General features: G+C 63.6%; 54 protein-coding genes and 2 pseudogenes (2 of these 56 cut by a window edge). 30 read left to right on the forward strand and 26 right to left on the reverse strand.

The annotated features are described in order from the left end of the window. From IG197_RS21385 to IG197_RS21460, 16 genes are all read right to left on the reverse strand, one after another. Window positions 1-645, reverse strand: the 5' portion of a protein-coding gene (locus tag IG197_RS21385) for a flagellin (RefSeq protein WP_192314891.1). 453 nt of this gene lie to the left of the window's left edge; the window shows 645 of its 1,098 coding nt (coding positions 1-645); the start codon lies at window positions 643-645; its stop codon lies off the left edge, out of view. Between the two features lie 258 nt (window positions 646-903). Next, the gene (locus IG197_RS21390) at window positions 904-1,896 is read right to left on the reverse strand and encodes a flagellin (protein ID WP_067958545.1); all 993 of its coding nucleotides are present in this window, start codon (window positions 1,894-1,896) and stop codon (window positions 904-906) included. Window positions 1,897-2,187: 291 nt separating this feature from the next. Beyond that, entirely contained in the window at window positions 2,188-2,919 is a 732-nt protein-coding gene (fliP, locus tag IG197_RS21395) for a flagellar type III secretion system pore protein FliP (RefSeq protein WP_067958555.1), read from the reverse strand. After that, entirely contained in the window at window positions 2,916-3,425 is a 510-nt protein-coding gene (locus IG197_RS21400) for a flagellar basal body-associated FliL family protein (RefSeq protein WP_067958562.1), read from the reverse strand. The genes fliP and IG197_RS21400 overlap by 4 nt, the downstream gene beginning before the upstream one ends. Window positions 3,426-3,434: 9 nt before the next feature. Beyond that, window positions 3,435-4,139: a flagellar basal body L-ring protein FlgH gene (flgH, locus tag IG197_RS21405; protein ID WP_067958564.1), complete on the reverse strand. Its 705-nt coding sequence runs from the start codon at window positions 4,137-4,139 to the stop codon at window positions 3,435-3,437. Further along, window positions 4,136-4,720 (reverse strand): MotE family protein, encoded by a 585-nt coding sequence (locus tag IG197_RS21410; protein WP_154386450.1) that lies wholly within the window; start codon window positions 4,718-4,720, stop codon window positions 4,136-4,138. The genes flgH and IG197_RS21410 overlap by 4 nt, the downstream gene beginning before the upstream one ends. A gap of 9 nt (window positions 4,721-4,729) precedes the next feature. After that, window positions 4,730-6,007, reverse strand: a complete 1,278-nt coding sequence (locus tag IG197_RS21415; protein WP_067958568.1) for a flagellar basal body P-ring protein FlgI — start codon at window positions 6,005-6,007, stop codon at window positions 4,730-4,732. Further along, window positions 6,004-6,477 carry a flagellar basal body P-ring formation chaperone FlgA gene (gene flgA, locus IG197_RS21420; protein WP_067966205.1) on the reverse strand — a complete coding sequence of 158 codons (474 nt, stop codon included), beginning with the start codon at window positions 6,475-6,477 and terminating at the stop codon, window positions 6,004-6,006. The genes IG197_RS21415 and flgA overlap by 4 nt, the downstream gene beginning before the upstream one ends. 5 nt (window positions 6,478-6,482) lie before the next feature. After that, on the reverse strand, window positions 6,483-7,271 hold the full coding sequence (flgG, locus tag IG197_RS21425; protein ID WP_067958571.1) for a flagellar basal-body rod protein FlgG: 789 nt from the start codon (window positions 7,269-7,271) through the stop codon (window positions 6,483-6,485). Window positions 7,272-7,282: 11 nt separating this feature from the next. Continuing rightward, window positions 7,283-7,597 carry a flagellar hook-basal body complex protein FliE gene (locus IG197_RS21430; protein ID WP_067958573.1) on the reverse strand — a complete coding sequence of 105 codons (315 nt, stop codon included), beginning with the start codon at window positions 7,595-7,597 and terminating at the stop codon, window positions 7,283-7,285. Then, entirely contained in the window at window positions 7,597-8,013 is a 417-nt protein-coding gene (gene flgC, locus IG197_RS21435; protein ID WP_067958576.1) for a flagellar basal body rod protein FlgC, read from the reverse strand. The genes IG197_RS21430 and flgC overlap by 1 nt, the downstream gene beginning before the upstream one ends. Before the next feature lie 5 nt (window positions 8,014-8,018). Next, window positions 8,019-8,399, reverse strand: coding sequence for a flagellar basal body rod protein FlgB (flgB, locus tag IG197_RS21440; RefSeq protein WP_067958577.1), 381 nt, complete (start codon window positions 8,397-8,399; stop codon window positions 8,019-8,021). Between the two features lie 70 nt (window positions 8,400-8,469). Continuing rightward, complete coding sequence (locus tag IG197_RS21445; protein ID WP_067958581.1) at window positions 8,470-9,099, reverse strand: hypothetical protein; 630 nt, start codon at window positions 9,097-9,099, stop codon at window positions 8,470-8,472. Continuing rightward, entirely contained in the window at window positions 9,083-10,483 is a 1,401-nt protein-coding gene (gene fliI / locus IG197_RS21450) for a flagellar protein export ATPase FliI (protein ID WP_192314893.1), read from the reverse strand. The genes IG197_RS21445 and fliI overlap by 17 nt, the downstream gene beginning before the upstream one ends. Further along, window positions 10,484-11,206 (reverse strand): flagellar basal-body rod protein FlgF, encoded by a 723-nt coding sequence (gene flgF, locus IG197_RS21455; RefSeq protein ID WP_067958594.1) that lies wholly within the window; start codon window positions 11,204-11,206, stop codon window positions 10,484-10,486. 7 nt (window positions 11,207-11,213) lie between these two features. Beyond that, window positions 11,214-12,338, reverse strand: coding sequence for a DUF1217 domain-containing protein (locus tag IG197_RS21460; RefSeq protein WP_192314895.1), 1,125 nt, complete (start codon window positions 12,336-12,338; stop codon window positions 11,214-11,216). A gap of 154 nt (window positions 12,339-12,492) precedes the next feature. On the opposite strand from IG197_RS21460, the gene motA reads away from it, so the two are divergent. Genes motA through IG197_RS21490 form a run of 6 tightly spaced genes read left to right on the forward strand, consistent with a single transcriptional unit; the run spans window position 12,493 to window position 17,394 of the window. Beyond that, on the forward strand, window positions 12,493-13,368 hold the full coding sequence (gene motA / locus IG197_RS21465; RefSeq protein ID WP_067958601.1) for a flagellar motor stator protein MotA: 876 nt from the start codon (window positions 12,493-12,495) through the stop codon (window positions 13,366-13,368). 36 nt (window positions 13,369-13,404) lie between these two features. Beyond that, window positions 13,405-14,337: a FliM/FliN family flagellar motor switch protein gene (locus IG197_RS21470; RefSeq protein WP_192314897.1), complete on the forward strand. Its 933-nt coding sequence runs from the start codon at window positions 13,405-13,407 to the stop codon at window positions 14,335-14,337. Window positions 14,338-14,389: 52 nt separating this feature from the next. Then, window positions 14,390-14,794, forward strand: coding sequence for a flagellar motor switch protein FliN (gene fliN, locus IG197_RS21475; RefSeq protein WP_067958613.1), 405 nt, complete (start codon window positions 14,390-14,392; stop codon window positions 14,792-14,794). Window positions 14,795-14,843: 49 nt separating this feature from the next. Next, window positions 14,844-15,857 carry a flagellar motor switch protein FliG gene (locus tag IG197_RS21480; protein WP_067958615.1) on the forward strand — a complete coding sequence of 338 codons (1,014 nt, stop codon included), beginning with the start codon at window positions 14,844-14,846 and terminating at the stop codon, window positions 15,855-15,857. A 26-nt stretch (window positions 15,858-15,883) separates the two neighbouring features. Then, a complete protein-coding gene (gene flhB / locus IG197_RS21485) occupies window positions 15,884-16,960 on the forward strand; it encodes a flagellar biosynthesis protein FlhB (RefSeq protein WP_067958617.1) in 1,077 nt (358 codons plus the stop codon). Further along, on the forward strand, window positions 16,957-17,394 hold the full coding sequence (locus IG197_RS21490; protein ID WP_067958619.1) for a hypothetical protein: 438 nt from the start codon (window positions 16,957-16,959) through the stop codon (window positions 17,392-17,394). The genes flhB and IG197_RS21490 overlap by 4 nt, the downstream gene beginning before the upstream one ends. Before the next feature lie 127 nt (window positions 17,395-17,521). Here IG197_RS21490 and IG197_RS21495 read toward each other — a convergent pair whose 3' ends face one another. Both IG197_RS21495 and IG197_RS21500 read right to left on the reverse strand, forming a co-directional pair. After that, window positions 17,522-18,277, reverse strand: coding sequence for a helix-turn-helix transcriptional regulator (locus IG197_RS21495; RefSeq protein WP_067958621.1), 756 nt, complete (start codon window positions 18,275-18,277; stop codon window positions 17,522-17,524). Next, the gene (locus tag IG197_RS21500; protein ID WP_067958623.1) at window positions 18,274-18,975 is read right to left on the reverse strand and encodes a helix-turn-helix transcriptional regulator; all 702 of its coding nucleotides are present in this window, start codon (window positions 18,973-18,975) and stop codon (window positions 18,274-18,276) included. The genes IG197_RS21495 and IG197_RS21500 overlap by 4 nt, the downstream gene beginning before the upstream one ends. A gap of 412 nt (window positions 18,976-19,387) precedes the next feature. Here IG197_RS21500 and IG197_RS21505 point away from each other — a divergent pair, with 412 nt between their 5' ends. After that, window positions 19,388-20,575 (forward strand): TMEM43 family protein, encoded by a 1,188-nt coding sequence (locus tag IG197_RS21505; RefSeq protein ID WP_192314899.1) that lies wholly within the window; start codon window positions 19,388-19,390, stop codon window positions 20,573-20,575. A 92-nt stretch (window positions 20,576-20,667) separates the two neighbouring features. On the opposite strand, the gene IG197_RS21510 is transcribed toward IG197_RS21505, so the two are convergent. After that, a complete protein-coding gene (locus IG197_RS21510; protein ID WP_192314901.1) occupies window positions 20,668-21,699 on the reverse strand; it encodes a histone deacetylase family protein in 1,032 nt (343 codons plus the stop codon). Window positions 21,700-21,716: 17 nt separating this feature from the next. After that, window positions 21,717-22,370: a TetR/AcrR family transcriptional regulator gene (locus tag IG197_RS21515; RefSeq protein WP_067966206.1), complete on the reverse strand. Its 654-nt coding sequence runs from the start codon at window positions 22,368-22,370 to the stop codon at window positions 21,717-21,719. A 254-nt stretch (window positions 22,371-22,624) separates the two neighbouring features. Here IG197_RS21515 and IG197_RS21520 point away from each other — a divergent pair, with 254 nt between their 5' ends. Beyond that, window positions 22,625-22,837, forward strand: a complete 213-nt coding sequence (locus IG197_RS21520; protein ID WP_192314903.1) for a hypothetical protein — start codon at window positions 22,625-22,627, stop codon at window positions 22,835-22,837. Here IG197_RS21520 and IG197_RS21525 read toward each other — a convergent pair. After that, window positions 22,819-24,034 (reverse strand): annotated as a pseudogene (locus IG197_RS21525) (IS256 family transposase). The gene IG197_RS21520 and the pseudogene IG197_RS21525 overlap by 19 nt on opposite strands. Window positions 24,035-24,150: 116 nt before the next feature. Here IG197_RS21525 and IG197_RS21530 point away from each other — a divergent pair. The 8 genes and pseudogenes from IG197_RS21530 to IG197_RS21565 all read left to right on the forward strand — a co-directional run. Next, window positions 24,151-25,693: pseudogene (locus IG197_RS21530) on the forward strand (amidohydrolase); the annotation flags it as partial. 126 nt (window positions 25,694-25,819) lie between these two features. Continuing rightward, on the forward strand, window positions 25,820-26,914 hold the full coding sequence (locus IG197_RS21535; RefSeq protein ID WP_067958634.1) for an ABC transporter ATP-binding protein: 1,095 nt from the start codon (window positions 25,820-25,822) through the stop codon (window positions 26,912-26,914). A 3-nt stretch (window positions 26,915-26,917) separates the two neighbouring features. Further along, the gene (locus tag IG197_RS21540; protein WP_154386443.1) at window positions 26,918-27,838 is read left to right on the forward strand and encodes an ABC transporter permease; all 921 of its coding nucleotides are present in this window, start codon (window positions 26,918-26,920) and stop codon (window positions 27,836-27,838) included. Continuing rightward, complete coding sequence (locus IG197_RS21545; RefSeq protein ID WP_192314905.1) at window positions 27,831-28,631, forward strand: ABC transporter permease; 801 nt, start codon at window positions 27,831-27,833, stop codon at window positions 28,629-28,631. The genes IG197_RS21540 and IG197_RS21545 overlap by 8 nt, the downstream gene beginning before the upstream one ends. Window positions 28,632-28,648: 17 nt before the next feature. Further along, a complete protein-coding gene (locus IG197_RS21550; RefSeq protein WP_192314907.1) occupies window positions 28,649-29,683 on the forward strand; it encodes an extracellular solute-binding protein in 1,035 nt (344 codons plus the stop codon). Between the two features lie 117 nt (window positions 29,684-29,800). Beyond that, on the forward strand, window positions 29,801-30,826 hold the full coding sequence (locus IG197_RS21555) for an extracellular solute-binding protein (protein ID WP_246765410.1): 1,026 nt from the start codon (window positions 29,801-29,803) through the stop codon (window positions 30,824-30,826). A gap of 163 nt (window positions 30,827-30,989) precedes the next feature. Next, a complete protein-coding gene (locus IG197_RS21560) occupies window positions 30,990-32,186 on the forward strand; it encodes a serine hydrolase (protein WP_154386442.1) in 1,197 nt (398 codons plus the stop codon). A 26-nt stretch (window positions 32,187-32,212) separates the two neighbouring features. Beyond that, window positions 32,213-33,391 carry a serine hydrolase gene (locus tag IG197_RS21565; RefSeq protein ID WP_192314909.1) on the forward strand — a complete coding sequence of 393 codons (1,179 nt, stop codon included), beginning with the start codon at window positions 32,213-32,215 and terminating at the stop codon, window positions 33,389-33,391. A 93-nt stretch (window positions 33,392-33,484) separates the two neighbouring features. On the opposite strand, the gene IG197_RS21570 is transcribed toward IG197_RS21565, so the two are convergent. Then, entirely contained in the window at window positions 33,485-34,471 is a 987-nt protein-coding gene (locus tag IG197_RS21570; RefSeq protein WP_067958645.1) for a LysR family transcriptional regulator, read from the reverse strand. Window positions 34,472-34,809: 338 nt separating this feature from the next. Between IG197_RS21570 and chvE the strand changes: the two genes are divergently transcribed. The 5 genes from chvE (at window position 34,810) to IG197_RS21595 (ending at window position 40,737) form a co-directional block, all read left to right on the forward strand. Continuing rightward, window positions 34,810-35,826 (forward strand): multiple monosaccharide ABC transporter substrate-binding protein, encoded by a 1,017-nt coding sequence (chvE, locus tag IG197_RS21575; RefSeq protein ID WP_371746558.1) that lies wholly within the window; start codon window positions 34,810-34,812, stop codon window positions 35,824-35,826. Window positions 35,827-36,054: 228 nt separating this feature from the next. Beyond that, window positions 36,055-37,593 carry a multiple monosaccharide ABC transporter ATP-binding protein gene (gene mmsA, locus IG197_RS21580; protein WP_192314913.1) on the forward strand — a complete coding sequence of 513 codons (1,539 nt, stop codon included), beginning with the start codon at window positions 36,055-36,057 and terminating at the stop codon, window positions 37,591-37,593. Then, entirely contained in the window at window positions 37,590-38,804 is a 1,215-nt protein-coding gene (gene mmsB, locus IG197_RS21585; protein WP_192314915.1) for a multiple monosaccharide ABC transporter permease, read from the forward strand. Before mmsA ends, mmsB begins: the two co-directional genes overlap by 4 nt. Before the next feature lie 156 nt (window positions 38,805-38,960). Next, on the forward strand, window positions 38,961-39,956 hold the full coding sequence (gene araD1 / locus IG197_RS21590) for an AraD1 family protein (RefSeq protein WP_067958653.1): 996 nt from the start codon (window positions 38,961-38,963) through the stop codon (window positions 39,954-39,956). 10 nt (window positions 39,957-39,966) lie between these two features. Then, window positions 39,967-40,737, forward strand: coding sequence for an SDR family NAD(P)-dependent oxidoreductase (locus IG197_RS21595; RefSeq protein WP_192314917.1), 771 nt, complete (start codon window positions 39,967-39,969; stop codon window positions 40,735-40,737). A 3-nt stretch (window positions 40,738-40,740) separates the two neighbouring features. Here IG197_RS21595 and IG197_RS21600 read toward each other — a convergent pair whose 3' ends face one another. From IG197_RS21600 to IG197_RS21615, 4 genes are all read right to left on the reverse strand, one after another. Beyond that, entirely contained in the window at window positions 40,741-41,760 is a 1,020-nt protein-coding gene (locus tag IG197_RS21600) for an aldose epimerase family protein (RefSeq protein ID WP_192314919.1), read from the reverse strand. A 113-nt stretch (window positions 41,761-41,873) separates the two neighbouring features. Then, entirely contained in the window at window positions 41,874-43,094 is a 1,221-nt protein-coding gene (locus IG197_RS21605) for an NAD(P)/FAD-dependent oxidoreductase (RefSeq protein ID WP_192314921.1), read from the reverse strand. Window positions 43,095-43,111: 17 nt separating this feature from the next. Further along, window positions 43,112-43,426 (reverse strand): MocE family 2Fe-2S type ferredoxin, encoded by a 315-nt coding sequence (locus IG197_RS21610; protein ID WP_067958664.1) that lies wholly within the window; start codon window positions 43,424-43,426, stop codon window positions 43,112-43,114. A 25-nt stretch (window positions 43,427-43,451) separates the two neighbouring features. Then, window positions 43,452-44,540 (reverse strand): fatty acid desaturase family protein, encoded by a 1,089-nt coding sequence (locus IG197_RS21615; protein WP_192314923.1) that lies wholly within the window; start codon window positions 44,538-44,540, stop codon window positions 43,452-43,454. A gap of 161 nt (window positions 44,541-44,701) precedes the next feature. Between IG197_RS21615 and IG197_RS21620 the strand changes: the two genes are divergently transcribed. The 9 genes from IG197_RS21620 to iolE form a co-directional block, all read left to right on the forward strand. Beyond that, window positions 44,702-45,733: a LacI family DNA-binding transcriptional regulator gene (locus tag IG197_RS21620; protein ID WP_192314924.1), complete on the forward strand. Its 1,032-nt coding sequence runs from the start codon at window positions 44,702-44,704 to the stop codon at window positions 45,731-45,733. A gap of 139 nt (window positions 45,734-45,872) precedes the next feature. Further along, window positions 45,873-46,688 (forward strand): TIM barrel protein, encoded by an 816-nt coding sequence (locus IG197_RS21625; RefSeq protein ID WP_192314926.1) that lies wholly within the window; start codon window positions 45,873-45,875, stop codon window positions 46,686-46,688. 319 nt (window positions 46,689-47,007) lie between these two features. Then, window positions 47,008-47,946, forward strand: coding sequence for a substrate-binding domain-containing protein (locus IG197_RS21630; RefSeq protein WP_182575634.1), 939 nt, complete (start codon window positions 47,008-47,010; stop codon window positions 47,944-47,946). Between the two features lie 93 nt (window positions 47,947-48,039). After that, a complete protein-coding gene (locus IG197_RS21635) occupies window positions 48,040-49,581 on the forward strand; it encodes a sugar ABC transporter ATP-binding protein (protein WP_192319909.1) in 1,542 nt (513 codons plus the stop codon). 28 nt (window positions 49,582-49,609) lie between these two features. Then, the gene (locus tag IG197_RS21640) at window positions 49,610-50,653 is read left to right on the forward strand and encodes an ABC transporter permease (RefSeq protein ID WP_182575635.1); all 1,044 of its coding nucleotides are present in this window, start codon (window positions 49,610-49,612) and stop codon (window positions 50,651-50,653) included. A 154-nt stretch (window positions 50,654-50,807) separates the two neighbouring features. Further along, entirely contained in the window at window positions 50,808-51,797 is a 990-nt protein-coding gene (iolG, locus tag IG197_RS21645; RefSeq protein WP_154386436.1) for an inositol 2-dehydrogenase, read from the forward strand. Between the two features lie 170 nt (window positions 51,798-51,967). Continuing rightward, a complete protein-coding gene (iolC, locus tag IG197_RS21650) occupies window positions 51,968-53,896 on the forward strand; it encodes a 5-dehydro-2-deoxygluconokinase (RefSeq protein WP_192314928.1) in 1,929 nt (642 codons plus the stop codon). A 61-nt stretch (window positions 53,897-53,957) separates the two neighbouring features. Beyond that, window positions 53,958-55,808: a 3D-(3,5/4)-trihydroxycyclohexane-1,2-dione acylhydrolase (decyclizing) gene (gene iolD, locus IG197_RS21655; protein WP_192314930.1), complete on the forward strand. Its 1,851-nt coding sequence runs from the start codon at window positions 53,958-53,960 to the stop codon at window positions 55,806-55,808. A gap of 91 nt (window positions 55,809-55,899) precedes the next feature. Beyond that, a protein-coding gene (gene iolE, locus IG197_RS21660) for a myo-inosose-2 dehydratase (RefSeq protein WP_182575638.1) crosses the window boundary here: on the forward strand, window positions 55,900-56,807 show its 5' portion. 10 nt of this gene lie beyond the right edge of the window; 908 of the gene's 918 nt are visible here — the first part of the coding sequence; the start codon lies at window positions 55,900-55,902; the stop codon falls past the right edge of the window.

A 56,807-nucleotide genomic window follows, 5' to 3' on the forward strand; every position in this document is an offset into this window, starting at 1 on the left:
GGCAGCCTTTGAGCTCCAGATTGCGGTCTGGCGGTCGAGGATACCGGCGTTCTTGACGTTGGCCGGGGTGCCGGCGCCCGAATCATAGAGCTTGATGCCTTCGACGTTGACGTCGATGGTCGAGATCGAGGCGGTGCCCGACGCGTCGCGGTTGAAGGCCGAAACGATCTTGGCATCCTGCTGGACACCGGTGTCGGCGGCTGCTGCGGCGCCCGCGGCGTTCTTGTCGGAGGCAACCGAGAGGTAGTTGGCACCCGAGAAGGTCGCGCCGTCGGCATAGGCCTTCAGTTGGCCCTGCAGCGCCTTGATTTCGGTCTGGATCTTGGCCTTGTCGGCGGCAGACGCGCCGTTGGCGGCGACCAGCTTGACCTTGATGTCATTGAGCGTGTCGATGGCCTTGTTCATGCCGGTGTAGGCGGTGTCGACCTTCGACGCGCCGAGGCCGAGCGAATCCTGAACGGTGGAAAGCGCCTTGTTGTCGGAACGCATGGTGGTGGCGATCGACCAGTAGGCGGCGTTGTCGGAGGCTTCTGCAACGCGGAGACCCGTGGCGATACGGCCCTGGGTGACGTTGAGCGACTTGTTGGTGGCTGCAAGCGTCTGCAGCGCCGTCATTGCTGACGCGTTGGTATTGATGCTGGACATGGGAATTACGCCCCTAGGAAATGCAAAGGTACAGGGACATACCGGATCGACCGGTATGGCGGAGCGGCATCATGCCCATGATCCCCGAGGGATCACCCGCCATGCCGGGTAATCTCTCCGATACTCCCTACCAAATCGCTAAGCGTTAGAAACATTGCGGATAATCTTGGGATTTATTTTGAATGCTCCGGGCAGACGCAAAACGGGCCGCACCTGAGGTGCGGCCCGTCCTGATACGGAATGCCTGAGACGGTTCGGTCAGCCGCGGAACAGCGACATGATCGACTGCGAGTTGCCATTGGCAATCGACAGCGCCTGGATGCCGAGCTGCTGCTGGACCTGGAGGGCCTGCAGGCGGGTCGATTCCTTGTTCATGTCGGCATCGACGAGCTGGCCGACGCCGCGGTCGATCGAGTCCATCAGGCTGGACGTAAAGGCCTTCTGCAGCTCGATGCGGCTCTTGGCGGCGCCGAGGTTGGTGGCGGCAGTCGTCATTTCCTTCAGCGCGCCTTCGACAACGCCGAGCATGGCGCCGATCTGGGTATCGCTGAAGCCCTTAACCGAAAGCGTCGCCACGGTGTAGGTGTCGGTGCCGACAGCGGCAGCGCCGGCCGTCGGGTTCGAGGCGGCAGCGACGCGCGCGCCGGTGCCGAGGCGGTGTGCATCGAGGATACCATCGGTCAGGCCGGTGGAGGCAGCCGAGGCGTCATAGAGCTTGATGTCCTGAACCTTGACGTCGATGGTCGAGATCGAGGCCGTGCCCGATGCATCGCGGTTGAAGGCCGAAACGATCTTGACGTCGTCGGCGGTGCCGGCGACGGCATGGCCGGTCGTCGTGTCGACCGAAAGCATGTTCGAGCCCGAGAAGGTGGCGCCGTCGGCATAGGCCTTCAGCTGGCTCTGCAGCGCCTTGATTTCGGTGTCGATCTTTTCCTTGTCGGCAGCCGAAGCGCCGTTGGCGGCGACCAGCTTGACCTTGATGTCGTTGAGCGTGTCGATGGCCTTGTTCATGCCGGTGTAGGCGGTGTCGACCTTCGAAGCGCCAAGGCCGAGCGAATCCTGGACCGTCGAGAGGGCCTTGTTGTCCGAACGCATCGTGGTGGCGATCGACCAGTAGGCGGCGTTGTCGGAAGCTTCTGCGACGCGGAGACCCGTGGCGATGCGGCCCTGGGTGACGTTGAGCGACTTGTTGGTGGCTGCGAGAGTCTGCAGCGCGGTCATTGCTGACGCGTTGGTATTGATGCTGGACATGGGAATTACGCCCCTAGGATATGCTGAAGTACAGGGACATACCGGACCGACCGGTATGGCGGAGCGGCATCATGCCCATGATCTCTCCGTGAGGATCACCCGCCATGCCCGGCAATCTCCACGATAGAAGCTACCAAAGGTCTAAGCGGTATGGTTAACGCGCATTAACTTGCTGATTTTCCCGGGATTTGTGCGCCCCAAAAACACGTTGGCCGCAGTTCGCGCGAAGCGAACTGCGGCCGTCATCCCGGATTTCGGTGATGGCGCGCCCGCAAGCGGACGCGCGGTGATCTAGGTGAAAGATCGAACAAGGCTGCCGACGAGCAGGTTCCAGCCGTCGATGAGCACGAAGAACAATATCTTGAATGGCAACGACACCACTGTCGGCGGCAGCATCATCATGCCCATCGCCATGGTGATGGTGGCGACGATCAGGTCGATGACGAGGAAGGGCAGCACGATCAGGAAGCCGATCTCGAAGCCGCGGCGGATTTCGGAGATCATGAAGGCCGGGACCAGGATGCGCAGGTCGACCTTGTCTTCCGACACCGTCTGGCCACGTTCGCGGGCGAGGTCGGCGAACAGGCTGAAGTCCTTGTCGCGGACATTGCGCATCATGAAGGTGCGGAACGGGTCGGAAATGCGGTCGACAGCTTCAACCTGGGTGATCTGGTTGTCCATCAGCGGCTTGACGCCGTTCTGCCAGGCCTGATCGAAGGTCGGCGCCATGACGTAGAAGGTCATGAACAAAGACAGCGAGATCAGGATCAGGTTGGCCGGCGTCGACTGCAAGCCGATGCCGGTGCGCAGGATCGAGAAGGCGATGACGAAGCGGGTGAAGCTGGTCACCATGATCAGCAGGCCCGGTGCCACCGAAAGCACGGTGAGCAGGCCGAACATCTGGATGATGTAACCGATGGTGGCGCCATCGGTGTTGCCGAGCTGACTCAGGTCGAGCTGCTGCGCGCTCGCCGGCGCAATTGCGCCAGCGAGGATGGCTGCGGTGGCCAGGAACTTTTTCATTCGAAGAGCAACGTTCTGATCAGCACTTCCTTGACGTGGCCATCGCTGCGGATCGCGGCGCGTTCGTCGAGGTCGGTCTTGAGGTGGCGGAAAGCGCTGGCGCCCTGGACCTGGTGGATCCGGAGCGTGCGCACGTAGGCGAGCAGGTCCTGGTGGACGCGCTCGGCGAGGTCTGCGGATTGCGGCGCGTCGAGCACCAGCGAGACCTCGAGGCGAATCCACATCGTGTCGGGTGCCGCGAGATTGGCGGTGATGGCCGGCAATTGCACCAGAGTGCCTGCAGCTTCGCTGGCCGGACCATGCTCGGCCGGCGCTTCTTCCTTGGCGGCGTGGGCCTTGGGCGCTTCGGGAGCAGCTTGCTCGACAGGTGTGCTCTCGCCCTTGAGGTAGCCACCCGACAGCCAGCCCATGCCGATGGCTCCGACGGTCAGCACCGCCAGGATGCCGAGCTGGACGACCAGCGAGGGGCCGGGCTTCTGGGGGAGGAACTGATCTATGTCTGACATGTCCCGGACCTAGAAAGGGAGGACCTGATCGAGGAACTGCTGGCCGTATGGCGGCTGCTGGACCTCGGTGATGCGGCCGCGGCCACCATAAGAGATGCGGGCTTCGGCGATACGCTCGTAGGGAATAGTGTTTTCCGGACCGATGTCGGACGGACGCACGATGCCGGCGATGGTCAAGACGCGCAGCTCGGCGTTGACGCGCACCTCCTGCGAGCCCCGGATCATCATATTGCCGTTGGGCAGCACGTCGGTGACGACGGCGGCAAGGAGCAGGTTGAGCTTCTCGGACCGCGTGGTGGCGCCGTCGCCGGAATAAATCGACTTGGAGCCGGCGCTGCCATCGCCCTTGCCACCGGTCTTGGCGCCGTCCCATTCGACATTGAGGCCAGCGGCAATGGTCCGGTTGGTGACGCGGTTGCGCTCGGACTCGTTCTGGAAACGGGCCCTGTCGTCGATCTCGATCTTGACGGTCAGGATGTCGCCCGGCTGCAGCGCGCGCGGGTCGGTGAACATGCGGCTCTGCTTGTCCTGCCACAGCGAAAAGCGCTTCGGCGGTGCGGCAGGCGATTCAGGATAGCGGTACATCGACGAGCTGCCATCCTCGATGCCGGAGCCGACGGCCGACATCGTTGGCTCCTTGCCGATTTCCTTGAGGTTGGAGCCACAGCCGGCAAGGCTGGCCATGGCTGCGGCGAGGAGGGCTTTTCTGATCATGTGGGGTCTTCCCGGCGTGCGGCGCTCGCGATGATGCGGGTCAGTTCCGCCGCGACCTTGCTTTCCATTTCATTCAGGATGACGCTCGCCTTGCGCGCGTCGAGCTTCATCATGATGGCGGCGGCGAGGTCGGTGTTCATCACCGCCAGGCGCTCGGCGGCGGCATCGGGCTTCATGCGTGAATAGATCTGGACGACACCTTCCTCGGCGCGGGCGAGGAAGACCTCGCGGCGCTTCAGCCAGGTTTCGTATTCGGTCTTGCGCTCCTCGAGCAGGGCGATGCGCTTGTCGACCTCGGCCTGCAGCTTCTTCAGCTCCTCGGCCTGCAACTGGTAACGGCGGTCGCGGGCAGCGTCGGCAATGTTGGAACAGAAGCGCTCGACCTCGCTCTGTTCGACCGGCGGCACGGCAGCCTCGACGGGTTCCTTCGGGGCCTCGCGCTCGATGACCCGCGTCGGCGTGCCCTGGACCACGGGCGCCTTCGGCGCGGCCTGTTCGGCGGATGCGGCACCGGCAAAGACGACGCCGAGTGCTGCCGCGGCAAGTGCGTGGCGACGGATGTGGGAGAGGGCGTTGGTCATGGCCATGGCTTACTGGACCACCAGGTCGGCCTGCAGCGCACCTGCCGACTTGATGCCCTGGAGGATTGCGATGATGCCATCCGGCTTGACGCCGAGGCGATTGAGGCCGGCGACCAGCGTCTGCAGATCCGGGCCGTCGAGCAAGGCGAGCTTGGAATCGGCACGCTCTGTCTCGATGACTGTAGCATCTTCGACCGCAGTTTCGCCGCGCGAGAACGGCTCGGGCTGGACGACGCGCGGTTGCTCGGTGATGCGAACCGTGAGCGTGCCGTGGCTGATCGCGACGCGCGAGATCTTGACCTCGTTGCCGATGACGATGGTGCCGGTACGCTCGTCGACGACGACCCGCGCGGGGACGTCCGACATGATCATCAGGTTCTCGAGCTCGGCATAAAAGCGCGCGGTCGAAACGCCTTCGGGCTTGCGGATGACGACGACACGCGAATCCTGCTCGCCAGCGACACGCTTGCCGAAGCGGTGGCGGGCATAGTCGTTGATGGCGTCGGCAATGCGCACCGAGGTCGAGAAGTCAGGATTGAACAGCTGCAGCGTGAGCACGTTCTCGTCGGCGAAGCGGGCCTTGACCTCGCGTTCGACGATGGCACCGTTGGGAACGCGGCCGGAGGTCGGAACGCCTTGCGTGACCTGCTCGGCCTTGCCCTGCGCGTTGAAGCCGGAGACCAGCACCGACCCTTGGGCGACGGCGTAGATCTCGCCATCGGGCGCCTTGAGCGGGGTCATCACAAGTGTGCCACCGGCCAGCGATGAGGCGTCGCCGAGCGAGGAAACGTTGATGTCGATGCGTGCACCGGCCTGGACGAAGGCCGGCAGGTTGGCGGTGACGATGACGGCGGCAACGTTGCGAACGCGCGCCCGGCCATCCTCGGAGGCGATGCCGAGATTTTCGAGCATGGCGCGGATCGACTGCTCGGTGAAGGGCGAATTGCGCAGGCTGTCGCCCGAGCCGTTCAGGCCGATGACGAGACCGTAACCGACAACCTGGTTGTCGCGGGCTTCCTGGAGCGAGGCGACGTCCTTGATGCGGACATTGACGAGATTGGCGGCGGTGCCCGAATTGAGCGTGGTCTGACGGCCGCCATCGCCCGAGGTGGCGATGAAGTCGCCGTCGCCGCCATTGCCACCGCCGAATTCGGTTGTGGCGTAACCACCGGCGGCCGCCTTGCCGCCGGCCTTCAGCTGGCCGGCCGGAACGCCATCGGGACCGTCGGCATAAGCGGTTTGCAGGCCGAATACGGCGATTGCGGCGAGCAACAGTCTACGGATCATATGGCACCCACGCGGATCGAGCCGTCGGCCATTACCGTGCCCGTGAAGACCTTGCCGCTGTCGAGGTTGCGGACCTTGACGACGTCGCCGGCTGCACCTGGCTCGAGCGTCACGGCCGCGGCCGAGATCATCAGCGGGCCGGAGGCGAAGACGACCTGAACGGAAGCGCCGCGATCGACCAGCCAGGCCTCGCGCAGCGCGGTGATCGGAACATAGCGGCCGGGCAAAAGCGTACGCTTGGCGATGCGGCCGTCGAGCTCGTCGGCCATGGTGGCGACTGCGTCGGGGCGCACCTTGCCCGGCTTCAGGGTGACTTCCTTGAGCGAGGACAAGGCGATCGTCTCGCCGGGATAGATGACGCGGTTGGGAACGAGCACGACCTCCTGGTCGGCAGCCTGCGCTGCGCCGCCAAGCATGGCGAAAGCAAGGACTGCCGAGCGGATGTAGAGGAGGGCGTGCCGTCGCCGCATAATCTTCACCGGATGTTCTTGGAGACGACGGCGGCCATTTCGTCGGCCGCCTGGATGACCTTGGAGTTCATCTCGTAGGCGCGCTGTGCCGAAATCAGCTCGGTGATTTCCTTGACCGGATCGACGTTGGAGCTTTCGAGGTAGCCCTGGCGGATGGTGGCGTAGCCGGGGTCGCCGGGAATGCCGACATTGGCCGCGCCCGACGCTTCGGTTTCGGCGAAGAGATTGTCGCCGAGCGGCGCGAGGCCGGCCTCGTTGGCGAAGTTGGCAAGCGTCAGCTGCCCGAGCGGCTGGAGCGCCGTCTGGTTGTCGAGCCGGGCGAAGACCTGGCCGGAATTGTTGACGATGACCTCGACGGCGTCCTGCGGCACGTTGATCGCCGGGATGACGTTGAAGCCGTCGACGGTGACGAGCTGGCCGGTGGCGTTCTTGTTGAAGGAGCCGGCGCGGGTGTAGAGCGTCTGACCGTCGGCGCCTTCGATCTGGAACCAGCCCTTGCCGGTCAGCGCGAGATCGTACTCGTTGCCGGTATTGGTCGGCACGCCCTGGATGTGGACGTTGCGCACCGCAGATGTCTTGACGCCGAGGCCGATCGAGACGCCTTCCGGCACGATCGCCGAATTGGCCCGGTTGGGCACGCCCTGGGTGCGGTCGACCTGGTAGAGCAGGTCGGAGAACTCGGCGCGGGCGCGCTTGTAGCCGGTCGTGTTGATGTTCGCGATGTTGTTCGCGATCACCTCGAGATTTGTCTGTTGGGCATTCATGCCCGTGGCGGCAATTGCAAGCGCTTTCATCGGGTTGTTCCTCAGATGCCCATGCGGCTGACTTCGAGATAGGCCGTGACGATCTTGTCGCGGATGGCGACGGCGGCCTGCAGGGCCTGCTCGGCGCTCATCACGGCATCGACAACCTCACGCGTGTCGGCCTTGCCCTGAAGGCCGGAGAGCGACAGCTGCTCGGCCTGGCGCAAGGTGTTGTGCGCTTCGGTCGCTGCGTCGGCGAGGGCGGCGGCGAAGGACGAGGCGACACCGCCGCCTGCCGCAGCCGCGCCGGCCTCGGGCACAACGCTGGTCGGCTTGGACAGTAGCTGGGTGCCGACTGGGCTGATGGAGCCGATCATTACTGATTCCTCATAAGATCAATCGTCATGGAAATGAGTTCGCGCGCCTGCTTGACGACCTGCAGGTTGGCTTCATAGGAGCGGTTGGCCTCGGTCATGTCGGCCATTTCGATGATGACATTGACGTTGGGCATCTTGACGAAACCGGCGGCGTCGGCGGCCTCGTTGCCGGGCTGGAACTCCAGCGGAAAAGCCGTCTGGTCGTGGCCGATCGAGGCGATCTCGACGGTCGAGGCTCCGGTGGCGCGGTCGAGTTCGGCGGCGAAGCTGACGGTCTTGCGACGATAGGGATCGGCGCCCGGCGTGTTGCCGGTCGACTGGGCATTGGCGAGGTTTTCCGAAACGATGCGCAAGCGTTCCGACTGGGCTCCGAGACCGGAACCGGCGACCTTGAGGGCGGCGACGAGCGGATCCATCCCGGTCAGGCCTTCGTGCTCAGCATGATCATGCGGTGGAAGGCCTTGACGATGGCCGTGTTGAGCTCGAACGAGCGGCGGACTTCGCCGGCTTTCATGAGCTCTTCCTCGACGGCAACCGTATTGTCCGAAGGCAGAACGGCGTGCTTGGGATCCTCCGGCCTGATGGCGTAACCGGCTTCGGTGGCGCCGCCGGTGAGGTGGCCCGTCTGGGTCGACGCCATGGCGACGCGCGAACGGTCGAGCACTTTCTCGAAGGGCTCGATGTCGTTGGTCCGATAGCCGGGCGTGTTGGCGTTGGCGACGTTACCGGCGATGGCGTTCTGGCGCACTGAAAGCCAGCGAGCCTGCTGGGCAGCCAGATCGAACAGGTTGACGGGGTCCATGGAAATCTCCGAGCAGATTTCCAAACACTATGGCCTCAGTCTTGCGCGGGCCTTGCGCGGGGCCCGGCCGCTACTGCGCGACCTGGAAGACCTCTTCGCGCGAGGTGACAAGCACCCATTTGCCGTCGCGCTGTTCGATCGATGCAACGCGGCTCGAATCGGGCAGCACGGAGCCGCGTTGCACCACCCAGACACCGGCGTCGTCCTCGACCATGGCGCGGCCATTGGCGATGTGCACGAGCTTGAATTCGATCTTCGGTCCGGGAAAGGGCTGTTCGGCAATGCCGGCAAGACCAGCTTCATCCTTGTTGGGGCGCAGCGAGCCGGTGGCAAACAGGTCGAGCTTCATCGGCGGAATGTCTTCGGCCGTCATCGGCGCGCCGACACGTTCGACCTGCTCGCCCATGACAAGCGGGACCGCCTGGTCGTTCTGACCGCCGCCGGAGAATTTCATCGCCCGGATGCCGAACTTGTCCTGATTGAAGAAGATGTACCAGGGAAACAGCGCGCAGGTGAGCCCGAGTGCGATGCCGAGGGCGGCGATGATGAAATCGCTGCGGTGATCACGCTTTTTCTCGTGCTTCGGCGTGATGGTCAGCGGCCCGCGCTTCAGGCCGAGCCGCTGCATCAGCGTGCGCGGCTCATCCTTGGAGCCGATCATCTCCAGGAATTCGCTTGCCGGGTCATTCCGCCTGAACATGTGTTCTATCCCTGGATTTCAGATGGCGTGCGAGGTCGGAGAACGGATCGAGCGAGGGCCCGTCGGCAGGCGACTGGCCGAGCGCTTCGTAGATTACCGGCACCTGCTTCACGGCGAGGTCGAGGTCGGGATCGGCGCCCGGCTGGTAGGCGCCGAGCAGACGGATGTCGCGCGTGTCCTCGAAGCGCGAGATCAGTGCCTTGAGTTTGCTGACGAGCTGGCGCTGCTCCGGCGTCCAGGCCTTGGAGGCGAGACGGGAGATCGAAGCCAGTGGATTGACCGGCGGATAGCGACCTTGCTCGGCGATGGAACGGTCGAGCACCACGTGGCCATCGAGAATGCCGCGCACGGAATCGGCGACAGGATCGTTGTGGTCGTCGCCGTCGACAAGCACGGAGATGATGGCGGTGATCGATCCCGTGCCCTCCAAGCCGGGGCCGGCGCGTTCGAGCAGCTTGGGCAGTTCGGTGAAGACGGAGGCGGGATAGCCGCGCGCCACCGGCGGCTCGCCGGCGCCGATGGCGACCTCGCGCAGGGCATGGGCAAAACGGGTGATGGAATCGAGCACCAGCAGGACGCGGTGGCCCTTGTCGCGGAAATGCTCGGCGACACGCATCGCGGTGTCGGGCGCGCGGCGGCGCATCATCGCGCTCTCGTCCGAGGTGGCGACGACCGCGACCGTCTTGGCCATGGCAGCGACGCCGATGGTGTCTTCGAGGAATTCGCGCACCTCGCGGCCGCGTTCGCCAATCAGGGCGACGACGACGGTGTCGAAGGCATCCGCACCGGCGAGCATGGCAAGCAGCGTCGACTTGCCGACGCCGGAGCCGGCGAAGATGCCCATGCGCTGGCCGAAACACAGCGGGGTGAAGATGTCGATGACGCGGACGCCGGTCAAGAAGCCTGTTTCGACGCGTTGGCGGGCGAGCGCCGCAGGCGGGATCGCTTCGGTGGCATCGTTCCTGGCACTGCGGACCAACGGTGCGCCGCCGTCTATGGGGCGGCCGAGCGCGTCGATGGCGCGGCCGCGCCAGCTCGGATGCGGCGTGATGGCGATCGGCCCACGCGTGAAGACGGCATCGCCGACGCCGACCTCGCCGCTGCTTTCATAAGGCGCCACCAGCACCTCGTCGCGGCCGATCTGCACGATCTCGCCGCGTCGGTTGCGGCCATGGCCACGGTGTTCGACGATGTCGCCGAGGCGCGCGCTGAGCGACAGGCCGCCGACCTTGTAGTGGGTAGATGCGATCTCGGTCACTTGCCCGCCGCGTCTGACCAGCAGGCGGTCGTCGGCGAAGCGGTGCTGGATCCGCTCGAGCGCTTCGAGCCGGTTGTCGTGGACCGCCTGGGGCTCGTCGCGGATGTTGGCCAGCGCGTTGCTCACTTACTTCGAGCCGAGCGTCTTGATGGCGTCGGAGAACGACGCTTCGGTTTGGCGCATCAGAGCGGCGGTGTTCTCGAAGGCGCGCTGCACCATGATGAGCTTGCTCATCTCCTTGATCGGATTGACGTTGGACTCCTCGACGAAGCCCTGGACGATGCCGGCGTCCATGCGGTCGACGACCGGCTCGGGCGCCGTCGGCGGAATGACGCCGGAGTTGCCGTACCGGACGAAATTGGTACCAGGGTTGAACTCATAGAGGCCGATGGCGCCGACGAGGCGTCCGTCCTGGCGCAGCGAGCCGTCGGAACCCGCGGTGGGCGGTCCGGCACGTGGGTCAAGCTGCATCGGCGCGCCGCCGGCGTCGAGCACCGGATGGCCCTCGACGGTGACGAGCTGGCCTTCCGCCGTCATCGAGAAGCGGCCGTCGCGCGTCATCACGACGCCAGCAGGCGTTTCGATGCCGAACCATGCGTCGCCGCGAATGGCGAAGTCGAACGGGTTGCCGGTCTCACGCATCGCGCCATGCTGGGTCGACAGGTAGGTATCACCCGGCGAGGTGAAGGAGACGGATTTCGGGCCGAGGCCGGAAACGACGTCCTCGAACTTCACACCGGTGGCGCGGAAGCCGACAGTCGAGGCGTTGGCGACGTTGTCGGCAATGGTGTTGAGACGCTTTTCCAGAGCCACCTGGGCGGAAAGGGCGACGTAAAGACCGTTCTGCATGATGTTCTCAGAACCTCAGTTTCTGCATGGCAAACAGCACGTCAGTCGAAACGCCGTAGGCAGGCGACGACGAGCCGAACAGGGTGCCGACGGAGGCCTGCACCGGGGTGGACGGATTGTTGATTTCCCAGAGGCTGGTGAAGCGCTTGAGGAATTCGCCGAGCTTCTTGGGATTGGCAAAGGTCTCGATCTTCAGCTTGTCCTCGAACAGCTTGACCTGACGGTCGATGTTGGCCGAGGCGAATGATTCAGGCAGGCCGAGCGCGGTGCGCACGACCTTGGCCAGCGCTGGGTCGGCGAGCACTTCGTAGAAGCTGGTGATCGAGGGGGCCTTGCGCTCGAAATAGAGCGCGAGGCGCACGCCCTCATTGTCCTTGCCGGCGTCCTCTTCCAGGGTCTGGCGGACATACTTGTCGACCGCCGGACGCTGCGCGGCATTGTAGGTCGTCGCATCCTTGCCGAGTGCTTCGAAGTTATAGGTGCTCGCAAACGCGGCGTAGCGCTTGTCCGTCATCTGGTTGGCGTAGCTCTTCGGGTCGCGAACGCCGCCGGCCAGTACCTTTTCCATCATCTCCTTGTTGGGGATCGACCCTTCGATGCCGAAGGATTTCATGGCAAAGGTGTAGAGCCTGGTGTCGGACATAAGGTCCTTGGCCGATGTCACCTTGACGATGTTGTCGAGGTAATACTTGACCTCCTTCTTGACCGCTTCGGAGTTGGGGTCGACACCATCGAGCTTGACCCGGATCAGGTATTTGTCGACCGCGCCCTGCTGCGCCTTGGTGTAGACGGTGGCCTTGTCACCGAGCTCGGCAAAGTTGAAGCTCTTGACGAATTCGGCGTAGCGCTTGTCGGTCAGCTTGTTGGCGAAGCTGTCTTCCTTGGCCACGCCTTCCTTCAGGGCCTTGACCATGAAGGCCTTGGCGTAGGCCATGTCCTGCAGGCCGTGCGCCTTCATGGCGTATTTGAACAGACGGTCGTTCTTGACGAACTCGTCGATGCTTTTCACCTTGGTGATGTTCTTGAGATAGTACTCGGTGTCGCGCTCGACAGTGGGCTGGTTCTCCACGCGATCCAAGGCCTTGCCGAGATCCCGCGCGATCAGGTGGTAGCTTGTATAGGTATTGAGCACGACAACAGCCCTTCCGCCGCAGCATAGACGGGGGAGGCTACGCCCCATTGCTTGCGCGAGGCTGAATGGCTTTGCGATGATCCTTCAAGCCTCACACAAGGCACGGCCGCTATCTGTGCCTGTATGTTGCTTTGAAAGTGCGGAAGGACCTGCTGTGGGCATTCTGATCGGACTCGTCGTGACGCTGGGCTGTGTGCTCGGCGGCTTCATGGCGATGGGTGGACACCTGGACGTCCTGATGCAGCCTTGGGAACTCGTCATCATTGGCGGTGCGGCCCTCGGTACGTTCCTGGTTGCCAACCCGATGGCCACCGTCAAGGATACCGGCAAGGCGATCGTCGAAGCGCTCAAGCAGGCAGTGCCGAAAGAGCAGGACTATCTCGAGACGCTGGGCGTGCTGCATTCGCTGATGCGCGAGTTGCGCACCAAGACCCGGTCCGAGGTCGAGGCGCATATCGACAACCCCGACGACTCGCCGATCTTCCAGGCCTATCCGCTGGTGCTCAAGAACTACGACCTGACGCATTTCATCTGCGACTATTGCCGCATCATCATCATCGGGAATGCCCGTTCGCACGAGATCGAGGCGCTGATGGACGAGGAAATCCAGACCATCCGCGCCGACAAGCTCAAGTCCTATCACGCGCTGATCGCCGTTGGTGACGGCCTGCCGGCGCTGGGCATCGTTGCTGCGGTGCTTGGCGTGGTCAAGGCGATGGGCGCGCTCGACCAGTCTCCCGAAATCCTCGGCGGCCTGATCGGTGCGGCACTGGTCGGCACCTTCCTCGGCATCTTCCTGTCCTATGCCGTGGTCGCGCCGATCGCCACCAAGATCAAGACGGTGCGCGAGAAGAAGAACCGCCTCTACATCGTCGTGAAGCAGACGCTGCTTGCCTACATGAACGGCTCGCTGCCGCAGGTTGCAATCGAGTTCGGCCGCAAGACGATCTCGTCTTATGATCGTCCATCGATCGATTCGGTGGAGCAGAGCACGCTGAACACGGCGATCGTCGAGAAGAAGGCCGCCTGAGCCAATGCGGGACGCTGACAAAGGGCATCGCAAGTCATGAATACCACCGCAAGCCCGGCGGAACCGCGGGATGTCGTCATCGAGCGCCTGCTGGGCGATACCGGCGAGCCGGAGAAAGTGCTTGCCGCTGCGCGCCGCCTTGCCGAACGCGCGGCAACCGCTATTGCCGAGGCCATCAACCACGCACTGCCAACGTCTGTCTTCGTCGAGGTTGGCGAGATCAAGCTTGGCCGCATGACGGATGCCAAGGCAGGCAAGAGCAACCAGGCGATGACCGTCGCCCCGACCAAGCTTTCGCCCGATGGCCTGGTGATGACGTTCGATCCGCAGGCGATCGCCATCCTGGTCAACCTGATGTTCGGCGGTGATGCCGGCCGCGACATTGCCCCGATCGACCGCGATCTGTCGTCGATCGAGCTTGGCGTTGTCTCGCTGCTGATCCAGGATGTGGCGCGCGCGATGAACGCGCAGGGGCCGGACGGTGGCCTTGGCGTCAAGCTGCCGGCGCCCGACGCGATCACCGGCGCGATGATGAAGAAGCATGTGTTTCGCGACGGGCCGTCGGCGCGCATCGTGCTGACCGTGTCGACGACGGCTTCGCGCGGTACGCTGACGCTGACGCTGCCGCAGCGCGTGCTGGTTTCGGATCGCCGCCCGGCAGAGGTCGAGACGAGTGCTGCTCCGACCACCGAATGGCGCTCGCGCTTCTCCGACGAGCTGATGCGCTCGACCGTGAGGCTGGAGGCCTCGATGCCGATCGGGCGCATGACGCTTGGCGAACTGACTGGTCTCCAGGTCGGGCAGGTCATCGAGCTCGCCGAGAACACCCAGTCCAACGCTGTCATCGCCGCTCGCGGCAAGACACTGTTTGCCTGCGAGTTCGGCAAGCTCGGCCAGAATTACACAGTACGCATCCGGCGTCCGTTCGACTCTACAGAAGAAACAATTGAAGGGATCGTCGCGGGTTGAGCTGCTGCCCAGCAGCACCAGCCGCCGCGAACGACAGAACTGGAGAACACCGATGAGCAAGGCACAGTCCAAGCCCGAGGTCGAAAAGCCCGAAATCGAAGAAGTCGAGGACGATCAGCTCAATCGTGCCATCGAAGAATTGCGCGGCGTGCTGAGCGAAGAGGAAAAGCGGCCAAGCGCCGGCGGTGCAGCGGCGGCAGCCGGCAACAGCAGCGTGATCTTCGGCATTCCGGTCGAAGTGCAGATCGTGCTCGGCAGCACCGAAATGCCGGTGTCGGAGCTGATGGCGCTGCAGAAGGGCTCGACGGTTGCGCTCGACCGCCGCATCGGCGAACCTGTCGACGTCGTGGTCAACGGAAGGCGTATCGCACGTGGCGAAATCACGGTACTTGAGAGCGATCCGTCGCGTTTCGGCATCCGCCTGACCGAAATCGTAGCGGCGACTAAGAGCGCCTGAGGACTGGACTTTTGACTGTGCTTACCCCTGCTTCCAGAGAGACCTCCGCATGACCACGTCGCTGGCGTCGCTGACGCGGCCACAGAAGGCTGCGGCTATTTTGGTGGCCATGGGCAAGCCATCGGCCAGCCGTCTGCTGAAGTTCTTCAAGCAGGAGGAGCTCAAGGCGCTCATCGAAGGCGCGCGGCTGCTGCGTACGATTCCCCAGGCCGATCTCGAACGGATCGTCGCCGAGTTCGAGGCCGAGTTCACCGAAGGTGCCGGCCTGCTCGATTCCGCCGACAAGATGGACACCATCCTCAACGAGTCGCTGTCGCCGGAAGAAATGAACGCCCTGATGGGCAATGGCGAACCCTTGATGATCAAGGATAACCTGCCGCCGGTGTGGCCGCAGGTCGAAAGGCTCGAAGCAACGCAGATCGGCACTTTCCTTGCGAATGAGCATCCGCAGACCGCGGCGATGATCCTGTCCAACCTGGCGCCGACCTATGCGGCACGCGTGGTGTTGTCGATGGAAAAGCCGGTGCGCAGCGAGATCATCAAGCGCATGATGGAATTGGCCAACGTGCCCGAGGCGGCGACCAAGCTGGTCGAGCAGCAGCTGCGCAACCACGTGCTGACCGAAAGCGCCCAGAAGGATACATCGGTCGGACAGACGCGCGTCGCCAGCGTCCTCAATGAACTGGACAAGTCGCAGCTCGAAGAGGTGATGAGCGACCTGCGGGAAGTCGGCATGGCTGATCTCGATGCCATCCGCGCCCGCCTGTTCTCCTTCGAAGACATCACGTCGATGTCGCAGAAGGCGCGCGTGGCTCTGTTCGATGGACTCTCGACGGAACTCATCACCATGGCCCTACGTGGAACGCCGCTGCCGCTCGCCGAGGCCGTGCTGTCGTCGATCAGCGCGCGCTCGCGCCGCATGATCGAGTCCGAACTGAGCCAGGGATCGGAAGGCATTCAACCGGCCGACATCCTGCGTGCCCGCAAGACCATCGCTTCTACCGCCTTGCGCATGTCAAACGAGGGCCTCCTCGAATTGCCATCCGCGCAAGACGCCGCCTGACCGTATCCGACGCGGTCTGCTGAGCAATGTCGGACGAGGACAAAGACTCCAAAACAGAAGAGCCGACAGAGAAGAAAATCCGCGACACGATGGAGAAGGGCAAGCTGCCCGTCTCCAAGGAAGTCGCGATCTTCACCTCGTTCCTGGCGATCATGGTCTATGCCGTGTTCTTTGCCAGCTCGTCGGTCGCCGAACTCGGCGTCTTCCTGTCCAATTTCCTCGAAAAGCCCGAGGCCTGGCCGCTCGGCACCGAGCGCGACGTCATCGAACTCTACCAGGCGGTGGCGGTCGAGATCGCACGCGCGGTCGCCAGCCTGTTCGTGATGCTGATCGTGGCGGGCGTCGGTGCGTCGCTGATCCAGAACGTGCCGCAGTTCGTCGGCGAGCGCATCCGCCCGCAAGCCGAACGCATTTCCCTGACCAAGGGCTGGAAGCGCATGTTCGGCGCTCAGGGCCTTGTCGAATTCCTGAAGTCGCTTGGCAAGCTCGGCTTCGTGATGATCGTGCTTTACTTCGTGCTGTCGGACGATCATCGCCGGCTGCTGGCCGGTATGATCACCAATCCGGTGGCCTTTGGCGACGTCATCCGCGGCATCACCGTCGACATCCTGGTGGCGATCGTCTTCGTCATGGGGGTGATCGGCGTCGCCGACATCGTCTGGTCACGCTTCCACTGGTTCCAGGAACAGCGCATGACCAAGCAGGAGGTCAAGGACGAGATGAAGCAGTCGGAAGGCGATCCGATCGTCAAGGCCCGGCTGCGCTCGATCGCCCGCGACCGCGCTCGCCAGCGCATGATGACCGCGGTGCCCAAGGCGACGCTGGTGATCGCCAATCCGACTCACTTCGCCATCGCGTTGCGCTACGTCCGCAACGAGGATGCAGCACCTGTCGTGCTCGCCAAGGGGCAGGACCTGGTCGCTTTGAAGATCCGCGAAATAGCCGAACTGAACGGCATTCCAGTGTTCGAAGACGTGGCGCTCGCCCGCTCCATGTACAAGCAAGTTTCAGTGGATAGTGTCATTCCATCGCAGTTCTACCAGGCCGTCGCCGAACTGGTGCGGATCGTTTACGGAAACAAGGCTCAGCGCAATCCGTCATGAAAAATCAGCAGTACGCTTCGACCCGTGAAGTACTTGTTGCAACGGCGATCCAGCCGGTGGTGCGCGAATTGCGCCTCGTCGACCTTGCCGACTACATCGCCTTCATCAGGCTCGAGCATTTTGCCAACGTGGCCGACCTGGTCGATTCTGCGGCGGAGCTCTATTTCATGCCGGGCGCGCTGCGCCTCGGACTGGGCGGTGAGGCGCATGTCAGCTGGACGGGTAGCCCGCGCATCGTTCTTGACCTTGAGCTCAGGCCGGAAGGGGCGGTGGTCTATTTCCAGCTGTCGATGACGGCGACCAACGCGTCAGTGGAAGTCCACTATGTGTCGTTCGAGAAACCGGATCCGGAGCCGGAAAAGAACACGGAATATCTCGCCGCCGCCATCCAGCATGCGATGATCAGGCGGACTCCGCAGGCCGAAGCTGCCTAGATTCGAGTGATGCCGGCCTGCGAATGCCTGCTCCCTGCGCTTCCGGTGCTCACGTAGGTTGAATGTACGCTCCGGTTCTCGGTACCGGCCATTTTTGGCTCGGCCTGACCCGAAACCCCGACCAGCGCTAGTCGATCAGGCCCAGCCGCAGCGCCTTGGCGACCGCATGCATGCGGTTGACGGCGTTGAGCTTCTGCGTCGTCTGGGTGAGATACTGGTTGGCGGTGTGCACCGAAAGCTTGAGCAGCTTGGCGATCTCTTCGCTGGTGTAGCCGCGAGAGGTCAGCTTCAGGCACTCGATCTCGCGGCGCGACATCGACGGGAGGTCGCGTGACTGGGGCGAGATGATGCGCGACACCGCATCGAACAGCGCAAAGCAGCGGCCGTGCAGGTCGTGCAGCGTCTGCGGGTTGGGCGAAAGCTCCGGGCCGCCGAAGATGAAGAGGCCGACCTGGCCGCGATCGGTGTAAACAGGAAATGCGATGCCGCGGCCACTCTGGGCGAGTGGTTCGATGCGGCTGGTCCAGGTGAGTGCTGAAAAGACCTCAGGGGCATCAGCGTCATCCGTCCACCAGCATGGCGCGGTCGACTGGCGCGCATGGCGCATCAGGTGTTCGCCGATGCCGCCGCCGAGCAGGCGGGCAGCCGACATGGAGCCGGGATAGTCGGAATCAAAGCATGCCGTCAGCCGGCCGCTTTCTGCGGGTGGACCTGCCAGGCACAGCGCGAAATCGCGCGCGCCGAGATCGACCGAGATCCAGCGGCAGCGCTTGGCGGCGTCCGCGAGCGTTACGGCTTGCAGGCCGATCGGGTGAGGGGCGGACGGAACATCCTGTTCATAATCGCGTGCGCGGCTCAGCTGCTTTGCCTGGGCGTAGCTCAAATGATGCCGCTCCTGATTGCGGTCGCAATCGCCATGGCGCGATTGGAGGCCGACAGTTTCTGGATCGCGTGGGTGATGTAGCTGTTGACGGTGTTGGACGACACGCCGAGGATCAGCGCCACCTCGTCGGTGGTCTTGCCCTCGGAGACCCAGAACAGGCACTCCCGCTCGCGGTCCGACAAGGGGTCCTGCATTGTCGCTGCGGCCAGCACGCTGGGCGCCTGCGACAGGGCATAGCAACATTCGAGCTGGGTGCGCGGCATGACGTTCGGATCGATGCGACCGGCCTCGGCAGCCGAGAACAATACGAACAGGCGTTGGCGGCCGACATGCAGGCGAAGTGCGAAGATTTCGGCATGGCCGAGCACGTCGAGCAGGCGGGCTTCCTCGCCGCCGAGAATGGCGGGCGCCTGGGAGGCCAGCACGCTCTGCGGGCGTGCGCCCGGCGCACTGGCGAACGGGCCCTGAGCCAGACCGGCGATCAGTGCATGGCCGGCGAGCTGGATGGCGTCGTAGATCCAGTTTGAGGCGATGATCTGGAGATTGTCGCGCTCCTGATCCTGGGCGATGGCGACCAGCATGTAGCCGTCTGCACCGATCTCGTCGGTCAGGTTCATGAAAAAAGCGGTGAGATCGCTTCTGGATGCGAGCCTTGCTGCGACGGTGGTCTGTTCGTTGCGAGCGGCGAGGGCGGTCATTTCAGAAACTTCTGCCGGAATCCATAAGGGTACCTGGTCTGGGCGGCGCCCGAACCGGTCGAAATACTCGTGACTATGACGCTAGAAACGCGACGCGGACGCCTTATGCATCCATCGGCCGAATCCGTGCGGGTCGCGCGAAGCCTGACGCGCTCTCAACCGAGAAAAATCCCGGTATTTCAGAGAGTTGGTGGTTCGCCGCGCCCCCCGTGGACCGGCTGATTCGGGTTCAATTTAACCCCTCGCGAATCGCTCCGCAAACAGAATTGACAAAAAGTTAATTCAGAGTCCTTCGACAGACTCAAGGCAGCCGGAAACGCTGCGGAAACCCTCGGGAAAGCTTCGCGAGAATGGCCATTGATCGCCTGGCCCGTTCGGCTTAACGCTGCGTCGCGTGGGGCAGGGATAGCAGATGAGCGATCAGTTTCGTGAAGTGACCAGCGTGTCGTGGTTCGGGCTCATCAGGCGCTCGGTCGGAGGCGTGCTGGTCGGGTTCGTCCTCGTCCTTGCCATGGTCGTGGTGCTGTTCTGGAACGAGGGCCGGGCGGTGACCACGGCGCGCTCGCTGGCGGAGGGTGCCGGTGCGGTTGTGTCGGTGCCCGTCGACAAGATCGACGCCGCCAATGAGGGCGAGCTGGTGCACACCACGGGGCCCGTGATGACCTCTGACGCAGTCAGCGATCCGGACTTTGCCATCGAGGCCAAGGGCGTGCGGCTGGTGCGCACCGTCGAGATGTTCCAGTGGGTGGAGAATTCCAAATCGGAGACCAACACCAAGCTGGGCGGTGGCGAGGAAACCGTCACCACTTACAGCTACGCCAAGGAATGGCAGGACCGGCCGATCGACTCGGCCGAGTTCAAGCAGCCGGCCAATCATCAGAACCCCGCCATGGCGCTCGGCTCGCGCACGTTTCAGATCCATGAAGGCAAGCTTGGCGCCTTTACGCTTGACGAGCCGGTGTTCGACCGCATCGGCGACAGCAATCCGCTGACCATCACGCCGAGCCAGTTGCCGGACATTGCCGCCGCCTATCCCGGCACCGAGCGCGTCAACGTCTTGGACGGGCGCATCTATCTCGGCGCAAATCCGGCTTCTCCAGCCATCGGTGACTACCGCATCGAGTACCGGCTGGTACCGCTCGGCGACATCAGTGTCATCGGCCGCCAGACGGGCGAGCGGTTTGCGCCCTACCAGACGGTGGCCGGCGACGAGCTGCTGCTTGTCGACAGCGGCAGGGTGCCGGCGGAAAAGATGTTCGCCGACGCAGTCAGTGCCAACACCATTATCACCTGGCTGGTGCGCGTCGGCTGCCTGCTGTTGCTGGCAATCGGCTTCGGGCTGCTTCTGGCGCCACTCGGCGTGATTGCCGATGTGATTCCCTTCATAGGCTCGATGGTGCGCATGGGCACCGGGCTTGTCGCCTTCGTACTGGCCTTGCTGGTGGGCACTGCAACGATCGCGGTCGCATGGTTCTGGTACCGGCCGCTGCTGGCGATAGGCATCGCGCTTGGCGGGCTTGCGGTTGCCTGGCTGCTGACGCGGCTTGGACGGAAGAAGGCAGCGGCACTGGCGGCTGCGGGAACTGTTTCGGCGCAGTGACCTGAGAACGGTCGGGCAGCCCGGTGCTGCCTCTGATCCGCTCCTTCTGGGCACCTTCTCCCCGCAAGCGGGAAGAAGGCAGAGCTTGAGGATTACCGTCCCTTGAAGCCGGTCAGCACGCCGACGGCATTGACGCCGATCTCGTCGACAGCGTAACCGCCTTCCATGACGAACAAGGTCGGCAGGCCGAGCTTGGCGATGCGGGCACCGATCTTCGGATAGTCGGCGCTGGTCAGCTTGAAGTGGCTGATCGGGTCCTTCTCGAAGGTGTCGACGCCGAGCGAGACCACGACCACGTCAGGCGCATAGGCAGCGAGCTTCCGGCAGGCGTCTTCCAGTGCCTCGTTCCATTTGTCGAAGGTGGTGCCGAAGGGCATCGGGTAGTTGATGTTGAAGCCCTCGCCTTCGCCCGAACCGCGTTCGTCGGCATGGCCGAGGAAGAACGGATACTCGGTCATCGGGTCGCCATGCAGGTTGATGACCTGGATGTCGGCGCGTGAGTAGAAAATCTCCTGAGTGCCGTTGCCGTGGTGATAGTCGACGTCGAGCACGGCGACGCGCTTTGCGCCCTGGTCGCGGAACCACTGGGCGGCGACGGCGGCGTTGTTGATGAAACAGTAGCCGCCCATGAAGGCGGCACCGGCGTGGTGGCCCGGCGGACGGCAGAGCGCGAAGGCGGCACGTTCGCCGGCCTTGACGAGTTGAGCTGCTGTCAGCGCCACGTCATAGGATGACTTGATGGCATCCCAGGTCCCCTTCACGAAGCTCGCGCCGCCGTCGAAGGAATAGTAGCCGAGCAGTGCCTCGATGGTCTGCGGGCGCACGTCGCCGCGCAGGCCGCGTGTCGGCCAGGCGAAGGGGATGGCCGAGCCGGTTTTCCCTGCTGCTTCCCATTGCGGCCAGACGGTCGGCAGGAAATCGATATAGTCGGCCGCGTGCACGCGCTTGGCGGCGGCGAGGTCATGTATCTCGGGCGCCAGGATATCGCCGAGCTTCTGGTCTTCGACCCGCGCCTTGATGATCTCGGCCCGCGAGGGTTTTTCGAAGCCGGGCACGATGGCGCCGGCGACAAGCTCCATCTGGCCGCTGTGGCCGGCGTGAAGCGGCGAAAAGACTGTCTTCATGAAAATCCTTCCTGGTTCTAGTTGAGGTCGAGATAGGGGTCGACGAGGGCAAGCCACATGGTCTTGACGTCGTCCTGGATGAGATCGAAGGCCTTGCGGTCGCGCTTGAGCCCGACGAGACGGCAGACGTGGCCGACTTCCATCATCACCACGCCGAGCCGGCTGGCGATGCCGTCGTCGAGCGCCGGGTTCACATGCTGCAGCCAGGCTGCATAGAGCGCAATGATCTGGTCGTCATACTCGTTCTGGATCGGACGGAGGTCGGGATTGCCGGTGATCGCCTCGATGACCGGCATCAGCGTGGCGTTGTCGAGATAGAGCCGGGAGGTGTCGACGAAGAGCTTGTCCACCTCCTGCTGGAATTCGTCGCGATTGGTCGGGCGGGGAGCCGCAATGCGCTTGGCGATCACTTCCGGGAAGGCACCGAGCCAGCGCCGGGCAAGGTCGAGCAGGATGGCTTCCTTGTTGGGGAAGTACTGGTAGATCGAACCGACCGACAAGCCGGCGCGCTGGGCGATGGCCAGCGTCGTCGGCGTCTTGGTTCCCTGTTCCCTGGTGAGGATCAGGGCGGCGTCGAGGATCCTGTCGACGACCTTGCTCGACCGTTCCTGTCGCGGCTGCTTGCGCGGGCTAAGCGCCGTCGTGGCCTTCTTTGTGAGACTGCTCTTCACGGACTGGACTTCTCGCTCCCTGCTCGTCGCCAGCATACACCAGGGGCGTCCTCCACAACGCATCCCCGGAAAACCCGCATATTGACAAACGCGAATAATTAGTCGCATTTTTTCTCGACGCTGTCTTTAGGGAAAGAGGAATTCCTTGGGACAGCGAACCGGCCTCAGCCTGCTGTCTGGTTGCGCCACTCCTTGGGACGGGGCAGCCGGTGCGGGCGTGAACGGTATCAGTCAGTCAAGTGCGCGGAGTCGCGATGTCTGTCCAAACGGTTCGCAATGCCGATCTGATCGTCATCAACGGCCGCGTGCTGACCATGGACTCGACCCGGCCCACGGCCGAAGCGGTGGCAGTCGTTGATGGACTGATCGCGGCCGTTGGCGACAACGCCGGTAGTGTCCCGTCAAGTGGTGTAACAGCGGGTGAGGCCACCGCGGCCTTCGCTGACTGTTACGCCGCCTCCTCGTGAATCAATTGTTCGGCGCCTGCCTCAGTCGGCTCCTTGAGCACCGGGGCCAGGCTCTCCAGGCTCAGGTACCGGCGGCTGACTTGCCATTCATCGTTCTGCTCCAGCAGTACCGCTCCGACCAGGCGCGTCACCGACGCGTTGTTGGGGAAGATCCCGACGACGTTGCTGCGCCGTTTGATCTCCTTGTTCAGCCGCTCCAAGCAGTTCGTGGACGCCAACTTCGGCCAGTGATCTTTCGGGAAGGCCATGAACGCCAGCACGTCCTCCTCGGCGCTATCCATGCAGTCCGCCGCCTTGGCGAAACGCTCACGCAGGCTGTCGGCCACCTGCCGCCACTGGCGCGTCGCTGCGGCTTGATCCGGCTGGGCAAAGGCCGTGCGCACCGCCGCCGAGATCGCTGGCTGGTGGGCCTTAGGGACCTGCGAGAGCACGTTGCGCATGAAGTGCACTCGACAGCGTTGCCAGCCCGCCCCAGTCAGTACCGTCGCGATCGCCTTTTTCAGCCCCTCGTGAGCGTCGGAGATGACCAGGCGAGTGCCCTTCAGCCCCCGGGCCACCAGCGAGCGTAGGAACGCCGTCCAGAAGCCCTCCGTCTCAGCCGGACCTGCGGAGGCCCAGCACCTCACGGTAGCCGTCCTGATTCACCGCCGTGGCCACCACCACCGCCTGGCTCGCTACCGGGCCGTGCTCTCGACTCTTGATATAGGTCGCGTCGAGCCATACGTAGGGCCAGTGCCCCTCCAGCGGCCGCTCCAGGAAGCTTTGGACGCGCTCATCGATCGAGGCGCACAGTCGGGAGACCTGCGACTTGGAGATCCCGGTCATCCCCATGGCCTGGACCAGCTCGTCGACCTTACGAGTGGAGATGCCCTGCACGTAGGCCTCCTGCACCACCGCCGTGAGCGCTTGCTCGCTCATCCGCCGCGGCTCGAGGAAGCCGGGGAAGTAGCTGCCCTGGCGGAGCTTGGGGACCTTGAGATCCACTCGGCCCATACGCGTCTCCAACGGCCGCTCCCGGTAGCCATTGCGCCGGTTGACCCGCTCCTCGGAGCGCTCGTGGCGATCGGCCCCGCACAGCTCGGCCACCTCGTGCTCCATCAGCTCCTGGAGCATGAAGGCCAGCGTCTCACGCAGGAAGTCCGGTGCCACCGCTCGCTTTTCAAGCAGCTCCGTCAGTGCCATGCTCTTGTTGGTCATCGTGGGGTTCCTTCGGTTGGTTGCGTGTTTGGCGACTTGCAACTTTATCGAAGGCCCATGGTGACCTCATCCTCCCGTCTGAATTACACCTCTTCCCGGGACGTTACCACAACGCCACCGTTGAAGCGCTGCGCGGCCCCGACACAAAGATTATCGACGCGCGCGCGCGGCTCGGTGGTTCCTGGCTTCATCGAAGCGCACATGCATCTCTTCTCGGGTGCGGCCGAACTGGCGCATCTGCAGCTTGCCGGCGTGCATGGCCTTGATGCTCTGCGCGAAGCGGTGCTGGCCTATGCGGCTGCTCGCCCGAACCAGCGCATGCTTGTCGGCCAAGGCGCCGACTACACCATTCTCGGCAGCGAGCGCGTGACGCGCCATCACCTCGACGCCATCTTGCCCGACCGGGCCTTCATCATGGCGGCCCCCGACCATCACACCTATTGGGCGAACACCAAGGCGCTCGAAATGGCCGATGTGTTGCACGGGCGGGAACTTACGCCCGGCAACGAGATCGTCATGGGCGACGATGGCCTGGCCGAGGGCGAGTTGCGCGAGAACGAGGCGTTCAACCCGGTGCTCAAGCTTGCCGGCGAGGAGCGTGTGCGGCTCGGCCTGTCGACCGGCGGCGAGCCCGACCCGATGCCCGAAGGCGACGAGCGCGCTGGCGACCGCGCCATCATGCGCCGCGGCCTCGATTGGTGCGCGCGCCACGGCATCACCTCGATCCAGAACATGGACGGCAATTTCTACCAGTTGGAGCTGCTGTCGGAAGTCCAGGCAGAGGGCGATCTGATCTGCCGGGTGCAGATCCCGTTCCACTACAAGAACTTCATGACGCCAGACGCGCTGGACAAGGCGTCCGTCATGGCCGAGCGCTACGACGGCGACTGGCTGTCGTCGGGTCTCGTCAAGATGTTCTATGACGGCGTGCTGGACTCCTGGACGGCCGTGATGATCGAGCCCTATGCGGATCGTCCCGACTGGGTCGGCGAGCCGCTGTTTTCGCCCGAGGAGTTCAAACGTATCGCCACCGAGATCGACCGGCGCGGCCTGCAGATCGCCGTGCATTCGATCGGTGATGGCGCGACACGCGCCGTACTAGACGGCTACGAGGCGGCCGCGAAGGTCAATGGCAAGCGCGACAGCCGCCACCGTGTCGAGCATGTCGAGCTGACCACGGCCAGCGACATCCAGCGTTTCGTCGACCTCGGCGTGATCGCTTCGATGCAGCCTCCGCACCCGCCGGGTGCGATGAGCTTTCCTCTTGAGCCGACGGTATCGCGCATCGGTCGCCAGCGCTGGCCCTATGCCTATCCGACCCGGACCTTGATCGAGGCAGGCGCGCATGTGGTGTTTGCCTCCGACTGGCCAGTGGCGCCGATCGATCCGATCGAGGGCATGCAGGCAGCGATGCTGCGAAAGCCATGGGCTGAAGACATGCCCGACCAGAGCGTTTCGCTGCACCAGGCGCTGGCCGGCTACACCGTCGAGGGCGCCTACGCCGAGTTCAAGGAAGACCGCAAGGGCCAGCTGAAACCAGGCTATTTCGGCGACCTGGTGGTGCTCTCGGCCGACATCGAGGCAACCGATCCGGCGGTGCTGCACCAGGTGCGGCCTGTGACGACCATCTGCGGAGGGCGGGTGAGCTACCAGGCATGAGCCGCAGGGCGGATGCCTGGCGACATGACGACGAGCCGTTGTTGCCAAGCCTGACGGTGTGTGGTGACAATTGAACGGGGAAAAAAGTTTCACTGCAAAAGTGGACGAAACAAATGGGGCGTTTGCGTGCCGGACACACCGGGTAAGAATGCGATCGAAGTTCGTGGGGTTCGTAAAGTATTCGGGACGGGAGAGGCGCAGGTTGCAGCGCTGGATACCGTTTCGGTTTCGATCAGGGAAAACGAGTTCTTCACGCTGCTTGGACCTTCCGGCTGCGGCAAGACCACGCTGCTTCGCCTGATCGCCGGCTTCGATTTTCCTTCGGAAGGCGAGATCCTGCTCTATGGCAGCGATATCGCGCCGCTGCCGCCATTCAAGCGGCCGGTCAACACGGTGTTCCAGTCCTACGCACTGTTTCCGCATATGACGGTGGCCGAGAACATCGGCTTCGGCCTTGAGATGCTGGGCAAGCCACGCGCCGAGATCGACGCCCGCGTCGCCGAGATGTTGAAGCTGGTGCGCATGGAAAAGCTCGCCAAGCGCCGCACCAGCCAGATCTCCGGCGGTCAGCAACAGCGCGTGGCGCTGGCCCGCGCGCTCGCGCCGCAGCCCAAGGTGCTGTTGCTCGACGAGCCGCTGTCGGCGCTCGACTACAAGCTGCGCAAGGAAATGCAGATCGAACTCAAGCGTCTGCAGCACGAGACCGGCATCACCTTCATCTTCGTCACCCATGACCAGGAAGAAGCGCTGACCATGTCCGATCGCATCGCGGTGATGTCGTCGGGCAAGATCCTGCAGGTCGGGTCGGCGCGCGAGATCTACGACCGGCCGGCGGTTCGCTTCGTCGCCGACTTCATCGGCGAAACCAATTTCCTCGACGCCAGCATCGACAGCATCGACGGAGGCAAGGCCAAGGTGACGCTGAAGTCCGGCGCGACGATCTCGGCGACGGTCGCCGATGGCTTCAAGCCCGACGGCGATGCCACCGTCGTCATCCGGCCCGAGCACGCCAAGGCGGTGAAGGGCAAGGGCGACATTTCGGGCCTGGTCGAAAACGTCGTCTATTTCGGCACCGACACGCATGTGCATGTCAGGCTGGATGACGGCGAGGCTTTCACCGTGCGCCAGCAGAACACGCGCGGCGCGATGGTGGAATTCGAGCGCGGCGAGCGCGTCGGCATCGTCCTGGGCGACGATGCGGCCCAGATCCTGAAGGACTGAGCCATGGCGACCGCAGCCGAAATCGAAAAGCAGGCAGAGGCGCGGGAGATCAGGAACCGCTGGTATCTCTCGGCGCCGGCGCTGATCATCATCCTTCTGGCCGCATCCGGCCCGCTCTTGATCGTGCTTCTCTATTCGTTCCTGACGCCCGGACCCTACGGCGACGTCCAGTGGAAGTTCTCGACCGAGGGCTGGGTCTCGGTTTTCCTCGAACGCGACATCTTCGACGACACGCTGTCCTTTGCCAGCGCCCATCTCACCATCTTCTGGCGCTCGCTGAAACTCGCTCTCATGGCGACGGTGGCGACGCTGGTCTTCGGTTTTCCGACGGCCTATTTCATCGCAACGCGGTCGGAGCGGACGCGCGACATCTGGTTGTTCCTGATCACCATTCCGTTCTGGACCAACCTGCTGATCCGCACCTTTGCCGTGCTGCAGGTGATCCGCAACGAAGGCCTGATCAACACGGCGCTGATCAATCTCGGCATCATCGACCAGCCGATCCAGATGCTCTACACCGACTTCGCCATCATGGTGGGCATGGTCTATGTCTACCTGCCGCTGATGGTGCTGCCGCTCTATGCCAGCATGGAAAAGCTCGACTTCCGCCTCGTCGAGGCCGGCTACGATCTTTATGCCACGCGCTGGCAGGTGCTGAAGCGGATCATCTTCCCGCTGGTCAGGCCCGGTGTCGTCGCTGGCTCGATCCTGGTGTTCATCCCGGCCATCGGCGCCTATGTAACACCGAGCGTTCTGGGTGGCGGCAAGAACATGATGTTTGCCAACCTGATCGAGCTGCAGTTCGGGCAGGGGCGCAACTGGCCGCTGGGGGCAGCACTTTCGATCACCGTCATGGCGATCGTGATGGTGGCGCTTCTTGTCTACGTCCGCAACACCGCAGGCTCGGAGGTGCGTCATGGCTAAGCGCTTCTCGATCAGGCAGCAGACTGGCTTCACGACGATCGCCTGCGCCTGCTTCTTCCTGCTTTACCTGCCGATTGCCGTGCTGGTGATCTACGCCTTCAACGAGTCGAGCTCGGTGTCCGACTGGGGCGGCTTCTCGCTGCGCTGGTTCGTCGCCGCCTGGTCCAACCAGCAGGTCGTCGACGCCTCCTGGCGGTCGCTGAAGATCGCCTCCTCGGCGGCGATCATCGCCACCATTGCGGCAACGATGGCGGCACTGGCGACGACGCGGACGCGCACCTATCGCGGCCTGACGTTCAAATACGCCTTCATCAACCAGCCGCTGATGGTGCCGGAGATCGTCACCGGCGTGGCGCTGCTGATCTTCTTTGCGCAGATCAAGATCGCCAGCGGCTACAACGGCCTCGGCTACCTGATCGCGGCGCACACGGCGTTCTGCATTCCCTTTGCCTATCTGCCGATCCGGGCGCGCCTCGAGAACATGGACCTGACGCTCGAACGGGCTGCGGCCGATCTCTACGCCACGCCATGGAAGGCGTTCCGCCGCGTGACGCTGCCACTGCTCTGGCCGGGAATCATAGCCGGCCTGATGCTCGCCTTCGTCATCTCGCTCGACGACGTGGTCATTACCGAGTTCGTCAAGTCGGGCGGGCAGGACACCTTGCCAACCTACATGCTGGGGCAGATCCGCCGCGGCATCACGCCGGAGGTCAATGCGATATCGACCGTCTTCCTGCTCTTGTCGGTCGTCATCGTCACGCTGTTCTTCTTCTTGAGCAGGAAACGGGATTAATCAACGGGAGTGGAATGATGAATCTGAAATCCATGTCGATGGCCGCCGGCCTTGCGCTGCTTGCCTCGACCAGCCTCGCCTCCGCAGCCGGCGAGTTGAACATCTACAACTGGGGCAACTACATCAGCCCCGACATGATCAAGAAGTTCGAGAAGCAGTTCGACGTCAAGGTAACAGTGACCGACTACGACTCGAACGACACCGCACTTGCCAAGGTGCGCCAGGGCGGCACCGGCTTCGACGTCGCCATGCCGTCGCAGACCTACGTGCCGATCTGGATCCAGGAAGGGCTCATCCTCGAGACCAATCCTGGTGGCATGGAGAATTTCAAGAACGTCGCGCCCGAATGGGCCAACCCGGCCTTCGATCCGGGCCGCAAGTACACCGTGCCGTGGGCTTGGGGCACCGTCGGCGTGGTCGTCAACACCGACGTCTACAAGGGCGACATCAACACCTGGAAGATCGTCTTCGACACGCCGGACGAGTTGAAGGGCAAGGTCAACGTCGTTCCCGAGATGAACGACGTCATGCATGCCGCGATCAAGTATGTCGGCGGCGAGCAGTGCACCGGCGACAAGGAAGTGCTGAAGAAGGTGCGCGACGTTCTTGTTGCCGCCAAGCCGAACTGGATCGCCATGGAATACAACACCATCGAAAAGATGGGCGCCGGCGACTTCAAGGCAACCAGCGACTGGAACGGCTCGGCCCTGCGCCAGCGGCTGAAGAACCCGGCCATCCACTACGGCTATCCGACCGAAGGTTTCCAGTACTGGTCCGACAACGTGGTGGTGCTGAAGGAAGCCAAGAACGTCGAGAACGCCAAGCTGTTCCAGAACTTCATGATGGATCCGGAAAACGCGGCGATGAACTCGGCTTTCCATCGCTATGCCAACGGCATCGCCGGTTCGGAGAAGTTCATGCCAGCCGACATGACGTCCGCGCCGGAAGTCGTGGTGCCGGAGGAGTTCAAGAAGAACGGCGAAATCCTCCAGACCTGCGCGCCCGAGGTGACCGCCCTGTACACCAAGATCTGGACCGAACTGCAGAAGTAAGTTCTGCCCGATCAGAAACAATCACGGCCGGACCCGGTCCGGCCGTGATGTTGATGTAGCCTGCCACTGGCAGGGTGCTCACAGTCTGAAATGAAGAGGAGACCTGCTGTGAAACCAATGATGTCCACTGCCGTCGCGGCGATCGCGCTGTTTGCGGCGACCGGCTTTGCCCGCGCCGAAGGCCAGCTCAACATCTACAACTGGGGCAACTACACCAACCCCGAGGTGATCAAGAAGTTCGAGGAAAAGTACAAGGTCAAGGTGACGATCACCGACTACGACTCGAACGACACCGCACTCGCCAAGGTGCGCCAGGGCGGCAGCGGTTTCGACATCGCGGTTCCCTCCCAGACGCATCTGCCGATCTGGATCAAGGAAGGTCTGCTGCTCGAGACCAATCCGGGCGGCATGGAGAACTTCAAGAACGTGTCGCCCGACTGGGCCAACCCCGAATTCGACCCCGGCCGCAAATATTCGGTGCCCTGGGCTTGGGGCACGGTCGGCACGGTTGTCAACACCAGCACCTACAAGGGCGACATCAACAGCTGGAAGATCATCTTCGAGACACCCGACGAGCTGAAGGGCAAGGTCAATGTCGTCCCCGAGATGAAGGACGTGGTGACGGCGGCGATCCGCTATGTCGGCGGCCAGCAATGCAGCGACGACAAGGAGGTGCTGAAGAAGGCGCGCGACCTGCTGGTGGCGGCGAAACCGAACTGGGTCGCTATGGAGTATGGCGCGATCGACAAGATGAAGGCCGGCGACTTCCAGGCCTCGACAACCTGGAACGGGGCCGCGCTGCGCATCCGGCTGGCGCGTCCTGAGGTGAATTTCGGCTATCCGAAGGAAGGCTTCACCTATTGGAGCGACAACGTGGTGGTGTTGAAGGACGCCAAGAACGTCGAGAACGCCAAGCTGTTCCAGAACTTCATCATGGATCCCGAAATCGCGGCCGGGCTTTCCGCCTATCACCGCTATGCCAACGGCGTTGCCGGCTCGGAAAAGTTCATGCCCGCCGAGATGAAGGACGCGCCTGAAATCGTTATTCCGGAAGCGAGCAAGGCGCATGGCACGATGGCCTTGATGTGCCCGCCGGAGGTCGATGCGATCTACACCAAGATCTGGACCGACCTGCAGAAGTAGGGGCTGTTCCTGCTCCCCGTTTGCGGGAGGAGGTGCCCCGAAGGGCGGATGAGGGGCAGCACCAGGCCTTGAAGCGTTTGTGCCGTCCCGCATCTGGTTTTGAGTTTGTCGAAGGGCCGGCATCGTCTCCACCATGGGTGGCGAAGAGACAAGGTTGAGAGACATGAGCTCCTACAGAAACAGCGATGCGCCGCCACCCATCATGCAGGGCTCGCCACCGGCGATGAAGGTACCGAAGGCGCAATGGGACATGCCGCCGTGGAACCGCTGGGCGTTTCAGCACGTGCGCGAGATCGTGACGACGGCGGAGGTATGGCGCGGCGAAGGTCCGGTTCGTGAATTGCCGCGCGCCGAGACAGATCTCGACGGCCTGGCGGTCGTGGACAGCGGGGGCAAACCGACGACGCTTTCGGGGCTGCTCGACGAGACCTACACCGATGGCTTCCTCGTGCTCAAGGACGGCAAGATCGCCTATGAGCGCTACTTCAACGGCATGACGCCACGCACGCTGCATCTGTCGCAATCGGTGGCGAAATCGGTGACGGGCACGGTATGCGGCATTCTTGCGGGGCGAGGTATCGTCGACCCGAAGAAGCTGGTGACCGACTATCTGCCGGAGCTGGCAACGACCGGCTGGAAGGGGGCGACCGTTCAGCAGGTGCTCGACATGACCACGGGTGTCCGTTTCAGCGAGGCTTATACCGACCCCTATTCCGACATCGGCCAGGTCGACGTCGCCGGCGGCTGGAAGCCGGTCCCCGCGGATGCCGACCCCAGCTTCCACTGGCCACGGCATATGTTCGAGTTGATCCAGCGCCTGACCGAAACGACCAGGCCGCATGGCGCTGCCTTCGAGTACCGCTCGATCGAGACTGATGTGCTCGCCTTCATCATGGAGCGGGCGACCGGCAGGCGGCTGCCGCAACTGGTGTCCGAAGAGCTGTGGCAGAAGATCGGCGCCGAGGAGAGCGCCTGTTTCACCGTCGACAGCGCCGGTTACGCCATTGCCGACGGCGGCTTCAACGCGACGCTGCGCGACTATGCCCGCTTCGGCCAGACGATCCTGGAGGACGGCGCCGACATCGTGCCTGCCGGCTGGATCGCCGAGACCCGGCGGGGAATGCATGGCCCCAACTTCAGCACCTCGATGCCCGAGGCCAGCTATCGCAACCAGTTCTGGATCGAGGACCCGCGCTCGCGGACGCTGATGTGCCGCGGCGTGTTCGGGCAACTGATCCATATCAATTTCGACGCCGGCATGGTCACGGTGAAGCTGTCGACCTGGCCCGACTTCACTTCGGTTCCCTATTCGGTGGCGACCCTGAAGGCTGTGCACACCATCGCAGCCGCACTCGCCTGACCGTAACATAGCAGCAAGGACATATCATGACGTCATCAAACGCCTTCGAGCAGGCATTCGGTTTTGCGCGCCAGGACGTGACGCTCGGCAACTGGCGCGAGAAGCCGTTCAACCGCTGGGCTTTCCAGAATGTCGGCGAGATGGTGCGCAGCACGCGAATCCCGGCCCTGGAGGGCAAGGTCGAGAGCGCGCCCGTCGATCTCGCCGGGCTTCTGACGGAAATCGTTGATATCAACGGCCGAAACGAGAGCGTGGCCGGTTTCCTCGAGCGCTCGTCGACGGATGCGCTTGCGGTGATGAAGAAGGGGCGCTTCGTCGGCGATTGGTTCGCGCCCGAGATGCGGCCCGAGGCACGGCACATCATCTTTTCGATCTCGAAGTCGCTGACGGCGATCCTTGCCGGCAGCCTCGAAGGCGAGGGCAAGCTCGACCCGAATGCGCCGGTGACCGACTACGTGCCCGAAGCGACTGGCTCGGTCTACGCCAAAGCCACTGTGCGTCACGTGCTCGACATGACCGTCAGCCTCGATTTCGAGGAGGCTTATCTCGACCCCGAAAGCGCCTTTGCCCGTTATCGCCGCGCCACGATGTGGAACCCGAGCGGCGGATCGGAAACTTTGCGCGAGTTCCTCGTCTCACTGCAGCCGCTGGACGAGCCGCACGGCCAGACCTTCCGCTACCGCTCGCCCAATTCAGACCTGCTCGGCATCATCGTCGAGCGCGCCTCTGGCCAGCGTTATGCCGAGCTGATGGCGGACAAGCTGTGGCAGCCGCTGGGCGCGGTGCGCGATGCCTTCGTCAGCGTCGATGCGGAAGGTTCGGCGCGCGCGGCGGGCGGCGTATCGGTGGCGGTGCGCGACCTCGCGCGCGTCGGCGAGATGATGCGGCAGGGCGGTGTTGCCGAAGGCGGCCGGATCGTGCCGCAGGCCTGGGTCGAAGACACAATCCATGGCGGCGATGCAGTGGCCTGGCAGCGCGGTACGATGACCAACCTGTTCGCCCACGGGCGCTATCGCAACAAGTGGTACCAGAGCGCCAATGCTGCCCAAGCCTTTTGCGGCATCGGCATCCACGGCCAGTGGCTCTACATCGACCCCAAGGCCGAGGTGGTGATCTCCAAGATGTCGTCGCAGGCGCTGCCGGTCGACGATCCGCTCGACCTCGACAATGTCGCGTTCTTCGAGGCGATCTGCGCCAGGGTGTGAGGGCCGAACTATCGAGTGTCCATCCGTCACGGTTTCGCCGGGCTAACTCTCCTCACTTCCTGGGGGCAAGGCACTCCGGCCGCGTGAGGTCGCCTATGCGATCTCACGCAGGATGTGGTCGTGCAGCAACTGGGCTGTCGGTGACAGCATGCGGCCGCGCACGGTGATCAGGCTGTAGGGCTGGACGTTGATGTCGAAGGCGATCGGCAGGATCTCGATCGTGCCGTCGAGACCGCTCTTGGCGTTGACGAAATTGGCGACGTCAGTCGCGATCGGCGCGATGGCGTCCGACTGCGCCACCATCACCAGCGTCAAGAGCAATGAGCTGGTGTTGAGGATGCGGTCGGGCATGCGGACGTTTCGGCTCATGAAGATGCCCTGTACCGTCTGACGTAGCAGCGAACCGCCGGGCTGGAAAACCCAGTCGAATTCGGCAAGGCGTTCCAGCGGAACAGTGCCGGAGCCGGCCAGGGGATGGCCGCGGCGAACGATGAGGCAGGCCTTCTCAATGCCTATGATGCGGCTTTCGAACAAACGCGGATCGAGATCGTCGGGGACGCGGGCGACGATGAAATCGTGGCGCGAGGCGAGGAGTTCGCGTGCCAGGACGGCACTTGTCTCGATCTGCACGCTGATCTCGATGCGCGGATAGCGCTCGCGGATCTTGCGGATGGCAGGTACCGCCAGCTCGATCGCGGGTGCGGTCACCGCGCCCATGGCGACCGAGCCGCCCTTGCCTGACTTGAGGTCGGAGATCTCACGGTCGACCTGCTGCATCTCGAGCAGGATGGCGCGGCCACGGCGGGCAAGGGCTGCGCCATAGGGCGTCAGCCGGACGCCTCGTGGCAGCCGCTCGCAGACCTCGACGCCGAGGATGTCCTCGATCTCGGAGATCATGCGCGAGGCAGCGGGCTGGGAGATGTTCATGACCTGGGCGGCGGCGCTGATCTGGCCGTGATCCTCCAGCGCCACCACCATGCGCATATGGCGCAGCTTGAGGCCGCTGCGCAGCAAGGTTTCGTTGTCGTTGATGCGCAGGCTGGTGCCGCTTACCCTGGCGTCGTCCCGGATGTCGACCATCGCGTCCTTCCCTCCTGCGCAGCCTCGAACTGGCTTTGAAGCATACCAGAAATGATATGCCGTGCAGCCGATTTTGCATTTGACTGTTATGCCACATTCCCCGACGTTGAGACCGTCGCGAGTTCGATGTCAGCCAGCCGGGTGCTGGAGCATCGAGCGGAGGAAACGCAGGGCTCGCGGCCTTTTGGAGGAATACGCATCATACCTGGCTTTGCCGCGCCGTTCATGGCGGGGCCACGCGCGAGCGCTTGCGTCCGCGCGCCGGCACTTCACAAGGGAGAGAGAAGGTGAAGATCATCAAGACGTTCGTAGCCGCCCTCGCGGTTGGCCTCGCCGCCATGTCCTATCAGGCCCATGCCCAGGACAAGGGGACGATCGGCATCGCCATGCCGACCAAGTCGTCGCTGCGCTGGATCAATGACGGCGACGCGCTCAAGGCGGCCCTCGAAGCCAAGGGCTACACCATCGACATGCAGTATGCCGAAGACGATATCCCGAACCAGCTCGCTCAGATCGAGAACATGGTGACCAAGGACGCCAAGGCCCTGATCATCGCTTCGATCGACGGAACCACGCTGTCGGCGGTGCTGCAGCAGGCGGCCGACAAGGGCGTCAAGGTCATCGCCTATGACCGCCTGATCCGCGACAGCGGCAATGTCGACTATTACACCACCTTCGACAACTTCAAGGTCGGCGTGCTCCAGGCAGACTCTCTGCTCAAGGGCCTCGGCTATCCTGACAAGCCAGGTCCGTTCAACATCGAACTGTTCGGCGGTTCGCCCGACGACAACAACGCCTTCTTCTTCTACGACGGCGCCATGTCGGTGCTGCAGCCGCTGATCGACAAGGGCACGCTGGTCGTCAAGTCGGGCCAGATGGGCATGGAAAAGGTCGGCACGCTGCGCTGGGATGCGGCGGTGGCGCAGGCCCGCATGGACAACATCCTGTCGGCCAACTACTCCGACGGCAGCCGTGTCGATGCGGTGCTCGCGCCCTATGACGGCCTGTCGCGCGGTATCATCTCGTCGCTGCGCGGCGTCGGCTACGGCACGGCCGACCAGCCATGGCCTGTTATCTCCGGTCAGGATGCCGAGGTGCCTTCGGTCAAGGCGATGATCGCCGGCGAGCAGTACTCGACGGTGTTCAAGGACACCCGCGAACTGGCCAAGGTAACCGCGAACCTAGTCGATGCGGCGTTGTCCGGCGGCAAGCCCGAGATCAACGACGAGAAGACCTACAACAACGGCGTCAAGGTGGTTCCGTCCTACCTGCTGGTGCCCGTGTCGGTGGTCAAGGACGACATCCAGAAGGTCCTGGTAGACTCCGGCTACATCAAGGCCGAGGAGATAAAGTAAGCCTTCCGCCTTGCCGCTCCCTGCGCAATTGCGGGGAGCGGTTCAAGGGACCGGACACCCGCTTGGCGGGCTCCCCGCATCAACGCCGAAGGCAGCCAATGCCGGGCGCGGGCGCGTCTCGAGACCCGCGCAAGGAGGGGGTGGAGCTCCGTTCCAAAGAGAGTACGCTACCTCCGTTTCCGGGTGCATTTTCCTGGACAGGCGGGGCGCCACTTCGAGCGAGGGACCATGAGTGACGACATCATTCTGGAAATGCGCGACATCACCAAGACCTTCCCGGGCGTCAAGGCGCTCGAGAACGTCAATCTCAAGGTGAGGCGCGGCGACATCCACGCCATTTGCGGCGAGAACGGCGCCGGCAAGTCGACGCTGATGAAGGTCCTCTCCGGCGTCTATCCCTTCGGCAGCTATTCCGGCGACATCCGCTATGAAGGCCAGGAATGCCATTTCAACGGCATCCATGACTCCGAAAAACGCGGCATCGTCATCATCCATCAGGAGCTTGCGCTCGTGCCGATGCTGTCGATCGCCGAGAACATGTTCCTGGGCAACGAGCAGGCGACCAACGGCATCATCAACTGGGACAAGGTGCGCCGCCGCGCCGCCGAGCTGTTGAAGAAGGTCGGCCTGCGCGAGGACCCCGACACGCTGATCACCAACATCGGCACCGGCAAGCAGCAACTGGTGGAAATCGCCAAGGCGCTGGCCAAGGACGTCCGGCTTCTGATCCTCGACGAGCCGACCGCCTCGCTGTCGGAGAAGGACAGCCAGTCGCTGCTCGACCTGCTCGTCGAGTTCAAGGCGCAAGGCATGACCTCGATCATGATTTCGCACAAGCTGAACGAGATCAAGCGCATCGCCGACCAGATCACCATCATCCGCGACGGCCAGTCGATCGAGACGATGGACAAGGCCGATATCACCGAGGACCGCATCGTCACCTCGATGGTCGGGCGCAGCCTTGAGAACCGCTATCCACACCGCGAGCCGAACATCGGCGAGACCATCTTCGAAGTGAAAAACTGGTCGGTGCACCACCCGCTGCATCTGGAGCGGCAGATCATCAAGAGCGTCAACCTGTCGGTGCGCAAGGGCGAGGTCGTCGGTATTGCGGGCCTGATGGGGGCCGGGCGCACCGAGTTCGCGATGAGCGTGTTCGGCAGGTCCTACGGCACCAACATCACCGGCGACGTGCTGCTGCACGGCAAGAAAGCCGACACCTCGACGGTCGGCAAGGCGGTCAAGGCAGGCCTCGCCTATGCCACCGAGGACCGCAAGGTCTACGGCCTCAACCTGATCGACCACATCAAGCACAATGTGACGGTCGCCAACCTGCCAAGCGTCTCGTCGAAGCTGGGCGTGATCGACGACAATGCCGAACTGAGGGCCGCCAACGAGTATCGCAAGAAGACCAACATCCGCTCGTCCAGCGTCTACCAGATCACCGGCAACCTTTCCGGCGGCAACCAGCAGAAAGTGGTGCTGTCGAAGTGGCTGTTTGCCAACCCAGACGTGCTGATCCTCGACGAGCCGACGCGCGGCATCGATGTCGGCGCCAAGTATGAAATCTACACGATCATCAACAAGCTCGCCGACGAGGGTAAGGGCATCTTGGTGATATCGTCGGAAATGCCGGAACTTCTCGGCATCTGCGATCGCATCTATGTGCTCAACGAGGGACGCATAGTCGCTGAGATGAAGGCCAGCGAAGCCAGCCAGGAAAAGATCATGCGGGCGATCGTCCGCGGCGAGGAGAAAGCCGCATGAGCACGGAAACAGCTGCCCCGACGGTCAATTCCGCCAAGGCGACGGCGCAAGATGCCATCAAGGCGAACCTGCGCGAATACGGGCTGGTGCTTGCCCTGATCGCTATCATGATCTTCTTCCAGTTCACCACCAGCGGTGTGCTGTTCAAACCGGTCAACCTGACCAACCTGATCCTGCAGAATTCCTACATCATCGTCATGGCGCTCGGCATGCTGCTGGTCATCGTCGCCGGGCATATCGACCTGTCGGTCGGCTCGGTCGCCGGCTTCATCGGCGCGGTCGCGGCGGTGCTGATGGTCGATTTCGGCTTCAACCCGTTTCTTGCCGGACTGATATGCATATGCGTCGGCGCCGTCATCGGTGGCGTCCAGGGCTACTTCATCGCCTATATGAAAATCCCGTCCTTCATCGTCACACTTGCCGGCATGCTGGTGTTCAAGGGGCTGGCACTGTGGTTGCTCGGCGGACGCTCGGTCGGGCCTTTCCAGCCGGAATTCCAGATGCTGTCGGCGGGCTTCATCCCCGACCCGATCGGACCGTGGACGATCGGCGGGGTCAAGCTGCACGCTACCACCATCGTCATTGCCTTGCTGATCGTCGCCGGAATGATCTTTGCGGCGCTGAAAAGCCGGCGCAACCGCGAGAGCCACGGTTATGATGCCGAGCCCTTCGGCTTCTTCGTGCTGAAGAATGCCGTCATGGCCGGTATCGTGCTGTTCCTGCTCTATATGCTGGCGTCCTATCGCGGCCTGCCCAACGTGCTTGTCGTGATGGGCGTGCTCATCGCCGCATTCGTTTTCGTGACCAAGCGTATGACCTTTGGCCGGCGCATCTATGCGATGGGTGGCAACGTCAAGGCGGCTGCTCTCTCGGGCATCCACACCGAGCGGCTGACATTCTACATCTTCGCCATCATGGGGGCGTTGGCAGCGCTTGCCGGACTGATCTTTGCCGCCCGTCTGAACATGGCGACGCCTAAGGCAGGTGCCGGCATGGAGCTCGACGTGATTGCTGCGGTGTTCATCGGTGGTGCTTCGGCGTTGGGCGGTGTCGGTCAGGTGGCGGGCGCGGTCATCGGCGCCTTCATCATGGGCGTGATGAACAACGGCATGTCGATCATGGGCATCAACATCGACTGGCAGCAGGTGATCAAGGGCCTGGTTCTGCTCGGTGCTGTCGCCTTCGACCTCTACAACAAGAAGAAGGCCTAGGCCGCAGGGAGCGACCGGCCGCGGCGCCCGGGGGAGCGGGCCCGCAATCTCGAAGACAACAGGCAAGGCGTGCTGCGCATGTGCGTGGCGCGACGGGAAAGTCTTGCCGGGCGCCGGAAACGAGGCCGGCCGGGGCGAGACGGAAGGAGTGCAGGAATGTTGATGTCCCAGATAATCCTGGCCGACGGCAAGAGCCGTGTGGCGGTGCGGGAAGGCGGGACCGCGCGGCTGGTCAACGACGCCAAGTCGATCTACGCGCTGGCGCTGGAGGCGGTGCGCGCCGGAACCACGCTTGCGGCCATCGTCGCCGACCGCGGCCTTGGCGAGGCCGTCGACATCGAGGCCGCCGGCCGCGCCGGCCAGGTGCTGTCGCCGGTCAGGCATCCCGATCCGGCGCATCTGCATCTGACCGGCACCGGGCTCACCCATCTGGGCTCGGCGGCGACGCGGGACAGCATGCACAAGAAGCTGGACGCCAGTGGCGAGGAGATGCTGACCGATTCCATGAAGATGTTCCGCATGGGGCTGGAGGGCGGCAGGCCGGCGCGAGGCCAGGTCGGTGTGCAGCCGGAATGGTTCTACAAGGGCAACGGCAACATGGTCGTCGATCCCGGCAAGCCGCTGGTGTCGCCGCACTTCGCGCTCGATGCCGGAGAGGAGCCGGAGATTGCAGGCGTCTATCTCGTCGGCGACGACGGCACGCCCTATCGCATCGGCTTCACGCTCGCCAACGAGTTCTCCGACCACGTCACCGAGCGTATCAACTATCTCTATCTCGCCCATTCAAAACTGCGGAATGCCTCGTTTGGCCCGGAAATCCTCGTCGGCGAACTGCCTGCCGACATCAAGGGTGCCTCGCGTATCATTCGCGCCGGCAAGCCGATCTGGGAAAAGCCGTTCCTGTCCGGCGAGGCCAACATGTCCCACACCATCGCCAATCTCGAACATCATCACTTCAAATATGGTGTCTTCCGCCAACCGGGCGACGTGCACGTGCACATGTTCGGAACGGCGACGCTGTCATTCGCTGACGGGGTGAAGACGGAGCCCGGTGACGTGTTCGAGATCGAGGCGGCGGAATTCGGACTGCCGCTGCGCAATCCGCTGAAACAGGCGCGGGCAGCGGCCCCCATCGCGGTCAGGACATTGTAAGGTGATGGCGATGAGCGACGACATGATGGCTAGATATCCGAGCCTGGCCGGGCGGCCGGTGCTCGTCTCCGGCGGAGCGACGGGGATTGGCGAGGCGATGGTGCGGGCCTTTGCCGCTCAGGGAGCGAAAGTCGGATTTGTCGACCTTGCCGAAGCCGAGGGCATGGCGCTTGCCGAGGAGCTGGCGGGCATGGGCGCTTCCGTCGCCTTCCATGCCTGCGACATCACCGATATCGTGGCCTACCGCGAGGCGATAGCCGCGATCGAGGCCTTGCAGGGTCCGACCATGGCGCTGGTCAACAACGCCGCGAGCGACACCCGCCACGACTGGCGCGCGGTGACGCCGGAGTATTTCGATGCGCGTGTCGCGGTCAATCTGCGCCACTCGTTCTTCGCCATCCAGGCGGTGGCACCCGGCATGATCGCCGCCGGCGGCGGTGCGATCGTCAATCTCGGCTCTATCGGCTGGATGAAGGCCTCGGGCGGCTATCCTGCCTATGCCGCGTCCAAGGCTGCCGTGCACGGCATGACGCGCTCCTTCGCCCGCGATCTCGGCAAGCATGGCATCCGGGTCAATACGCTGGTACCGGGCTGGGTGATGACCAAGCGCCAGCTTGAGCTCTGGGTTGACGATGCAGCCAATGCCGAGATCGATGCAAATCAGTGCCTGGCAGGGCGGGTCCTGCCCGACGACATCGCGCGCATGGCGCTGTTTCTTTCGGCCGACGATTCCAAGATGTGCACGGCACAGAATTTTGTCGTCGATGGCGGTTGGGTGTAACGGTCACTCGACCATCGAAAAGCGATATTCGGTGACCTGCGAATAGATCTCGTCAGGCCTCAGCACGGCACTCGGGAAGTGAGGGTGGTGGATGGCGTCGGGGAAGCGTTGCGGCTCGAGGCACAGCGCGCCGTGGCGGACGGGCGCGATGCCGCCGCGCAAGGGCGGGACAACCGGCAGGAAGGCGCCGTCATAGAGCTGCAGTCCTGGCTCGGTGGTCCAGAGATCGAGCCGGATGCCGGACAGCGGGCCTTCGAGCCTCGCCGCATGCCACGGCTCGGGCGCCGGCTGCATGGCAAGTACCCAGTTGTGGTCATAAGGGCTGTGTGCCTCGTCCATTCCGTTGCGGACCGGGCGAAGCTCACGGAAATCGAACGGCGTGCCGTCGACGGCAGGCACCTCGCCGGTGGGGATGTTGTTCGCGTCGACAGGTGTGTAGGCCTCGGCGGCGATCTTCAGACGATGGTCGAGGATCGAGCCGCCACCATCGAGATTGAAATAGGCGTGGGCGGCGAGGTTGACCAATGTGGGGGCATCGGCACGGGCGCCGAGCGCAATGGTGAGGCGTCCGGCGTCGAGTGAATAGCGGCAGGTGGCGATAACCTTGCCGGGGTAGCCCTGATCCCCTGCCTGCGAGATCAGCGCCAGCAGCACCGAACTGTCGTTGGCGTCGACGACGAGCCAGTTGCGGCGGAAGAAACCGTCGCTGCCGCCATGGAGATGCGTGCGCTCCGCCTCGTTGAGATCGAGCTCGAACGTCTGTCCGTCGAGCTCGAAGCTGCCGCCGGCGATGCGGTTGGCGCAACGTCCGGCAATAGCGCCGAAATAGCCGCCATGGCTGAGATAACCGTCAAGATCGTCGAAGCCGAGGATGACCGAGCGCGGGCCGTCAGGCGTTGCGACGACGAGGTCGGCAAGTGTCGCGCCGAAGGTGAGGATCCTTGCCTCGATGCCTTCGGCGGCGATGTCGATCGCTTGCACCACCGTGCCGTCGGCCATCTGACCGAATTCGCTGATCGGCATTGTCGTTTGCTCCGCGCGGCCCTCGCGCCCAGCGCAGGTTCCTGCAAACCGGCACGATTCTCAAGCGGCTTTTGCCAGCTGCCTTGCGCGTCCTGACGGGTGCGTGCTCCGTGTCACGCGGCGAGCAGACTCTTGAGCTTGACCGAGGGCGCGGCCAGCGCGCCGATGTCGGGGCGGGCGGATTTTGCGATCAGCATTTCGGCGAGGCGAATGTCGCGCGCAACCGCATTGCCCGGGCCGATGCCGCTGGCGGCGACGAGTCGGCCGTCCTCTTTGAGATGGAACAGGATGAAGGCGCCGTCGTCGAGGTCGCGGCGGACGGTGCGCTCGCCTTCGTCGGGCAAGCCGGCGATCTGCAGGCTGAGCCCGTACTGGTCGGACCAGAACCAGGGAACGCAGGCATGGGCCTCCTCTGATCCGAGCATGTTGCGCGCAGCGAGCGCGCCGTGCTCCTGGGCGCTGCGCCAGGCCTCCAGCCGGACGCGGCGGCCGCCATAGACGGCAAGCGGGAACGAACAGCAGTCGCCGGCGGCGAAGATCAGAGGGTCGCTGGTGCGTAGCTGCGCGTCGACGGCGATACCGTTGTTGAGGGTGAGGCCCGCGGTTTCGGCAAGTGTCGTGACCGGCACGGCGCCGATGCCGATGATGGCGAGATCGGCCGTGACCTGCAGGCCGCTGGCAAGCGTGATGCGTACCCCGTCAGCCCTGTCGTTGATGGTCGCAATGCCGTCGCCGCAGACGATGTCGACGCCTTCGGTTGCGTGCGTCTCGTGGACGACGGTTGCGATGTCTTCCGGCACGCCGCGCATCAGGATGCGTGACTGAGCCTCGATGACGGTGACGTCCGCGCCGAGCTTGCGGGCGGATGCCGCGAGTTCGAGGCCGATGAAGCCGCCGCCGACGATGGCTATCCGGCAGCCGGGACCGAGATGCGAACGGATGGCGAGCGCATCATCGAAGGTCCGGAGATAGACGCAGCGCGAGCCGAGACCGGCAAGCGGCAGCCGGCGCGGTGTGGCTCCGGTGGCTATCAACAGCTTGTCGTATTCGAGGTCGGAGCCGTTGGTGAGACGGACAGAGCGGTTGGCGCGGTCGATCGATGTCGCGGTGGTGGTGCCGACCAGGTCAATGCGATGTTCCTTGAGGCGTGCGGCGTCGGCGATCGCCTTGATGGCGGGTGCATCGGTCGATGTCATCGCCTCCTTGGACAGCGGTGGACGCTCGTAAGGCAGATGCCTCTCCGCGCCGACAAGCGCGATGGTGCCGTCATAGCCGGCTTCCCGCAGGGCGAAGGCGGCCCGCGTGCCGCCTTCGCCGGCGCCGATGATGATCATTCCCGCCGCCATGTCAGTCAGCCCAGCTGGATGAAGACCTTGCCGGCGTCGATTTTCACCGGATAGGTCCTGAGGTTGACGCAGACGGGCGCGCCGCGCGCCGCACCGGTCTTGTAGTTGAAGCGGCCATTGTGCTTGGGGCATTCGATGATGTCGCCCATGACCAGGCCCTGCGACAGATGGATCTGCTCGTGGGTGCACAAGCCGTCAGTGGCGAAGAACTCGTCCTCCGGGCTACGGTAAAGCGCGAAGGTGCGCCCGGCATGGTCGAAGCGGATCACGTCTTCCTCGTCGATGTCGTCGGCCGCGCAGGCCTCGATCCAGTCGCTCATGTCTCTCTCCCTGGGTTTCGAACGGCTATTCGGCAGCCAGCGCCGTCTCGCTATGGAAGTCCTCGCGGTAGGGCCGTGCCGTCGGCGGCAACTCGCGCTTGACGAAGTAGTCCTCGTTGCGGAGCTGGCGGACGAAGGCCGGCAGCATCTCGCGGTAGCCGTTCCACATGGAGGGGCTAGGCGCCGGCAGGTCGTGCTTGATCAGCTCATGCAGCTTCGGCAGCGCGTGATAGGGCACCATCGGGAACATGTGATGTTCGACGTGGTAGTTCATGTTCCAGTAGATGAAGCGGCTGACGGGGTTCATCAGCACCGTGCGGCTGTTGAGGCGGTGGTCGATGACGTTGTCGGCGAGGCCGCCATGCTGCAAAAGGCCGGTGAGCACGTGATGCCAGGCGCCGTAGAGGCGAGGCAGGCCGACAAGCATCAAAGGCAGCCATGAGCCGAGATAAAGTGCCAGCATGATGGTGGCCACATAGATGGCGAGCCAGATTCGGGCGATGCGGATGGCGCGGGGCTGCTCGCTCTCGGGGATGAAGGTCTTTTCCTCCGCGCCGATGATGCCGGCCGCGTTGCGGACCATGTCAACCATGGCGTGCCAGGCATCGAGCAGGCCGAAGAAATTGAGCGCGACGCGCAGAAGGTCTGGCGGGCGCATGACCGCTATCTCTGGATCGCGGCCGACGATGACGGTGTCGGTGTGGTGGCGGGTGTGGCTCCAGCGCCAGGTCACCGGATTGCGCATGATCATGAAGCAGGCGATCTGATAGACCGCGTCGTTCATCCACTGCGTCTTGAAGGCGGTGCCATGGCCGCATTCGTGCCAGCGCGAGTCGGTTGCCGAGCCGTAGAGCACGCCGTAGCAGAGGAAGAAGGGCACGCACCACCAGCTGCCCCACAGCGCCGCGCCGGCAGTACCGAAGGCGATGAGCAGGCCGAGCCAGACTGCGGTGTCGCGGATGGCCGGACCGTCGGAGCGCTGCATCAGCTCCTTCATCTGCTTGCGCGGAATGTCGGTGTGGTACCACTCGGCAGCCGCAAGGCCGCTTTCGACGGCGCGATGCGCGCTTTCTCCCACAAGGCTGTAGTCGCGCGCCAAAGGCGTCACGGTCATGGCTCTCTCCCTGGAAGTCGGAAACAGGTCCGCGATGGGCGCTGGACATCGTTCACTGCAAGAATGTTAACTCATGATGCAATATTTTCAATCATTGTATGATGGTTTCTATCATTTTCTATCATGATGCGCTAAGCTGCGGCAAAATCCAGGGATTGGTCATGAGCAAGCGCCCGACAATCACCGATCTCGCCCACGCCTCGGGTGTCAGCGTTGCAACCGTCGACCGTGTGCTGAACGGGCGCCTGCCGGTGCGCGAGGAAACGCAGCGCCGCGTCTACGAGGCGGCGACATCCATCGGCTATCATGCCGCCGGGCTGATCGCGCAGCGCATGCGCAAGGAACTGCCGGTGTATCGGCTCGGCTTCGTGCTGCTGCGGCCGAAGGACGTGTTTTACCGTGCCTTCGCCGGTGAACTGGAGAAGGCGATAACCCAGGCGACAGGGTTTCGCGGTGCTGGTGTCATCGAATTTGCCGAGACGCTCGCGCCGGAGGAGATTCTGGAACGGCTGCGGCGGCTGGCGGCAAGCTGCGATGCAGTGGCGCTGGTCAGCCCCGACCATCCCAGCGTGACGGCGGCGGTTGCTGAACTCAAGCAGCGCGGCATTCCCGTCTTCGCGCTGCTGTCGGACTTCGCGACGGGCATTCGCGAGGGGTACGTTGGCATCGACAACCTCAAGGTCGGACGCACCGCCGCCTGGATGATCTCCAAATGCGCGCGGAAGCCGGGCAAGGTGGCGTTGTTCGTCGGCAGCCATCGCTTCCATGGCCACGAATTGCGCGAGATCGGCTTTCGCGCTTTCTTCCGCGAACATGCGCCCGACTTCACGCTGCTCGAAACCATCGTCAACAACGAGTCCTGGGAAGCCACCCACGAGGTCGTCGACGACCTGCTCCGCAAGCATGACGATCTCGTCGGTTGTTACGTTGCCGGCGGTGGCATCGAAGGGGCGATCTCGGCGCTACGCCAGGCGAAGCCCGATCCGTTGCCGGTGCTGATCTGCAACGAGATCACCTTGGACACACGCGTGGCATTGGCCGACAACCTTGCAACGATGGTGATTGCGACGCCGCTGGCGTCGTTGTGCCGCGAACTTGTCGGGCTGATGGCGCATGCGATCGAGGAGGGGGCGGCCAACGCCCCCGGTCAGACCTTCCTGCCGTTCGACATCTTCCTGCCGGAGAACATCTGACGGTGTGGCCTGCCGGCCATGCGAATCTATCAGCAAATGATAGATTCGTATCGTAAGTCGGATTGACTGTTCTATTTTATAGTAGATTGGAACATAAATATCGATGCGCTGCCCCGCGATCCCGGAGGAGAAATTCGGCATGCCCAGCAAGCTCACATTCGCGCTGAACCATATGGTGGCACCCGGGCTGAAGCCGGCGGCGTTCTTCGCATTGTGCCGGGACCTTGGCCTGAGCGATGTCGAAATCCGCAACGACCTCTCAGGCAACGCCATCATCGACGGCACGCCGGCTGCGGCCATCAAGGCGCAGGCAGCGGAATATGGAATGTCCATTGCAACCATCAACGCCCTGCAGCGCTTCAACGAATGGAACGCCGCGCGCGAAGCCGAGGCGATCGAACTCGCCGACTATGCCCGCGACGCCGGTGCTGCGGCGCTGGTCCTGGTTCCGGTCAATGACGGCACAGGGAAGGCCGATGGCGAGCGCCAGCGTAACCTCAGGACGGCGCTGACGGCGCTGACCGCGATCCTCGGCGATCGCGGCGTGCGTGGGCTTGTCGAGCCGCTCGGCTTCGAGATCTGCTCGCTGCGCTCCAAGCGCGAGGCGGCCGAAGCCATCGAGGATGTCGATGGAACTGACACTTTTCGAATGGTGCACGACACGTTCCATCATCATCTTGCCGGCGAGCCCGACATCTTCCCAGGCATGACCGGCCTGGTGCACATTTCAGGCGTCGACGACCCCGCGGTGACGGTCTCCGACATGCGCGACCCGCACCGCGTCTTGGTCGATGCAGCCGACCGGCTCGACAATGTCGGCCAGATCCGTGCGCTGGTGTCTGGCGGCTATCAGGGGCTGCTCTCCTTCGAGCCGTTTTCGCCTGTCGTGCAGAAGCTTACCGAGCCGCGCGCAGCGCTTGCCGAGAGCATTGCGTTCATCCGCTCGCGGGTCTGACGCAACGGCTCCATCCAGCGAAATAGCCGTCATCTCCAGCGCCGCCCGGGCGACCGGGCGGCGCAATTCGTTGCTCCCCCAAGATTGACAGGCAGGCAATGGAATGTCTCTTGACGTCTGGCCTCAATATGGAATAAACATTTCATATACAAAAAACACGGCCCGAACATTCTGAATTTGGGCCGGCATCGGGAAGCGAGTGGCGCATCTTGCATCGCGGAGGAGCGATGGTGCCTCTCGTAGAGACGAGCCTGCGGCCGACCGCGGGCTTCCGGCACATCGGGGTGCAGCCGGGCACCATTGTTGGAGGAGAGTGAACATGAGGAAATTCCTGCTCGGCGTAGCCATGACCGCGCTGATGTCCGGCACTGCGTTTGCCGGCGATATCGGCGTCAGCATGGCCAATTCTGACACCTTCCTGACCGTCCTGCGCAAGGGTATCGAGAAGTCCGCGGCTGACGCCAGCCAGCCGGTCGTCATCGAGATCGCCGACGACGACGTCAACAAGCAGCTCAGCCAGGTCCAGAACTTCATCGCCGCCAAGGTCGACGCCATCATCGTCAATCCGGTCGACACCTCGGCCACCGGGCCGATGACCAAGCTTGCCACCGACGCCGGCATTCCGATCGTCTACGTCAACCGCGAGCCGATCGACGTCGGCGCGCTCGGTGCCAAGGGTGCTTTCGTCGGTTCGAACGAAGTCGATTCCGGCACGCTTGAGACCAAGGAAGTCTGCCGCATCCTCAAGGAAGCCGGCAAGACCGAGGCTGGCATCCTGATCATGGTCGGTGACCTCGCCAACCAGGCGGCTGTGATGCGCACCAAGGACATCCATGATGTCAACGCCGGCAGCGACTGCGGCGTCAAGCTGAACGTCATCGACGAACAGACCGCTGGCTGGGATCCGGTCAAGGCACAGGACCTGATGACCAACTGGATCGCCGCCGGCCACAAGCCGGACGCCGTCATCTCGAACAACGACAACATGGCCATCGGCGCCATCAACGCCATGAAGGCGGCCGGTTGGGACATGAAGACCGTGATCGTGGCCGGCGTCGATGCGACCCAGGAAGCGCTCGCCTACATGAAGGCCGGCGACCTCGATGTGACCGTGTTCCAGAACGCCGCCGCCCAGGGTGGCGGTGCGGTCGAAACCGCCATGAAGCTCGCCAAGGGCGAATCCGTGACGTCGCCCGTCTGGGTGCCGTTCGAGCTGGTGACCCCGGCGAACATGGACCAGTACACCACCAAGAACTGATATGATCTGACCAATGCGCCGTCGCAAACGGCGGCGCATTTTCCCCACGAGGACCTTGACCCGCGCAACAGTCGGGCCGGCCTGGGAGGACCAATCATGCAAAGCACCGGTACGATGGAAGCGGCGCCTGCGGGCGGTGCCGCGGTGGATGGCGGCTATCTTCTCGAGGTCGAAAACGTTCGTAAGGAATTCCCGGGTGTCGTCGCCCTCGACAACGTCCAGCTGCGTCTGAAACGCGGCAGCGTACATGCGCTGATGGGCGAGAACGGCGCCGGCAAGTCGACGCTGATGAAGATCGTGGCCGGAATCTACACGCCCGACTCCGGCAGCTTCAAGCTGCGCGGCGAAGACATCAAGCTGCGTGGGCCGCTCGATGCGCTCGAACACGGCATCGCCATGATCCACCAGGAACTCAACCTGATGGCGCCGATGACGGTGGCCGAGAACATCTGGATCCGCCGCGAGCCGCTGACCCGGCTTGGCTTCGTCGACCATGGCGAGATGCGCCGCAAGACATCAGACCTGTTCAAGCGCCTCAACATCGACATCGATCCCGAGGTTCAGGTGGGTACGTTGACCGTCGCCAGCCGCCAGATGGTCGAGATCGCCAAGGCGGTGTCCTACGAATCCGACGTGCTGATCATGGACGAGCCGACCTCGGCGCTGACCGAGCGCGAGGTCGACCACCTGTTCACCATCATCCGTGCGCTGCGCGCCCAGGGCAAAGGCATCATCTACATCACCCACAAGATGAACGAGCTGTTCGAGATCGCCGACGAGTTCTCGGTGTTTCGCGACGGCAAGTACATCGCCACCAAGGCGTCGACCGAGGTGACCCGCGACGACATCATCCGCATGATGGTGGGGCGCGAGATCACCCAGATGTTCCCCAAGGAGGAGGTGCCGATCGGCGACGTCGTGCTGTCGGTGAAGGGGCTCACGCTGAAGGGCGTCTTCTCCGACGTTTCATTCGACGTGCGTTCAGGCGAAATCCTCGGCATTGCCGGTCTCGTCGGCTCGGGCCGCTCCAACATCGCCGAAACGATCTTCGGCGTGACGCCGTCGGACGCCGGCACCATCGAGCTGTTCGGCAAGGCGGTCCGTGTCGACAGCCCGGCCACGGCTATGAAGCACGGCATGGCTTTCCTGACCGAGGACCGCAAGGAAACCGGCTGCTTCCTCTTGCTCGACATCCAGGAAAACACCCAGATGGCGGTGCTGCAGTCAGACTATGTCAAGAACGGTTTCGTGCAGCAAAAACAACTCGGCAAGGATTCGGTCGAGATCAGCGCGGCGCTGAGGGTGAAGACCCCAGACATGGCCGAGCCGATCATCAACCTGTCCGGCGGCAACCAGCAGAAGGTGCTGATCGCGCGCTGGCTTTTGACCAAGCCGAAGATCCTCATCCTCGACGAGCCGACGCGCGGCATCGATGTCGGCGCGAAGGCCGAAATCCATCGCCTGATCTCGAAGCTCGCCGGGCAGGGGGTGGCGGTGGTCATGATCTCGTCCGAGATGCCCGAGTGCCTGGGCATGAGCGACCGCATCATGGTGGTGCATGAGGGCCGCGTCACCGGCTTCCTCGACCGCGCCGAGGCCAGTCAGGTCAAGATCATGGAACTCGCGTCGCATTGACGCCAATCAGCTCAAGGGTGGAAGAACCATGTCGACGAACGAGATTGCGGGTCCCGCAAACGTCATCGGAAGCAAGAAGCGCCTGCCGCCGGAGGTGTCCATCCTCGGCGTGTTGATCGGTATCGCCATCGTCTTCGAGATTCTTGGCTGGATCTTCGTCGGCGACAGCTTCCTCGCCAACAAGCAGCGCCTGTCGATCATCATCCTGCAGGTGTCGGTGATCGGCATCATCGCGGTCGGAGTGACCCAGGTCATCATCACCGCCGGCGTCGACCTGTCGTCGGGCTCGGTCGTCGGTCTCGCCGCCATGGTCGCGGCGAGCCTGGCGCAGACATCGGCCAATCCGCGCGCCGTCTATCCCGCGCTGACCGACATGTCGCCGATCTGGGCGATCCTCGCCGGCCTCGGCGTCGGCCTTCTCGCCGGCATCGTCAACGGCTCCCTGGTAGCACGGACCAAGATACCGCCCTTCATCGCCACGCTCGGCATGATGGTGTCGGCGCGCGGCCTCGCCAAATGGTATACGCTCGGCCAGCCGGTGGCGCTGCTCGACGACAGCTTCACCTGGTTTGGCAAGAGCTTCAACATCCTCGGCTTTCCGCTGCCGCTGCCGGTCATCATCTTCCTCTTGGTTGCCGTCATCTGCCACATCGCGCTGACCTACACTCGTTACGGCAAGTTCACCTATGCCATCGGCGCCAACCCGCAGGCGGCACGCGTCTCGGGCATCAATATCGGCGGCCACCTGATCAAGGTCTATGCCATTGCCGGTCTGCTGTCGGGACTGGCCGGCGTGATGACCGCGGCCCGCGCCGCCTCAGGCCAGCCGGGCATGGGCGTGGCCTATGAACTCGACGCCATCGCTGCTGCGGTCATCGGCGGCACCTCGCTCTCGGGCGGCGTCGGCCGCATCACCGGCACTGTGATCGGCACGATCATCCTCGGCGTGCTGACTTCGGGCTTCACCTTCCTCAAGGTCGGCGCCTACTATCAGGAAATCATCAAGGGCATCATCATCGTTGCGGCCGTGATCATCGACCAGCATCGCCAGAACAAGCGCAAGAAGGCGTAAAGAGTGCTTTGGACATGATCTTATCCGAAAACCGGTTTCCACTTTTCGGGATCATGTCAGAATCAGGCCGCCCGGCTTCCCGTCGGCGGGCGGTCCCTCCCCAAAGATCAAGATTGCAGGCCCGGACGGCGCGGGCCAAGGAAATGAGGTTGTCATGACAGTTCGGTTCGGTGTCCTCGGCGCAGGCCGCATCGGCAAGGTCCACGCCAAGGCCGTGGCCTCCAACCCGCAGGCCAAGCTCGTTGCGGTGGCCGATGCCTTCGAAAAGGCGGCCAACGATCTCGCCGAGGCCTACGGCTGCGACGTACGTACGATCGAACAGATCGAGGAAGCGGCCGACATCGACGCGGTGGTGATCTGCACGCCGACCGACACCCATGCCGACCTGATCGAGCGCTTCGTGCTCGCCGGCAAGGCGGTGTTCTGCGAAAAGCCAATCGACCTCGACGCCAAGCGTGTCGAAAAGTGCCTTGCCGTGGTCGAGAAGGCCGGCGGCACGCTGATGGTCGGTTTCAACAGGCGTTTCGACCCGCATTTCGCCGCTGTGCGCAAGGCGATCGACGACGGCGCCATCGGCAAGGTCGAGCAGGTGGTGATCACCTCGCGCGATCCCGGCGCGCCGCCGGCCGAATACATCACGCGCTCGGGCGGCATCTTCCGCGACATGACCATCCACGACTTCGACATGGCCCGCTTCCTGCTCGGTGCCGAACCGGTGGCGGTGACGGCAACCGCCTCGGTGCTGGTCGACAAGAAGATTGGCGAGCTCGGTGATTTCGACAGCGTCAGTGTCATTCTGGAGACCGCGACCGGCCAGCAATGCGTCATCACCAATTCGCGTCGCGCAACCTATGGCTATGACCAGCGCATCGAGGTGCATGGTTCGGATGGCATGGTGGCGGCGGAGAACCAGCGCGCCGTTTCAATCGAGGTCGCCAACGGCAAGGGCTATACTCGCCCGCCGCTGCACGACTTCTTCATGACCCGCTACACCGAAGCCTATGCCGCCGAGATCGCCGCCTTCGTCGCTTCGGTGACCAAGGGTGCCAGGATCTCGCCCGACGGCAAGGACGGCCTGATGGCGCTGAAGCTGGCCGATGCGGCGCTGAAGTCGGCCAAGGACGGCAAGACCGTACGGCTCTAAGCCAACGAGCGGACAGTCGCCTCGGGGCAATTGGCCTCGGGGCGCACAGCCACAATCTGTTGATGGAATAAAAATTCCTGATGACAGACAATTGGAATTGAAATTGCATTGTGTGGCCTGCTAACTGATCTGCGGGCAGGCCGGTGCGGCGGAGCGACCGGGAGGACAAAATGACCGACCCCAAGAACCAGCCTACACTCGACGTCATCACCATCGGGCGCGCCTCGGTCGATCTCTACGGCCAGCAGACCGGATCGCGGCTGGAGGACGTGGCGTCCTTCGCCAAGTCTGTCGGCGGCTGCCCCGCCAACATCGCCATCGGCACGGCGCGGCTCGGGCTGCGCTCGGCGCTTTTGACCCGCGTCGGCGATGAGCATATGGGCCGCTACATCCGCGAGCAGATGCTGCGCGAGGGTGTATCAGACGGCGGCATCGTCACCGACAAGGAGCGGCTGACGGCGCTGGTGCTTCTTTCGGTCGAGAACGACAAGACGTTTCCGCTGATCTTTTATCGCGAAAACTGCGCCGACATGGCGTTGTCGGAAGCCGACATCGCCCCCGATTTCATCAAGTCGGCGCGGGCGATCGTCGTCACGGGCACGCATTTCTCGCGGCCCAACACCGATGCCGCCCAGCGCAAGGCGATGAAGCTGATCAAGGAAAGCGGCGGCAAGGTGGTGTTCGACATCGACTACCGCCCGAACCTCTGGGGCCTTGCCGGCCACGCCGCCGGTGAAAGCCGCTACATCGCGTCCGACAAGGTGTCGAACCATATCAAGGGTGTGCTGGCCGACTGCGACCTGATCGTCGGCACTGAGGAAGAGGTGATGATCGCGTCGGGCGAAAGCGAGCTGCTCGCCGCGCTGAAGACCATCCGTTCGCTGTCCAGCGCGACGATCGTGCTGAAGCGCGGGCCGATGGGCTGCATCGTCTATGACGGGGCGATCTCGGACGATCTCGAGGCTGGCATCGTCGGCAAGGGGTTTCCGATCGAGGTCTACAATGTGCTGGGTGCGGGCGATGCCTTCATGTCCGGTTTCCTGCGTGGCTGGCTGGGCGGCGAGAGCCTGGCGACATCGGCGACCTGGGCCAATGCCTGTGGCGCCTTCGCCGTGTCGCGTCTGCTCTGCTCGCCGGAGATTCCGACCTTCGATGAGCTGCAATTCTTCCTCAGGAACGGCAGCAAGGAACGCGCGCTGCGCAAGGACGAGGCGATCAACCACGTGCATTGGGCAACCACGCGCCGGCATGAGATCCCGTCAATGATGGCGCTCGCCTGCGACCACCGCATCCAGCTGGAAGACATCGCCGCTCGCACGGGTGCGGATGCTCAGCGTGTCCGAGACTTCAAGGTGCTGGCTGTGCAAGCGGCGGCCAAGGTTGCCGATGGCCGCGACGGCTACGGCATGTTGATCGACGAGAAGTTCGGTCGCGATGCGATGTTCGAATTCGCCCGCCATCCCTTCTCCTGGCTGGGACGGCCGGTGGAGCTGCCGGGTTCGCGGCCGCTGCGTTTCGAATTCTCGCAGGACATCGGCTCGCAGCTGGTGGAGTGGCCGGTCGAGCACTGCATCAAGTGCCTGTGCTTCTACCATCCCGACGATTCCGCTGAGCTCAAGGCCGAGCAGCAGCAGAAGCTGCGCACCCTGTTCGAGGCCGCGCGAAAGGTCGGCCGTGAGCTGTTGATCGAAATCATCGCCGGCAAGCACGGCAAGCTCGACGAGAACACCATTCCGCGCGCTCTGGAAGAACTCTACGCGCTCGGCATCAAGCCCGACTGGTGGAAGCTCGAGCCGCAGGCTTCGGCCGCCGCGTGGCAGAAGATCGAGGCGGTCATCACCACCAACGATCCCTACTGCCGGGGCGTGGTGCTGCTTGGGCTCGAGGCACCGCTGGCCGAGCTCGAAGTGGCCTTCGCCGCGACGTCTGACGCATCCATTGTCAGGGGGTTCGCCGTCGGGCGCAGCATCTTTGCCCACGCGGCGGAAGAGTGGATGGCCGGCCGCATGGACGACAAGGCGGCAGTCGACGACATGGCCCAGCGTTTCGAGCAGCTGACCAAGGCATGGCTTGCCGCGCGCGACCGTCGGGCGGCATAAACAGACAGCTGAGGCGAGGCCGGCATCTCAGGATGCGCCGCTGAAGCGGGAGGAGAAGACGATGACCAAGACCGTTCGCCTGACCATGGCGCAGGCGCTGACGCGCTATCTCACACGGCAGATGACCGTGATCGACGGCAAGATGGTGCCTTTGTTCGGTGGCGTGTGGGCGATCTTCGGCCACGGCAACGTCGCCGGTCTCGGCGAAGCGCTCTACCAGGTGCGCGAGGAACTGCCGACCTATCGCGCCCACAACGAGCAGGCGATGGCGCATGCGGCGATCGCCTTTGCCAAGACCAACTTTCGGCGGCGCGTGATGGCGGCGACGAGCTCCATCGGCCCGGGCGCGGTCAACATGGTGACGGCGGCGGCACTCGCCCATGTCAACCGCCTGCCGGTTTTGCTTCTGCCCGGCGACGTCTTTGCCAACCGCGTGCCCGACCCGGTTCTGCAGCAGGTCGAGGATTTCGGCGATGGCACGGTATCCGCCAATGACTGCTTCCGTCCGGTGTCGCGCTATTTCGACCGCATCACCCGTCCAGAGCAGATCATCCCGGCGCTGGCGCGCGCCATGCAGGTGCTGACCGATCCGGCCGAGTGCGGGCCGGTGACGCTGTCGCTCTGCCAGGACGTTCAGGCCGAGGCCTATGACTATCCCGAGAGCTTTTTTGCCGAGCGCGTGTGGACGCCACGCCGGCCGCGTCCGGACCGCGACGAACTGGCTGTCGCTGCCGAGGTGCTTCAAGCGGCGAAGAAGCCGCTGATCGTCGCCGGTGGCGGCGTGCTCTATTCCGGTGCTTCGGAAGAACTCGACCGCTTCGTCCAGGCGACCGGCATCCCGGTCTGTGAGACGCAAGGCGGCAAGTCGGCGCTATCAGACGAGCATGGGCTGAACATGGCGGCGGTCGGCGTCACCGGCACAGCGGCGGCCAATCGGCTTGCCGAGGAGGCGGACGTCGTTCTGGCCGTAGGCACGCGGCTGCAGGACTTTACCACCGGCTCATGGGCGCTGTTCAAGAACGCGGGCAAGACCATCATCGGGCTCAACGTCCAGTCCTTCGACGCGGGCAAACACATGGCCCTGCCGCTGGTGGCGGATGCCAGGGAAGGTCTCATGGAGCTCGGTGCCGCCGTCGCCGGCTACAAGGCGCCTGTGACCTGGACAGAGAACGCCAAGTCAGCCAAGGCCGAGTGGCGCAAGGCAGCCGCCAAGGTGACGGCGGCGACCAATGCCACATTGCCTTCAGACGCTCAGGTGATCGGCGCCGTGCAGCGCACGCTGGGCAGCGATGTCATCGTGCTGCATGCGGCTGGTGGCCTGCCGGGCGAGATGCACAAGCTGTGGCAGGCGGGCGAACCCGGCTCTTACCATTCCGAATACGGCTTCTCCTGCATGGGCTACGAGATTGCGGGCGGCCTAGGCGCTAAGATGGCGCGGCCTGACAAGGAGGTCGTCATCATGATCGGCGACGGCTCCTATCTGATGCTGAACTCCGAGATTGCGACGTCTGTCATGCTGGGTCTCAAGCTCACCATCGTGCTGCTCGACAACAGGGGCTATGGCTGCATCAATCGGCTGCAGATGGCCACTGGCGGCGCCAACTTCAACAACCTCTTGCGCGACTCCAGGCATGAGATCTTGCCTGATATCGACTTCGTCGCGCATGCGGAAAGCCTGGGCGCCAATGCCGAGAAGGCAGCGTCGATTGCCGACCTGGAGGCCGCGCTCGACCGCGCCCGCAAGAGCGACAGGACGACGGTTGTGTTGATCGACACAGACCCGCTGATCTCGACCGGCGAGGGTGGGCACTGGTGGGACGTTGCCGTGCCCGAGGTGAGCGCACGCGCCGAGGTCAATGCCGCGCGTAAGGGCTATGAGGAAAAACTGAAGCTGCAGCGGGTGGGGGATTGAGGGGTTGTGATTGGACCTGTGATGTTGGCGCTGATGGTAGCGAATTGAGGCTGTCTTTTGCGACGGCAGAGAATGACACTGGAGAGCTGAAGTGAAAGCCAAACTGGGCATGTCCCCCATCGCGTGGTGGAACGACGACCTTCCGGAACTGAGCGATGACGTGTCGCTGGAGGAATGCTTGGCGCAATCGCGCTCGGCTGGATTTACCGGCATGGAGCAGGGACGCCGGTTTCCGAGCACGCCTGAGGAGATGCTGCCGATCCTGAAGAAGGCGGACGTGACTTTGTGCGGCGGCTGGTTCTCGGGCACGCTCGTCAACGACGACCTCGCCGCCAACAAGGATCGCATCCAGCCGATGATCGAGCTGTTCAAGGCGGTCGATGCCCCCTGCATCGTCTATGGCGAGGTCGGCCGCTCGATCCAGGGCGACCGCTCGAAGCCGCTGGCAACCAAGGCTGTACTCTCCGACGACGAGATGAAGGCCTATGCCCGAAAGCTGACCGCATTCGGCGAGTGGTGCGCCGAGCAGGGCATGCCTTTGTCCTATCACCACCACATGGCTGCGGTGGTGCAGTTCGAACACGAGCTCGATGCCTTCATGAAGCAGTCGGGCGAGGGCATCCCGCTCCTGCTCGATGCCGGCCATCTCGCCTTTGCCGGTGGCGACGTGTTGCGTGCCATCGACAGCCACCACAAGCGCATCAGCCACGTCCATGTAAAGGACGTGCGTCTGGACGTCATCAAGGCGCTCGACTGGACCAGGCAGTCCTTCCTCGACGCGGTGGCCCTGGGCGCTTTCACCGTGCCGGGCGACGGCTCGCTCGATTTCGGTGCGATCGTGCAGAAGTTCGCCGACCATGGCTATGAGGGCTGGTTCGTCGTCGAGGCAGAGCAGGACCCGAAGAAGAGCCCGCCGCTGAAGATGGCTCAGGTCGGTCATGCCGAGTTGATGCGGGTGATGACTGCGGCGGGCTACACGGTGGAAACACAGGGCTTTCC

The sequence above is a fragment of the Aminobacter sp. SR38 genome (genome assembly GCF_014843375.1).
Taxonomy (GTDB): Bacteria; Pseudomonadota; Alphaproteobacteria; order Rhizobiales; family Rhizobiaceae; genus Aminobacter; species Aminobacter ciceronei.

Excerpts from the sequence above, each read along its gene's own strand:
- IG197_RS21390 (WP_067958545.1), bottom strand. The coding sequence starts at position 1,896 with ATGTCCAGCATCAATACCAACGCGTCAGCAATGACCGCGCTGCAGACT.
- fliP (WP_067958555.1), bottom strand. The coding sequence starts at position 2,919 with ATGAAAAAGTTCCTGGCCACCGCAGCCATCCTCGCTGGCGCAATTGCG.
- IG197_RS21400 (WP_067958562.1), bottom strand. The coding sequence starts at position 3,425 with ATGTCAGACATAGATCAGTTCCTCCCCCAGAAGCCCGGCCCCTCGCTG.
- flgH (WP_067958564.1), bottom strand. The coding sequence starts at position 4,139 with ATGATCAGAAAAGCCCTCCTCGCCGCAGCCATGGCCAGCCTTGCCGGC.
- IG197_RS21410 (WP_154386450.1), bottom strand. The coding sequence starts at position 4,720 with ATGACCAACGCCCTCTCCCACATCCGTCGCCACGCACTTGCCGCGGCA.
- IG197_RS21415 (WP_067958568.1), bottom strand. The coding sequence starts at position 6,007 with ATGATCCGTAGACTGTTGCTCGCCGCAATCGCCGTATTCGGCCTGCAA.
- flgA (WP_067966205.1), bottom strand. The coding sequence starts at position 6,477 with ATGCGGCGACGGCACGCCCTCCTCTACATCCGCTCGGCAGTCCTTGCT.
- flgG (WP_067958571.1), bottom strand. The coding sequence starts at position 7,271 with ATGAAAGCGCTTGCAATTGCCGCCACGGGCATGAATGCCCAACAGACA.
- IG197_RS21430 (WP_067958573.1), bottom strand. The coding sequence starts at position 7,597 with ATGATCGGCTCCATCAGCCCAGTCGGCACCCAGCTACTGTCCAAGCCG.
- flgC (WP_067958576.1), bottom strand. The coding sequence starts at position 8,013 with ATGGATCCGCTCGTCGCCGCCCTCAAGGTCGCCGGTTCCGGTCTCGGA.
- flgB (WP_067958577.1), bottom strand. The coding sequence starts at position 8,399 with ATGGACCCCGTCAACCTGTTCGATCTGGCTGCCCAGCAGGCTCGCTGG.
- IG197_RS21445 (WP_067958581.1), bottom strand. The coding sequence starts at position 9,099 with ATGTTCAGGCGGAATGACCCGGCAAGCGAATTCCTGGAGATGATCGGC.
- flgF (WP_067958594.1), bottom strand. The coding sequence starts at position 11,206 with ATGCAGAACGGTCTTTACGTCGCCCTTTCCGCCCAGGTGGCTCTGGAA.
- IG197_RS21470 (WP_192314897.1), top strand. The coding sequence starts at position 13,405 with ATGAATACCACCGCAAGCCCGGCGGAACCGCGGGATGTCGTCATCGAG.
- fliN (WP_067958613.1), top strand. The coding sequence starts at position 14,390 with ATGAGCAAGGCACAGTCCAAGCCCGAGGTCGAAAAGCCCGAAATCGAA.
- IG197_RS21480 (WP_067958615.1), top strand. The coding sequence starts at position 14,844 with ATGACCACGTCGCTGGCGTCGCTGACGCGGCCACAGAAGGCTGCGGCT.
- flhB (WP_067958617.1), top strand. The coding sequence starts at position 15,884 with ATGTCGGACGAGGACAAAGACTCCAAAACAGAAGAGCCGACAGAGAAG.
- IG197_RS21490 (WP_067958619.1), top strand. The coding sequence starts at position 16,957 with ATGAAAAATCAGCAGTACGCTTCGACCCGTGAAGTACTTGTTGCAACG.
- IG197_RS21500 (WP_067958623.1), bottom strand. The coding sequence starts at position 18,975 with ATGACCGCCCTCGCCGCTCGCAACGAACAGACCACCGTCGCAGCAAGG.
- IG197_RS21505 (WP_192314899.1), top strand. The coding sequence starts at position 19,388 with ATGAGCGATCAGTTTCGTGAAGTGACCAGCGTGTCGTGGTTCGGGCTC.
- IG197_RS21510 (WP_192314901.1), bottom strand. The coding sequence starts at position 21,699 with ATGAAGACAGTCTTTTCGCCGCTTCACGCCGGCCACAGCGGCCAGATG.
- IG197_RS21520 (WP_192314903.1), top strand. The coding sequence starts at position 22,625 with ATGTCTGTCCAAACGGTTCGCAATGCCGATCTGATCGTCATCAACGGC.
- IG197_RS21540 (WP_154386443.1), top strand. The coding sequence starts at position 26,918 with ATGGCGACCGCAGCCGAAATCGAAAAGCAGGCAGAGGCGCGGGAGATC.
- IG197_RS21545 (WP_192314905.1), top strand. The coding sequence starts at position 27,831 with ATGGCTAAGCGCTTCTCGATCAGGCAGCAGACTGGCTTCACGACGATC.
- IG197_RS21550 (WP_192314907.1), top strand. The coding sequence starts at position 28,649 with ATGAATCTGAAATCCATGTCGATGGCCGCCGGCCTTGCGCTGCTTGCC.
- IG197_RS21555 (WP_246765410.1), top strand. The coding sequence starts at position 29,801 with ATGATGTCCACTGCCGTCGCGGCGATCGCGCTGTTTGCGGCGACCGGC.
- IG197_RS21560 (WP_154386442.1), top strand. The coding sequence starts at position 30,990 with ATGAGCTCCTACAGAAACAGCGATGCGCCGCCACCCATCATGCAGGGC.
- IG197_RS21565 (WP_192314909.1), top strand. The coding sequence starts at position 32,213 with ATGACGTCATCAAACGCCTTCGAGCAGGCATTCGGTTTTGCGCGCCAG.
- IG197_RS21570 (WP_067958645.1), bottom strand. The coding sequence starts at position 34,471 with ATGGTCGACATCCGGGACGACGCCAGGGTAAGCGGCACCAGCCTGCGC.
- chvE (WP_371746558.1), top strand. The coding sequence starts at position 34,810 with ATGTCCTATCAGGCCCATGCCCAGGACAAGGGGACGATCGGCATCGCC.
- mmsA (WP_192314913.1), top strand. The coding sequence starts at position 36,055 with ATGAGTGACGACATCATTCTGGAAATGCGCGACATCACCAAGACCTTC.
- mmsB (WP_192314915.1), top strand. The coding sequence starts at position 37,590 with ATGAGCACGGAAACAGCTGCCCCGACGGTCAATTCCGCCAAGGCGACG.
- araD1 (WP_067958653.1), top strand. The coding sequence starts at position 38,961 with ATGTTGATGTCCCAGATAATCCTGGCCGACGGCAAGAGCCGTGTGGCG.
- IG197_RS21595 (WP_192314917.1), top strand. The coding sequence starts at position 39,967 with ATGAGCGACGACATGATGGCTAGATATCCGAGCCTGGCCGGGCGGCCG.
- IG197_RS21600 (WP_192314919.1), bottom strand. The coding sequence starts at position 41,760 with ATGCCGATCAGCGAATTCGGTCAGATGGCCGACGGCACGGTGGTGCAA.
- IG197_RS21605 (WP_192314921.1), bottom strand. The coding sequence starts at position 43,094 with ATGATCATCATCGGCGCCGGCGAAGGCGGCACGCGGGCCGCCTTCGCC.
- IG197_RS21610 (WP_067958664.1), bottom strand. The coding sequence starts at position 43,426 with ATGAGCGACTGGATCGAGGCCTGCGCGGCCGACGACATCGACGAGGAA.
- IG197_RS21615 (WP_192314923.1), bottom strand. The coding sequence starts at position 44,540 with ATGACCGTGACGCCTTTGGCGCGCGACTACAGCCTTGTGGGAGAAAGC.
- IG197_RS21620 (WP_192314924.1), top strand. The coding sequence starts at position 44,702 with ATGAGCAAGCGCCCGACAATCACCGATCTCGCCCACGCCTCGGGTGTC.
- IG197_RS21625 (WP_192314926.1), top strand. The coding sequence starts at position 45,873 with ATGCCCAGCAAGCTCACATTCGCGCTGAACCATATGGTGGCACCCGGG.
- IG197_RS21630 (WP_182575634.1), top strand. The coding sequence starts at position 47,008 with ATGAGGAAATTCCTGCTCGGCGTAGCCATGACCGCGCTGATGTCCGGC.
- IG197_RS21640 (WP_182575635.1), top strand. The coding sequence starts at position 49,610 with ATGTCGACGAACGAGATTGCGGGTCCCGCAAACGTCATCGGAAGCAAG.
- iolG (WP_154386436.1), top strand. The coding sequence starts at position 50,808 with ATGACAGTTCGGTTCGGTGTCCTCGGCGCAGGCCGCATCGGCAAGGTC.
- iolC (WP_192314928.1), top strand. The coding sequence starts at position 51,968 with ATGACCGACCCCAAGAACCAGCCTACACTCGACGTCATCACCATCGGG.
- iolD (WP_192314930.1), top strand. The coding sequence starts at position 53,958 with ATGACCAAGACCGTTCGCCTGACCATGGCGCAGGCGCTGACGCGCTAT.